This window comes from Allocoprococcus similis (assembly GCF_054660775.1).
The window spans coordinates 1-56117 of sequence record NZ_BAAHSG010000016.1 but is presented as its reverse complement, the minus strand read 5'-3'; the positions used below and the strand labels follow the sequence as shown (position 1 = coordinate 56117).

Annotated in this window: 67 protein-coding genes and 3 pseudogenes (1 of these 70 running past the window's edge); 5 read left to right on the top strand and 65 right to left on the bottom strand. The window is 42.3% G+C overall.

Translation table 11 applies throughout. The features are described 5' to 3' along the window. From ACYQ5K_RS07920 to ACYQ5K_RS07865, 12 genes and pseudogenes are all read right to left on the bottom strand, one after another. Positions 1-947 (bottom strand): annotated as a pseudogene (locus tag ACYQ5K_RS07920) (VirD4-like conjugal transfer protein, CD1115 family); its annotated part reaches 649 nt to the left of the window's first position; the annotation flags it as partial. Further along, on the bottom strand, positions 944-1420 hold the full coding sequence (locus ACYQ5K_RS07915; RefSeq protein WP_242869387.1) for a PcfB family protein: 477 nt from the start codon (positions 1418-1420) through the stop codon (positions 944-946). The pseudogene ACYQ5K_RS07920 and the gene ACYQ5K_RS07915, both read right to left, overlap by 4 nt. Positions 1421-1465: 45 nt before the next feature. Further along, complete coding sequence (locus ACYQ5K_RS07910; protein WP_117442480.1) at positions 1466-2281, bottom strand: hypothetical protein; 816 nt, start codon at positions 2279-2281, stop codon at positions 1466-1468. A 17-nt stretch (positions 2282-2298) separates the two neighbouring features. Beyond that, positions 2299-2715, bottom strand: a complete 417-nt coding sequence (locus ACYQ5K_RS07905) for a DUF3846 domain-containing protein (RefSeq protein WP_064786913.1) — start codon at positions 2713-2715, stop codon at positions 2299-2301. Further along, positions 2712-3539, bottom strand: coding sequence for a hypothetical protein (locus ACYQ5K_RS07900; RefSeq protein WP_459777442.1), 828 nt, complete (start codon positions 3537-3539; stop codon positions 2712-2714). Before ACYQ5K_RS07900 ends, ACYQ5K_RS07905 begins: the two co-directional genes overlap by 4 nt. Before the next feature lie 18 nt (positions 3540-3557). Then, a complete protein-coding gene (locus ACYQ5K_RS07895; RefSeq protein WP_227087270.1) occupies positions 3558-5486 on the bottom strand; it encodes an LPD1 domain-containing protein in 1929 nt (642 codons plus the stop codon). A 126-nt stretch (positions 5487-5612) separates the two neighbouring features. After that, entirely contained in the window at positions 5613-6515 is a 903-nt protein-coding gene (locus ACYQ5K_RS07890; protein ID WP_064786909.1) for a hypothetical protein, read from the bottom strand. Positions 6516-6597: 82 nt separating this feature from the next. Then, the gene (locus ACYQ5K_RS07885; protein WP_005361060.1) at positions 6598-6879 is read right to left on the bottom strand and encodes a helix-turn-helix domain-containing protein; all 282 of its coding nucleotides are present in this window, start codon (positions 6877-6879) and stop codon (positions 6598-6600) included. A gap of 32 nt (positions 6880-6911) precedes the next feature. Then, positions 6912-7136, bottom strand: coding sequence for a hypothetical protein (locus ACYQ5K_RS07880; RefSeq protein WP_055156485.1), 225 nt, complete (start codon positions 7134-7136; stop codon positions 6912-6914). Between the two features lie 13 nt (positions 7137-7149). Next, complete coding sequence (locus ACYQ5K_RS07875; protein ID WP_459777441.1) at positions 7150-8130, bottom strand: DUF3991 domain-containing protein; 981 nt, start codon at positions 8128-8130, stop codon at positions 7150-7152. A gap of 77 nt (positions 8131-8207) precedes the next feature. After that, positions 8208-9080: a DUF6017 domain-containing protein gene (locus tag ACYQ5K_RS07870; RefSeq protein ID WP_459777440.1), complete on the bottom strand. Its 873-nt coding sequence runs from the start codon at positions 9078-9080 to the stop codon at positions 8208-8210. Between the two features lie 29 nt (positions 9081-9109). Then, positions 9110-9631, bottom strand: coding sequence for a DUF5720 family protein (locus ACYQ5K_RS07865; RefSeq protein ID WP_005361050.1), 522 nt, complete (start codon positions 9629-9631; stop codon positions 9110-9112). A 214-nt stretch (positions 9632-9845) separates the two neighbouring features. Between ACYQ5K_RS07865 and ACYQ5K_RS07860 the strand changes: the two genes are divergently transcribed. Further along, a complete protein-coding gene (locus ACYQ5K_RS07860; RefSeq protein ID WP_459777439.1) occupies positions 9846-10622 on the top strand; it encodes a GGDEF domain-containing protein in 777 nt (258 codons plus the stop codon). A gap of 140 nt (positions 10623-10762) precedes the next feature. On the opposite strand, the gene ACYQ5K_RS07855 is transcribed toward ACYQ5K_RS07860, so the two are convergent. From ACYQ5K_RS07855 to ACYQ5K_RS07800, 12 genes are all read right to left on the bottom strand, one after another. After that, entirely contained in the window at positions 10763-11896 is a 1134-nt protein-coding gene (locus tag ACYQ5K_RS07855; protein WP_173685319.1) for an ATP-binding protein, read from the bottom strand. A 212-nt stretch (positions 11897-12108) separates the two neighbouring features. After that, complete coding sequence (locus ACYQ5K_RS07850) at positions 12109-12432, bottom strand: branched-chain amino acid transporter permease (protein WP_173685318.1); 324 nt, start codon at positions 12430-12432, stop codon at positions 12109-12111. Next, positions 12429-13112: an AzlC family ABC transporter permease gene (locus tag ACYQ5K_RS07845; RefSeq protein ID WP_173685317.1), complete on the bottom strand. Its 684-nt coding sequence runs from the start codon at positions 13110-13112 to the stop codon at positions 12429-12431. Before ACYQ5K_RS07845 ends, ACYQ5K_RS07850 begins: the two co-directional genes overlap by 4 nt. A gap of 87 nt (positions 13113-13199) precedes the next feature. Further along, positions 13200-14489, bottom strand: a complete 1290-nt coding sequence (locus ACYQ5K_RS07840) for an O-acetylhomoserine aminocarboxypropyltransferase/cysteine synthase family protein (protein ID WP_008369949.1) — start codon at positions 14487-14489, stop codon at positions 13200-13202. A 401-nt stretch (positions 14490-14890) separates the two neighbouring features. Continuing rightward, positions 14891-16099 carry a M20/M25/M40 family metallo-hydrolase gene (locus ACYQ5K_RS07835; protein ID WP_330583874.1) on the bottom strand — a complete coding sequence of 403 codons (1209 nt, stop codon included), beginning with the start codon at positions 16097-16099 and terminating at the stop codon, positions 14891-14893. A 4-nt stretch (positions 16100-16103) separates the two neighbouring features. After that, positions 16104-17243 carry a trans-sulfuration enzyme family protein gene (locus tag ACYQ5K_RS07830; protein WP_173687973.1) on the bottom strand — a complete coding sequence of 380 codons (1140 nt, stop codon included), beginning with the start codon at positions 17241-17243 and terminating at the stop codon, positions 16104-16106. A 177-nt stretch (positions 17244-17420) separates the two neighbouring features. After that, the gene (locus ACYQ5K_RS07825; RefSeq protein WP_173685315.1) at positions 17421-17855 is read right to left on the bottom strand and encodes a GNAT family N-acetyltransferase; all 435 of its coding nucleotides are present in this window, start codon (positions 17853-17855) and stop codon (positions 17421-17423) included. 89 nt (positions 17856-17944) lie between these two features. Next, on the bottom strand, positions 17945-18703 hold the full coding sequence (locus ACYQ5K_RS07820) for an amino acid ABC transporter ATP-binding protein (protein WP_173687974.1): 759 nt from the start codon (positions 18701-18703) through the stop codon (positions 17945-17947). 3 nt (positions 18704-18706) lie between these two features. Further along, positions 18707-19450 carry an amino acid ABC transporter permease gene (locus tag ACYQ5K_RS07815; protein WP_173685313.1) on the bottom strand — a complete coding sequence of 248 codons (744 nt, stop codon included), beginning with the start codon at positions 19448-19450 and terminating at the stop codon, positions 18707-18709. Then, entirely contained in the window at positions 19450-20313 is an 864-nt protein-coding gene (locus ACYQ5K_RS07810; RefSeq protein ID WP_173685312.1) for a transporter substrate-binding domain-containing protein, read from the bottom strand. The genes ACYQ5K_RS07815 and ACYQ5K_RS07810 overlap by 1 nt, the downstream gene beginning before the upstream one ends. 26 nt (positions 20314-20339) lie before the next feature. Continuing rightward, entirely contained in the window at positions 20340-21377 is a 1038-nt protein-coding gene (locus tag ACYQ5K_RS07805) for a glutathione S-transferase C-terminal domain-containing protein (protein ID WP_008369934.1), read from the bottom strand. Positions 21378-21389: 12 nt separating this feature from the next. Continuing rightward, entirely contained in the window at positions 21390-22424 is a 1035-nt protein-coding gene (locus ACYQ5K_RS07800; protein ID WP_178025763.1) for a glutathione S-transferase C-terminal domain-containing protein, read from the bottom strand. A 373-nt stretch (positions 22425-22797) separates the two neighbouring features. On the opposite strand from ACYQ5K_RS07800, the gene ACYQ5K_RS07795 reads away from it, so the two are divergent. Both ACYQ5K_RS07795 and ACYQ5K_RS07790 read left to right on the top strand, forming a co-directional pair. Then, positions 22798-23205 carry an RrF2 family transcriptional regulator gene (locus ACYQ5K_RS07795; RefSeq protein WP_173685310.1) on the top strand — a complete coding sequence of 136 codons (408 nt, stop codon included), beginning with the start codon at positions 22798-22800 and terminating at the stop codon, positions 23203-23205. 11 nt (positions 23206-23216) lie between these two features. Next, a complete protein-coding gene (locus tag ACYQ5K_RS07790; RefSeq protein WP_459777438.1) occupies positions 23217-23705 on the top strand; it encodes a GAF domain-containing protein in 489 nt (162 codons plus the stop codon). Here ACYQ5K_RS07790 and ACYQ5K_RS07785 read toward each other — a convergent pair. Continuing rightward, the gene (locus ACYQ5K_RS07785; protein WP_459777437.1) at positions 23695-24936 is read right to left on the bottom strand and encodes an SGNH/GDSL hydrolase family protein; all 1242 of its coding nucleotides are present in this window, start codon (positions 24934-24936) and stop codon (positions 23695-23697) included. The two genes, ACYQ5K_RS07790 and ACYQ5K_RS07785, sit on opposite strands and share 11 nt — an antisense overlap. 80 nt (positions 24937-25016) lie before the next feature. Between ACYQ5K_RS07785 and ACYQ5K_RS07780 the strand changes: the two genes are divergently transcribed. Continuing rightward, positions 25017-26225, top strand: a complete 1209-nt coding sequence (locus tag ACYQ5K_RS07780) for an MYG1 family protein (RefSeq protein ID WP_459777436.1) — start codon at positions 25017-25019, stop codon at positions 26223-26225. An 87-nt stretch (positions 26226-26312) separates the two neighbouring features. On the opposite strand, the gene ACYQ5K_RS07775 is transcribed toward ACYQ5K_RS07780, so the two are convergent. From ACYQ5K_RS07775 to ACYQ5K_RS07720, 12 genes and pseudogenes are all read right to left on the bottom strand, one after another. Next, positions 26313-26588: a metal-sensing transcriptional repressor gene (locus tag ACYQ5K_RS07775; protein ID WP_173685306.1), complete on the bottom strand. Its 276-nt coding sequence runs from the start codon at positions 26586-26588 to the stop codon at positions 26313-26315. Between the two features lie 60 nt (positions 26589-26648). After that, positions 26649-27710: an aromatic acid exporter family protein gene (locus ACYQ5K_RS07770; protein ID WP_459777435.1), complete on the bottom strand. Its 1062-nt coding sequence runs from the start codon at positions 27708-27710 to the stop codon at positions 26649-26651. Positions 27711-27823: 113 nt separating this feature from the next. Beyond that, positions 27824-28225 (bottom strand): annotated as a pseudogene (locus tag ACYQ5K_RS07765) (HAD-IC family P-type ATPase); the annotation flags it as partial. A 27-nt stretch (positions 28226-28252) separates the two neighbouring features. Next, positions 28253-28699, bottom strand: a complete 447-nt coding sequence (locus tag ACYQ5K_RS07760; RefSeq protein ID WP_173685304.1) for a GNAT family N-acetyltransferase — start codon at positions 28697-28699, stop codon at positions 28253-28255. After that, complete coding sequence (locus ACYQ5K_RS07755) at positions 28696-29130, bottom strand: SseB family protein (RefSeq protein WP_173685303.1); 435 nt, start codon at positions 29128-29130, stop codon at positions 28696-28698. Before ACYQ5K_RS07755 ends, ACYQ5K_RS07760 begins: the two co-directional genes overlap by 4 nt. Positions 29131-29206: 76 nt before the next feature. Beyond that, the gene (locus tag ACYQ5K_RS07750; RefSeq protein WP_173685302.1) at positions 29207-29680 is read right to left on the bottom strand and encodes a YbaK/EbsC family protein; all 474 of its coding nucleotides are present in this window, start codon (positions 29678-29680) and stop codon (positions 29207-29209) included. 75 nt (positions 29681-29755) lie between these two features. Beyond that, positions 29756-30343 carry a nitroreductase family protein gene (locus tag ACYQ5K_RS07745; RefSeq protein ID WP_173685301.1) on the bottom strand — a complete coding sequence of 196 codons (588 nt, stop codon included), beginning with the start codon at positions 30341-30343 and terminating at the stop codon, positions 29756-29758. Positions 30344-30495: 152 nt separating this feature from the next. Next, entirely contained in the window at positions 30496-30954 is a 459-nt protein-coding gene (locus tag ACYQ5K_RS07740; protein ID WP_173685300.1) for a ferritin-like domain-containing protein, read from the bottom strand. A 147-nt stretch (positions 30955-31101) separates the two neighbouring features. Further along, positions 31102-31485, bottom strand: a complete 384-nt coding sequence (locus ACYQ5K_RS07735) for a DUF6483 family protein (protein WP_173685299.1) — start codon at positions 31483-31485, stop codon at positions 31102-31104. Between the two features lie 17 nt (positions 31486-31502). Next, positions 31503-32291 carry a DUF3169 family protein gene (locus tag ACYQ5K_RS07730; RefSeq protein ID WP_173687979.1) on the bottom strand — a complete coding sequence of 263 codons (789 nt, stop codon included), beginning with the start codon at positions 32289-32291 and terminating at the stop codon, positions 31503-31505. Beyond that, entirely contained in the window at positions 32281-32505 is a 225-nt protein-coding gene (locus ACYQ5K_RS07725; protein WP_173686062.1) for a helix-turn-helix transcriptional regulator, read from the bottom strand. The genes ACYQ5K_RS07730 and ACYQ5K_RS07725 overlap by 11 nt, the downstream gene beginning before the upstream one ends. Positions 32506-32782: 277 nt before the next feature. Beyond that, a pseudogene (locus ACYQ5K_RS07720) lies at positions 32783-33585 on the bottom strand (alanine:cation symporter family protein); the annotation flags it as partial. 6 nt (positions 33586-33591) lie between these two features. On the opposite strand from ACYQ5K_RS07720, the gene ACYQ5K_RS07715 reads away from it, so the two are divergent. Further along, positions 33592-34239: a hypothetical protein gene (locus tag ACYQ5K_RS07715; protein ID WP_459777476.1), complete on the top strand. Its 648-nt coding sequence runs from the start codon at positions 33592-33594 to the stop codon at positions 34237-34239. Positions 34240-34364: 125 nt separating this feature from the next. On the opposite strand, the gene ACYQ5K_RS07710 is transcribed toward ACYQ5K_RS07715, so the two are convergent. The 28 genes from ACYQ5K_RS07710 to ACYQ5K_RS07575 all read right to left on the bottom strand — a co-directional run. Next, complete coding sequence (locus ACYQ5K_RS07710; protein WP_173687980.1) at positions 34365-35363, bottom strand: aromatic acid exporter family protein; 999 nt, start codon at positions 35361-35363, stop codon at positions 34365-34367. Between the two features lie 213 nt (positions 35364-35576). After that, positions 35577-37055, bottom strand: a complete 1479-nt coding sequence (locus ACYQ5K_RS07705; protein WP_173686010.1) for an NHL repeat-containing protein — start codon at positions 37053-37055, stop codon at positions 35577-35579. Between the two features lie 40 nt (positions 37056-37095). Beyond that, positions 37096-37836: a hypothetical protein gene (locus ACYQ5K_RS07700; protein ID WP_173686009.1), complete on the bottom strand. Its 741-nt coding sequence runs from the start codon at positions 37834-37836 to the stop codon at positions 37096-37098. An 18-nt stretch (positions 37837-37854) separates the two neighbouring features. Continuing rightward, positions 37855-38538 (bottom strand): TIGR00266 family protein, encoded by a 684-nt coding sequence (locus tag ACYQ5K_RS07695; RefSeq protein WP_173686008.1) that lies wholly within the window; start codon positions 38536-38538, stop codon positions 37855-37857. Between the two features lie 42 nt (positions 38539-38580). Continuing rightward, positions 38581-38931, bottom strand: a complete 351-nt coding sequence (locus ACYQ5K_RS07690; protein ID WP_055283089.1) for a hypothetical protein — start codon at positions 38929-38931, stop codon at positions 38581-38583. Positions 38932-39246: 315 nt separating this feature from the next. Beyond that, positions 39247-40848, bottom strand: a complete 1602-nt coding sequence (locus tag ACYQ5K_RS07685) for a helix-turn-helix transcriptional regulator (RefSeq protein ID WP_459777434.1) — start codon at positions 40846-40848, stop codon at positions 39247-39249. 35 nt (positions 40849-40883) lie between these two features. After that, positions 40884-42248, bottom strand: a complete 1365-nt coding sequence (locus tag ACYQ5K_RS07680; RefSeq protein ID WP_243259051.1) for an extracellular solute-binding protein — start codon at positions 42246-42248, stop codon at positions 40884-40886. Positions 42249-42398: 150 nt separating this feature from the next. Then, positions 42399-43022: a response regulator transcription factor gene (locus ACYQ5K_RS07675; protein WP_459777433.1), complete on the bottom strand. Its 624-nt coding sequence runs from the start codon at positions 43020-43022 to the stop codon at positions 42399-42401. After that, positions 43019-44077: a sensor histidine kinase gene (locus tag ACYQ5K_RS07670; RefSeq protein WP_459777432.1), complete on the bottom strand. Its 1059-nt coding sequence runs from the start codon at positions 44075-44077 to the stop codon at positions 43019-43021. The genes ACYQ5K_RS07675 and ACYQ5K_RS07670 overlap by 4 nt, the downstream gene beginning before the upstream one ends. A 215-nt stretch (positions 44078-44292) precedes the next feature. Then, on the bottom strand, positions 44293-44424 hold the full coding sequence (locus ACYQ5K_RS07665; RefSeq protein ID WP_459777431.1) for a hypothetical protein: 132 nt from the start codon (positions 44422-44424) through the stop codon (positions 44293-44295). A 29-nt stretch (positions 44425-44453) separates the two neighbouring features. Next, complete coding sequence (locus ACYQ5K_RS07660; RefSeq protein WP_459777473.1) at positions 44454-45884, bottom strand: histidine kinase N-terminal 7TM domain-containing protein; 1431 nt, start codon at positions 45882-45884, stop codon at positions 44454-44456. A 223-nt stretch (positions 45885-46107) separates the two neighbouring features. After that, positions 46108-46953 (bottom strand): 4Fe-4S binding protein, encoded by an 846-nt coding sequence (locus ACYQ5K_RS07655; protein WP_459777430.1) that lies wholly within the window; start codon positions 46951-46953, stop codon positions 46108-46110. Positions 46954-47054: 101 nt separating this feature from the next. Further along, positions 47055-47306 (bottom strand): hypothetical protein, encoded by a 252-nt coding sequence (locus tag ACYQ5K_RS07650; protein WP_459777429.1) that lies wholly within the window; start codon positions 47304-47306, stop codon positions 47055-47057. 417 nt (positions 47307-47723) lie between these two features. Next, positions 47724-47840: a putative holin-like toxin gene (locus ACYQ5K_RS07645; RefSeq protein ID WP_022085598.1), complete on the bottom strand. Its 117-nt coding sequence runs from the start codon at positions 47838-47840 to the stop codon at positions 47724-47726. A gap of 182 nt (positions 47841-48022) precedes the next feature. Further along, a complete protein-coding gene (locus ACYQ5K_RS07640) occupies positions 48023-48541 on the bottom strand; it encodes a GrpB family protein (RefSeq protein WP_459777428.1) in 519 nt (172 codons plus the stop codon). A gap of 16 nt (positions 48542-48557) precedes the next feature. Continuing rightward, a complete protein-coding gene (locus tag ACYQ5K_RS07635; protein ID WP_201856662.1) occupies positions 48558-48812 on the bottom strand; it encodes an inorganic diphosphatase in 255 nt (84 codons plus the stop codon). Positions 48813-48877: 65 nt separating this feature from the next. Next, positions 48878-49312 carry an NUDIX hydrolase gene (locus ACYQ5K_RS07630; RefSeq protein ID WP_459777427.1) on the bottom strand — a complete coding sequence of 145 codons (435 nt, stop codon included), beginning with the start codon at positions 49310-49312 and terminating at the stop codon, positions 48878-48880. A gap of 49 nt (positions 49313-49361) precedes the next feature. Further along, positions 49362-49520 carry a hypothetical protein gene (locus ACYQ5K_RS07625; RefSeq protein WP_173687990.1) on the bottom strand — a complete coding sequence of 53 codons (159 nt, stop codon included), beginning with the start codon at positions 49518-49520 and terminating at the stop codon, positions 49362-49364. Between the two features lie 50 nt (positions 49521-49570). After that, entirely contained in the window at positions 49571-50497 is a 927-nt protein-coding gene (locus ACYQ5K_RS07620) for a GNAT family N-acetyltransferase (RefSeq protein ID WP_179963102.1), read from the bottom strand. Positions 50498-50508: 11 nt separating this feature from the next. Then, positions 50509-50991, bottom strand: coding sequence for an NUDIX hydrolase (locus tag ACYQ5K_RS07615; protein WP_173687991.1), 483 nt, complete (start codon positions 50989-50991; stop codon positions 50509-50511). A 276-nt stretch (positions 50992-51267) separates the two neighbouring features. Beyond that, the gene (locus ACYQ5K_RS07610) at positions 51268-51447 is read right to left on the bottom strand and encodes a hypothetical protein (RefSeq protein WP_008705291.1); all 180 of its coding nucleotides are present in this window, start codon (positions 51445-51447) and stop codon (positions 51268-51270) included. Positions 51448-51496: 49 nt separating this feature from the next. Continuing rightward, a complete protein-coding gene (locus ACYQ5K_RS07605; protein ID WP_073106959.1) occupies positions 51497-52933 on the bottom strand; it encodes an AlbA family DNA-binding domain-containing protein in 1437 nt (478 codons plus the stop codon). 139 nt (positions 52934-53072) lie between these two features. Then, positions 53073-53459 (bottom strand): helix-turn-helix domain-containing protein, encoded by a 387-nt coding sequence (locus ACYQ5K_RS07600; RefSeq protein WP_216422952.1) that lies wholly within the window; start codon positions 53457-53459, stop codon positions 53073-53075. 189 nt (positions 53460-53648) lie between these two features. Further along, positions 53649-54422 (bottom strand): NifB/NifX family molybdenum-iron cluster-binding protein, encoded by a 774-nt coding sequence (locus tag ACYQ5K_RS07595; RefSeq protein WP_073106964.1) that lies wholly within the window; start codon positions 54420-54422, stop codon positions 53649-53651. A gap of 98 nt (positions 54423-54520) precedes the next feature. Next, on the bottom strand, positions 54521-55105 hold the full coding sequence (locus tag ACYQ5K_RS07590; RefSeq protein WP_055195153.1) for a 4Fe-4S binding protein: 585 nt from the start codon (positions 55103-55105) through the stop codon (positions 54521-54523). Then, positions 55102-55302: a 4Fe-4S binding protein gene (locus ACYQ5K_RS07585; RefSeq protein WP_222891075.1), complete on the bottom strand. Its 201-nt coding sequence runs from the start codon at positions 55300-55302 to the stop codon at positions 55102-55104. Before ACYQ5K_RS07585 ends, ACYQ5K_RS07590 begins: the two co-directional genes overlap by 4 nt. Before the next feature lie 119 nt (positions 55303-55421). Continuing rightward, positions 55422-55748, bottom strand: coding sequence for a hypothetical protein (locus ACYQ5K_RS07580; protein WP_222891074.1), 327 nt, complete (start codon positions 55746-55748; stop codon positions 55422-55424). A gap of 91 nt (positions 55749-55839) precedes the next feature. Continuing rightward, the coding region (locus tag ACYQ5K_RS07575; RefSeq protein WP_459777426.1) for a hypothetical protein at positions 55840-56117 on the bottom strand (278 nt) is incomplete at its 5' end.

Sequence of the window (56117 nt, the reverse complement as noted above, 5' to 3'; positions counted from 1 at the left end):
AAGAGAAGGTCAACGGCATTTTTGAATGACTCGTCATCCTCACGGACCTCCATTGCGTTCAGCATTTCTACCAGTGTGGCAAAATTCTGTTCGTTTACCGGAGCTTCATAGTAGATATATCCGATCAGTGCCGTATAAAGCAAGGTTTCTGCTTTGACCCAGAAATCGTCTCCGGCTTTTCCTTCGCCTTTGGTATTGGCGATCAGGGTAGTGACGATCTTCAGAATATCTTTCTCGGAGTGAATGTAGGCGAATGGGTTAAAGTGCATACTTTTCTGAAAATTGATCGTATTGAATACCCGTATTTTATAGGGCTCATAGATGATCTTTCCTTTTTCATTACGCACAGGCTTTCCGTCCTTGTCCAGCTTTGGCGTGCCTCGCTGCAACATCTTTCCGCATTCCACAAGAACTGTACCTTTCGGATCGGTGACGACGTAGGAACTGTGCATTTGCATCAGATTGGGCTTGATGAAAAAGCGCGTTTTTCCCGAACCTGATCCTCCGACTACCAGTACATTTTTATTTCTTGCATTGGCCGGATTTTTGGGCCTTCCGTTTAACATCAGTCCTTCACTTTGGGTAAGAATGATATTGTTTTCCGGCTTTGGGTCCATAAACGGGGCAATATCGGCTTTATTTCCCCAACGGGCTGAACCGTATTCCACATTTTTGCGGTATTTCTTAGCGTCTTTCCCTCTAAGATAGACTGCCAGCCGCATAATGGCTGCACCGCATAAACCGATCAGCCAGTCCATTGCCGCCCCCGGCCACATATTCTGAAACGCAAGGGCAAAGCCTTCGGACAGTCCTAACAGCTTTTGGGAAGCGTCTGCTCCAGGAGCCAGACGCACCGCCTCGCCCAGCTTGGCAAATACCAGAAGAAACAGAAGATACGGAAGATGGAGAATGACCTGTTTTTTCAGTGTTTCTGCATCGATCTTCATCGTTCCGGTCCTCCGTGTTCTTTGTTCTTTACACGGTCACGACCAAGCGACTGTGCCAGTTCTTTGAACTTATGAAGCTGTGTAAGCAGCGACGGTCTGCTGCTGCGTGTAAGGTCTTTCTTTGTATATTCCTTAAAAGCTGCCGTCAGTGCATCCGCCTGGTTTGCCTTGAAATATACCGTCCATTTTGGGGGATCGGTCCCAAGTTCCTTTTCTATATGGTAGCGTACCTGATGTTTTCTGGCATACCGTTCAAAAGAGCGGATTCGCCCTGAAACTTCAATGGTATTGGCTCCGGGGTCTTTATAAGTCAGCCGCTTCATGCTGTTGCGCCCGACTTTTGGCATTGTGCGTTCCTGTTCCATCTTTTGGAGTACCGCAGCAATAGCCGCACGCAGTACCCGCCCTGACAGTTTTGCTGCCTGTATAGAAACAGAAACCGTTCGTTGTTCGAGATCTTCCTGCAAGAGCATCCTCCTTTCTGATAAAATCGGTATTTATAATATGGAAATAACTTTTTACCGGCTTTCCCCAAGAACCTGCTGTCGGGAAGCGTGTTCAAAGGCTTTTGCTGCCTGATCGACCTGAATTTTAGCATGTTTCAAAAGCGTCTTGATGATCGTAGCCGGGCGTTCCTGTTCCTCCAGATGATCGACCATCCCTTTGCACTCATCCGGGAGGTATTCCGCCATATCTTTCAACACATCGGAAAAGTTACCCATAAAGCCCCAGCAGCTATCCGACAGCTCCCCGTTTTTATAAAGCTCAAACCCATAACATTCGCCATGCAGATAGGAATCGTAAGCGGCGACTTCACTGCGCATCAGTGCGTCCGCTTTCTGCCGGATGGCGCCGGTCATCTTGTCAGCGTCAAATTCCTTTAGGGCATCTTCTTTGGAAACATAGATCCAGCCGACCTGTCCGCTGTCCCATTCTGCATGAGGGGCCCTGCCTGAGAAACTTTCTGTACTCATGGCAAGACCTGAGTGGTCGTAGAGATAGAGGGGGAGCATCAGATACTTTTCCGAAATTACTTTCTGCATTGCTTCATCAATCGCCCGTTCCTCTGTCTTTGGTCCATGCCGGAAACGGCTGCTTACAATGTTTACCATCCGTTCATAGCGTTTCATGCCGGCTTCATCATGTCCTACGGTATCTAAATACATTTCCCGCAGGAAGTCGTCTTTGTCCATATAGTTGTGATGGTCGCCCAGCGCATAGCGGGGATGGAAGCATACCATCGTCCCAAAATGTTCATCTACCTCACGGGGAGAGATCAGAATATCGTCCGGCTGCACCATAAGGGCATAAGGTTCATTTACTGCCATTAACATAATTGGCTCCTTTCTTTCTACAAATCCGGGCCGGAATGGTGCATCATCGGTTTTTCCCGGTGTTCATTGGTTGCAGGCTGCTTGACTGCAATGATCTCGCCGGCAATCCTTGCAAATTTTTCAGGGTACTTAAACTGCTCCCCGTATTTCTCCATCAGATCCGGGGAAAGGTCTGTAAAATCTTCCTCGCCAAGACCAACGATCAGAAAATTCCCGGACACAATATCATAAACGTGGCCGTCATCATCAAAGAGAGCCCGGTTCAGAGGCAGTCCCATCAGCTTGCCTTCATCATTGCAGATCAGAGCCACCGGGTCCTCATACGGATAGACCGCCTGAATGTCTCCACCCACTGCCGCCTGCAAAGATTTCAGACCGCTTTCAATCTCCGCAGCATAAGGGGACTTGCCCGGCTCTACCATTAACACTTTCATAACTGTATATCCTCCTTCTTTTTCATTGCCATACCGGGAGCGGCTGGCGTTTTTTCCTGGGTTTTTGCCACAGAGAGCTTCCCCAGAACGGAAGGCTTCTCCTGGTTTTGGGGCGTAAAAATACCGCCCTCCGAAACCTCGGCGGCATGTTCCGTTTTGGTCTGTTCCAGTCCTTCAACCGTATAACCAGGTAAGAGAGTGCCGTGAACCATAAAATGACGCTCATATTCTTTCGGAATTGGCGGGGAAATTTCCGTGAATAAATGGGAATAGGCTTTCTTCCGCCCGTCCAAGTATTTTATGGCTGCATTCTTATCTGTATATCGTTTCTGGTTTTGTCCGGCAATCTTTTCTCCATATCCCTGCTTCGGGGAATGAATACGGACTTCCCATGTCACATACCAGGCAACCGTAATACTCTGTTTTGTTTCCCTGTCATATTTCGTATCTTCCCAAATACTGCAGGTCATCTGATAGACCCGGTTGCTGATTTTCTGATCCGCCCTCCAGTTATCGGTGTCTTTCCACTGATTGCCGGTATGTACAATCTCCGGTGTACGAAGATATTCCAAAGCCCGGTTGATCGTCTGTGTCGCCGCTGCCTGCTGTTCCCACTGTTTTGCGGCAGCCACCACGAGTTCATAGGCTTTCTGCTCCCCGTCGATACTTCCTTGGCGCATAGCTTCCAGGCTATCGGTTCCCATTGTGATCAGAGTAGAAATGTCCACATTTTCACAAACTACGCTGTGTTCTATTTTAAGCTCTGATCCCGGCGTCAAGTAGTCGCCATATCGGTAGGCATGGTAATCCCTGTTTTCTTCCAAAATGCTGTTCACCTCCTGCTATATTTCCGGCTCATGGTTTTTTCTGGAAACCGTCTGAGCCGGTGATTTTTTATCTGTCGGTCTGTTTGCCGCAAGCTGATCCATCACGGAAGGACGGCCGACGCCGAACATGGATAGCTGACCGTCCGCTGCCTCACGAAGTTCAGAAACAGAGAGGGGAAGCGTTACATCAGCATGGGTCAATAGCTGTTCCCGTTTCAAATCCTGAATGATCTCGTCAAAAACGGCGTTGATCGCACGGCGTTCTTCCCCCACAGGGAAGGCTTTCAATACCTCCATTTCTCCGTCTTTACCGGAAACCAGGGTAAGGGCACAGTCGGCATGGCCTGCCAGATAATCCGATGTGTAGGGCAGTTTGTCCTTGATATAACAGGCAAAGGCTCTGGCTGTCATTTCCACGTTGCTGTCCCAATAACCGCCGTCTTTTTCACATTCTTTTCCCATGCGTACCGAATTACGGTAAAAATCAGTTTCCGTCCGTCCAATCTGCGGAGCTTCCTGCGCCTGCATCCCGGAAAGCATACGCTCAAAAATTTCCAGCCGTTCCCGTTCACTTTTGGGAATTACCCGGCCGGTAACATTCTTCTTAAATGCGCTGATCTGTTCCACAGAGCCGGGTTCGCCGGACAAAAATGCTTCCCGCAAGACTGCGTAGGTTTCCATCTGTTCCTCATTGCCATACCGTTTCAGGGAGGCAAGAACCGAGGAATCCAGCCAGCTTGCCGCATTTTTCCGGGTGCGTTCTGTTTGTGCTTCCGTGCGCTTTGCTGCCTGTTCCGGTGTTTCCGGTTTATACTTCATGGTGTCAATGAGTTTTTGGAACGGCGCATAGAGGCGGGGCTGTTCTGACAGCATTCCTTTTGCGCCCATCTTTGTACCAAGATAATCGTCAAGTCCATGCCACCATTCATGTGCCAGCGAACCGGCCCCGTGCATTTTCGTAAGATTGATGACTGTACGCAAAGGTTCATAATGAGCCGCAGCATTGCCGCTGCCTCTTGCACCAAAAGCGATAGCAAGCGTTCCCTGATAAGCAATATCTTTATCGCTGATCTTAAGGGCTGACGCCAAATCCTTTAGTGCTTCAAATCCCATGTTAAGGGAGGTCTGACGGTCGTTCTGGTTCATCCAGTTTCCAAACTCGCCGCCGCGGAACCCAAATGTATCAAGATAATGCTGTCCGGTGATCTCCACGCCATTCCGATAATCCGGGCCGGTACGTTTGACATGGGCGAGCTGGGGAGGGACAAACCGGATCTTCCCATTTTTGTTCCTGCCTTTGGCAAGTTCCTGCACCCATTTCAGGGCAGCTTCTTTGGTCTCAAAATTGGTCCGCAGGATCGAATAGCCTTTTGTCACATAGTAGGTACCGGGTTTCCAGTCCTCATTTTTAGAATAGGTATGTTTCCCGTCGTTGAAGTGGATCGCATAACCTTTCGGTATTTTCTGCTCTTTGGAAACACAAAACTGTTCCTTTTTTGCTTTCTGAGTAAAGTTGCGCTCAAAATATTCAGCCGAGCGGATCAGCATGGTATTGGACAATTTGTTTGTGATCACGGGATTGTCCTGTCCCTTTTTCGTTGCCCGGTAATGGATTCCGCTTCCCCAGCCCTGTACCTTTTCTAAATATCCATTGTCAACGAAAAAGCGGTCATAGGCTCTCACAGCATCCTCCGCAGTACGGACATCTGAAAGCACTGCCTGCAATTCCCGAACTGTTTTTATATATTCCTTTTGTCTCGCGGTCCGTTTTTCCGGGGTGTCATCCGTGCGGTAATACTGAGGGGAAGCGTTTAAGCCGTCCCTCGCTTTTTTGATAAAATAGACCACGCCAAGAGGAATCCCTTCCTCCAGTATGGCTGCATAGTCCGGCTTTTTCCAGACATTATCCTTTTTCACAAATTTTTCGGCTTCGCGCTCATTCATGGCTTCCAGATCATCTGCATACAGCCCGCGGTCTTTCCACAGATCTTTTTTAGCACCGCCGATCTTTTCGCCGAAATCTTCATGCACTCCTGCCAATCTTCATCACCTCCAGTCAGTGTAAAATTCTTATCGCTCCGGGGCAGGGCGACGTTCTTCGTTTTTGTGAAGTTGTGGGAGGTTTCCTGTGAGCCGGTCAGTTTCCCTGCGGATCAGTTTGTCCAGAGCGCCTAAATCCTCCGGTGCAATGGCAAACTCCCGGTAATTTTCATACCACAGGCCCGTAGAGATTGCCGCGATGGGCGCAATTTTCTCCGAACCGGATGGAAGAAGGCGATACACAGGGGCTTCGTCATAAAGAAGCATCTGCTTTGCCGTTCCCTGTGGTATGCGGTACTTATCCATATCCGGGTTCTGGGCTGCCTCCATATATTGCATATTCAGGCGTTCTTCTAAATCCTGGGGCATATAACGAAATGCCTGATCCATCCACTGTCTGAACATCGTGGAATAGTGGTACTGCCATTCCGTAACTTGATTCGGGGCATAAGAAAATCCCCAGCTTTTCAGAGCATCTTTTTCGTAAAGCTCCATTCCAGTCCATTCTTTCAGGCTGACCGTAGCCACTGAACCATCTTTGCGTTCGATATTGACGCCGCAGGGATAGAGGATATTTCGTTTTATATCCTGCCGCAGCGTGTCTAAATCCATCATCAGGACATCTCCGTACAAGTGACCGCCCTCTCTGCGATCCGTATGAAACAGGAAAGCCCTCGCTCCGATAAACTCCGTTGTTAAGATCATTTGATGAAGATCTGCCGTAGAACAATAAGCAAACAAAGCGTCGGAAAGCCACATGTGATTTTTCCCCATGATGGCAATGGAATCAGCCCCGGCATTTGTCGCCAGAGAACGCATATTGAATTCGCATTCCCTGAGAAAATCTCCGGCAAAAATATGGAGCTCATACGCAAAGACGGATAAGTCTGTATCGCGGATCAAATGAATCTGCGGTAGTGGTTCCTGATCCAATCAAATTCCTCCTTTCATGTGAAGCAGCTCTTTGACCTGCTCATTTTCCGCAAACGGCTGGCTATCTGTCCCCGCCATTTAATCAATCCCTCCCATCTGCCGGTAGCTGCCCGCCGGCAATCTTGCCGACAATCTCCGGACCGGTTTCATAAATCTGCATGAGGCGTTTTGCTGTGCCGCAAGGCTGTGCAGCTCCGCTAGTCCAAAGACGCACTGTGGATGGGGCAACATTCATCAAAAGCGCAAAGCCCTTTTCGTTCATGTCCAGCTTTTTCATCAGCGATTTAACCATATCGGGGCCGTAGTCTGGACACCGGGAAGCCTCGGCAATCATCTGCAAAGCGGTATTTTCAATTTTTTTCATTTTCAAATCCTCCTGTTATTTGTTTTCCAGCCTTATGCCGGGGCAAAGCTGATCTGGTTGTGTTTCATCCTTTTGGCAAAATCCGGCAACGAATAATTTACCCCGTCAATTTCTGCATGGGTGTCATCCAGACGATGACAAACAGCAAAGTGCCTGTCCCCGTTTCCATAGAACAGGCAGAGTAAACCATTGTCGGGAATGGAAAACAGCGCTTTTCCGGCGCTGTCTGTAAAGCAGATATGTTGAGATCCATTCATGTTGAAATCCTCCCTAAATTGAAACAGCCGCCTCTTTTGGGCGGCGTTGGTGCTGGCTGGTTTGCAGTTGTTCCCAAACCTCCAGCAATTTTTCATTGTAATCTTTTCCCATCCGGGGAGGGTTGACACTTACCCGGATATGACGGAAACGTTTATCCTCGTGGAGCATGGTCTTGATTTTCCGGGCATTGACAAATCCGGCAAGATCGTGGTCCATATAAAGGGTAACACGCCGGATCTCCGGGTGGCGTTCCAGAAAAGAAGTCAGCGCCACATGGGAAGTACCTCCCAAAGACAAGCGGTAACCATTCCATTTCCATCCCTCCAGCTCTTGAAGCGTTGCATGGGAAAGCGCATCAATAGGAGCTTCAAAGACTGCCACATGCCGGCTACCCGGACTTTGCGGGGGATAACAAAAGTTATATCCTTTGTCGCTGCCATAGACATCCTTTTTGAGATTGCCGCCGATACTGCGCATACAGGCGAACTTCGCTTTCCCGGAATCATCTTTCCCTACAAATACACAAACCGGTTCTCCATGATACCGGGCTTCGTAAAAAATCCCGGCTTGTAAACACTGGCGAATGACTTCTGAGCTGATCCCCCGTTTCTGCAAATAGGAGACCGCAGCGGTCGCGCAACGTCTGGCCCAGGGGAGAGAGAATGCTTTTTTTTCCGGTTCTTTTGATACCTGTATTTCTGCCGTACTTCGGTAAGCCGGTGTATGTCGGATTTCGCCACCTACCAGAGCATGAACCGCATCCACAAGACCATATCCCCGAATCTGGATCAGGTAGTCCAGCGCATTGATACTCCGTCCACGGCTGTTCCAGTACCAGTACCTTTTCCCGGTCACATATACCAGACTGTCATGTTCCTTATGCCGGAAATTAGGTCCATCCCGTTTCAGCACACCGGGTTCATGGAACTGCAGGTAAGTAAACAGATCAGCTTCCCGCGCTGCCTGAATCTGTTCTTTGGTTACGCCGGGCATTGTACCGGCACAGTGATTCTTTTCATCGTGCTTTGCCTCCTTCCTGTGATGGAATGAAAAAAGACACCCAAAGGTGCCTAACAGCCGTACAGATCGTGATTGACCTCGGCACGGTAATAGCTGTCCATTGTAGCCGGGGCATTATACAGCGCCGCCAGCAGATATGCTTTGATATTTCCGACCTTCGTCGTGTTCTTGTCGATACAGTCAAAGACATACTCTAAGTGACCGGAATTGATCTTCAGGAACCGGCTCTTGACGATCTCCCGCAGAAAATCATCTCCGGCGATGCGTATGTAAGGGCGTTTCGACAAAATCACTTCAAGCATAAGTTCAAGGGTTTCGTCCAGACGTTCCCTGCCATACCGTAAGACCAGTAAGTCATATTCGATATTTTCTTTGATGATTTCACGATATGCTTCTATCAGCTCTATCCGATCCATCCCATCCGTGCGGTTCGCCGCTTCCGGCTCTGCCGGATAGATTGATGGATAAGTTATTGATTTATCTTTTTTTGATTTTTTTGTTTTTAATGGATTAGTATTTAATTGTGCCGGATTTTCCTGTTCAGGTTCCGCCTGTTTAGGTTTTGCCTGTTCAGGTTTTACCTGTCTTGGATTTTCCCGTTTAGGTGAAAGCCCTATGTTTTCGGTACTTACAGGCTGCTCATGGATCGTATATTCAATGTCTCCCAACTGCCCGTTATCATAGCGGAGGCGCTGTCTGGTGAGATAACCATGCCGCTCCAGTTCCTTCAGGGCAGTAGTGATAGAATCCACACCGTCCTTGCAGATATGGGCGAGTCCCTTCGTGGTATAATCCCAATCTTCCGGCAGCGACAACATAAGTGATAAAAGCCCCTTTGCCTTTAAGGACAACTCCGTATTGCGCAGATGGTGATTGCTCATTATCGTAAAGTCCTTTGTTTTCTCTACACGGAATACTGCCATTGTATCGCCTCCTTTCTTCGACTATTCCGTTACAAGGCATGATCCCTGCGGTCATAATGGAGATGACCGTCAGAGACCTTCGCATGGTTTTTCAGTTTCACTTCGCCCCGTTCCTGGCTCTCTAAAAATTTCTGATAGCCGGCATCTGTAAGGAACAAGCGCATCTTATCGCCTTTGTCGCCAACAGGGGAATCGTAAGACAATACATCAAAGACGATCATGTGCTTTACTTCTGGATCAAAGCGTTCAAGTGCCATGATGTCATGCCCCTTCAATTTTTCTGCCCCTGATTGTTGTCTGGCCTCGGCGATCTTTTCTCCAATCGTCCGGGCTGGATAGGGCAGACGGTAATTCTTCTGAATATCTTTTACCAAGTCCATGCACTCTGCATTTGACAGAACACGAAGTTTTGCCATAAGACCTTCTGCCGCCTCCCGCTGTTCGGAATTATTTGAATACCGCACGGTCATATAAAGTTCATTCAGGATCTTTGTCTGATAATCGCCCTCCACTTGAAAGAGCAGCTTTTTTTCCATTTCGTTTAATTCCATGTGGATCTCCTTTCTCTCGAAAATGAGTATGAAAAAAGGGCGTCCACCTATAAAAGTGAAACGCCCACGGCAACCAGCGGTCAGACATAAAGCCGGACCGCTGGCACTATTAAATTTTGTCGTTAATAAAACAGCCTCCTTTTTTCTTTATAGTTTTCGTCAATTTTCAACTTGGAAAAGGAATTGAATAAAAGACGACAAACGCTCAAACCCCTTGAAAATAAAGGCTTTTTCTGTTTGTCGTTATTATACCGTAACGGCACATGCACGCTACATTTCCTACCAGCCACTAAAGTACAACGGCTGGATGCTCTGCTATATCGTTCCTGCAGTCGATGCCCGTCAGCCCTTTGCTTTTATCAACAACTTTGAAATCATTCTGTTCGCCTTTTTTATCTGCATTGTGCTGATCCTGATCTTCGCACTCTGGAAGATCAACCGGAAGAATCAGACTTCGCTTCTTCGCCAGGCGCATACAGATGCTCTGACCGGACTTCTGAACAAAGTTTATACAGAACACACGATTTCCGAATGGCTGCGCGAAAAAGATTTTGAAGATTTTCAGGCTTTAATGATGATCGATATGGATTATTTCAAGCAGATCAATGATACTTATGGACATGCAACCGGTGACCAGGTACTGAAAATATTTGCCGGATTTCTGAAAGAACAATTCCGGACAACCGATATCATCGGTCGTGTCGGTGGTGACGAATTTATGATCCTGATGAAAAATGTACGTCTGGATTACAGTATCCATCTGCACTTGCAAAAGCTCTATACAAATCTTCAAAATATAGATATCCCGGAACTAAATGGTCGGAAACTTTCCTGCAGTATCGGCTGTGCTGTTGCTCCAACGGATGCTGAATCTTTCAGCCAGTTATACCGCCTTGCTGATCATGCTCTGTATACAGCTAAGCACAACGGACGTGGACGTTTTGTTATTTACCACGATATCAAAAACCAGCAGAAAACCGTTTTATCCTGATCCACGCCAGGAATTCTGGTACAGATCAATATTCCTGTCATTTAATCTCAAAATTCCCGCCGGGCAGATCCTGTACCTGCCCGGCGGGAATTTCATTCTTCTTTATATCTCAGATACGCCTCCGGCATATCCAGTCATTTTTAATCATCGTAAGTATCCAGGAAATTATGTCTTACACCTTTTGCCTTGTAGCCGACAACCGTATCCAGATTGACATTTTCCACACTCTTGAAAATATTGCCCTCCACAAACGGGTTCGTCTTCTTAAGCTCTGCAATCAGCTTTTTGATTTCCATACGCTTTGACTGATTTTCTTCATTGTTGCAGGTTGTACAGGTATCGGTAAACTTACATGCACACTGGATAAAATGCAGATCATTGTAATCTCTCCATGCCTTGATGTCATCCTCACGGATCAGATACATCGGGCGGATCAGTTCCATCCCTTCAAAATTTGTACTGTGAAGCTTCGGCATCATAGTCTGCACCTGCGCACTGTAGAGCATTCCCATCAGGATCGTCTCGATCACATCATCATAATGATGTCCCAGTGCGATTTTGTTACAGCCCATCTGCTGTGCAAAATTATAAAGATATCCCCGCCTCATCCTTGCACAGATATAACACGGTGATTTTTCAATCTCAAATACCGATTCAAAAATATTGGATTCAAAGATCTGGATCGGAATCTTCATCTTCCTTGCATTTTCTTCAATGACCTTCCGGTTCTCCGGACTGTATCCCGGATCCATCACCAGGAACTTTACTTCAAAGTTAAACTTGTTGTGACGCTTTAATTCCTGGAAAAGCTTTGCCATCAGCATTGAATCTTTTCCACCGGAAATACATACTGCGATCCGGTCACCTTCTTTGACCAGTTCATATTCTCTGACAGCTTTTGTAAATTTAGACCAGATCTTCTTTTTGAACTTCTTGCGGATACTAAGTTCCACATGTTCACAGACATCATCTGCTTCCTTTTTCTTCATATCTGCCATCAGCCATCCAACATAACCGCCCTTCAGGCTGTATGCTTCATATCCCTGATCCTGCAGTTCTTCTGCGATATCCCTGCTGATCTGTCCTCTGCTGCAGCAGATAATGATCTTCTTTTCCTTATCTTCCGGCGGATTCTCCATCAGTGCATCTGCTGAGCTTGCCGTCGAATTCGGCAGGATTCCATGGGCGCGCTCGATCTCGCCACGGATATCAAAAAGCTCATAGGACTCTGCAGGAAGCGCTTCCATTTCCTCGATCGTAATATCTATACTCATTGATTTTCTCCTTATAAAAAGAATGTACCCTGACACATAATCCTCTTTATTGAACAGAAAGTTCCATCTGGATTGTTGTCAAATAAAAAATACGCGTGTATCGGTACATATCATAGCATAATCTGTGCATCTGGTCAAAGGGAGATCCATCCGAAAATACCGGATCTCCGCTTATCCCACAGCATTTTTAACACTCCTGACTGTTGCAACTCTTACAATACTCTTAACAGCACCATATGCAGGATCGTTCCCGCTGCAATACTTATGAGTGTGTTGTGTTTCCATTTGTAGGTAACTGCAACAGCAGCCACCGCAATTCCTTTTGGAAATGCGATTCCTCTCAGATCACTTCCCACATCTTTCAGACAGTAAACGATCAGAACTGCCATGATCGCCGCCGGAAGTACCTGCCCCAGCCTATCCAGCCACAGCGGCATCCGTCGCTCTCCGCTAAATGCCAGAAACGGCAATGCCCGAAGCGCGAACGTGCAAACTGCCGATACCAGAACTGCCAGTAAAATTCCGCCCGTCGTCATACACTTTTTCCTCCTTTTTCCGTAATGACCAGAATTCCGGATGTAATAAGAAGTGCCGGAAGCATAAAGCTTTTCTGCCCGAAGATCACCAGGCACAAAATCCCGATCCCAAGTCCGGTCATTGCCGGAATGTGTTTTCTGGTCTTTTCCCACTGATCGATGAAAATGATCACAAACAGTGCCGTCATACAAAAATCGATTCCTTCCATATCAAACGGAAGCAGCTGCCCTATGACTCCACCTAAAACTGCCCCTGCCATCCAGTAACACCGGCTGAAAAATGCAACCAGGAACATCGTATCCTCCTTCTCTTTTTCCGGGAGGTCGAGCGTACAGTTTACCGCATAGGTTTCATCCGTCATCGTGTGGATCATATAGAGCTTACGCCTGCCCATCTTCTGAAAATCCTTCAGAAAAGTAAGGCTGTAAAAAGTCTGTCTGCTGTTCATCAGAAACGCTGTCAGTGCGATCGTCACGATCGAGGCTCCACTGGATAAAAATGTGATCAGGACAAACTGGAATGCCCCGGTATATACGGTAAGACTGACAAACAGTGAATAATACCAGCCAAATCCGGCATTTTCCATCATAATCCCATATGCCATGCTTACGAAAATGTAGCTGCACATGATCGGAATGGATTTCAGAAAAGCATTTTTTCTGATCTGTGCCTTTGTCATAATGTTTTCTCCTTAAATTTTCTGTACAAATCGAAAAAGACGAAGGTTCCGAAAAACCTCCGTCCAAAATTTCTGTGTGTATAATATTTATTTGCCCTGAACCGCTGCAAATCCACCTTCAAGATCTGCGATGATATCATCGATATGTTCGGTACCGATAGAAAGACGGATTGTGTTCGGTTTGATTCCCTGATCAAGCAGTTCTTCTTCTGTCAGCTGAGAATGTGTTGTTGTTGCCGGATGGATAACAAGGCTCTTAACATCCGCAACATTTGCAAGCAGCGAAAAGATCTTCAGGTTGTCGATGAACTTGTGAGCTTCTTCCTGTCCGCCTTTGATCTCGAATGTGAAGATGGATGCTCCACCATTCGGGAAATATTTTTCATAAAGTGCATGATCCGGATGATTCGGCAGTGACGGATGGTTCACATGCTCTACCATTGGATGATTAGAGAGATATTCTACTACTTTCTTTGTATTTTCTACATGACGGTCAATTCTAAGTGACAGTGTCTCTGTTCCCTGCAGAAGAAGGAATGCGTTAAATGGAGAGATGGTTGCTCCCATGTCACGAAGAAGGATTGCACGGATGTAAGTTACAAATGCTGCCGGACCTGCTGCATCTACGAAAGATACTCCGTGGTAGCTTGGGTTTGCATCTGCGATTGCCGGGTATTTTCCACTTGCTTTCCAGTCAAATTTGCCGGAATCTACGATGATTCCACCAAGAGTTGTTCCGTGTCCACCGATGAATTTGGTAGCAGAATGTACAACGATGTCTGCTCCGTGTTCGATCGGCCGGATCAGATACGGTGTTCCGAATGTGTTGTCGATCACAAGCGGAAGTCCATGCTTGTGTGCGATTTCAGCGATCGCATCGATATCCGGGATATCACTGTTCGGGTTACCAAGAGTTTCAAGATAGATGGCTCTTGTGTTATCCTGAATTGCATCTTCTACTTCTTTCAGGTTATGTGCATCTACAAATGTAGTGGTGATTCCGTAATGTGTCAGTGTGTGCTCAAGAAGGTTGAAGCTTCCACCATAGATTGTCTTCTGCGCTACGATATGTCCGCCATCTGCTGCAAGTGCTTCGATGGTATATGTAATTGCAGCTGCTCCGGATGCTGTTGCAAGAGCTGCCACACCACCTTCAAGTGCTGCGATTCTCTTTTCAAATACATCCTGTGTAGAGTTTGTCAGACGTCCGTAAATGTTACCTGCATCTGCAAGTCCGAATCTTGCTGCTGCATGTGCAGAGTTCTTAAATACATAAGATGTTGTCTGGTAAATCGGTACTGCTCTGGCATCAGATGCCGGATCTGGTTCTTCCTGTCCTACGTGAAGCTGAAGTGTTTCAAATTTATAATCGCTCATATTTTTCTACCTCTCTTTTCTGATTGTCTGATGTATCGTGATCTCTATAGTGATCTTTCAAATTTGATAGTTGCATTATATCTACTTTTACCTACTTTGTCAATAGGTTAATAGGGAATTATTTTAAAAACCTTTAATTTCAATATGTTTTATCTGTTTTTTCTCCTGTAAATGCAAGAAAGAATGTGCCTCGGCACATTCTCGCGCCGAGCGCGTTGCTGAGCGCCAGTGACGCTCGTTAAGCAACGACCGAAGCGGAGCGTAGACCGCTTGCGACATTCTTCATCTTCGTGCAAGTGCGCATCTCCGGCACGCAGTGCCTTTTATTTCATAGGAAGTTCCTTTGGAATTTCCTATGAAATAAAGACGCTTTGGGCGTCTTTTCTGTATAATAACAGACACTACTGCTCATCGGTGATCAGCCCGGCGATCAGTTCTGCTCCTGTCACAAGATCTTTGATTGTCGTATATTCATTTACCGAATGTGCCTGGTACATTCCATTTGACAGCACCAGTCCCGGAATCCCGTTCTTCGCAAAGCTGTTGTTATCACTTCCTCCAAATGTCTCCACCAGGTCTCCTGCAAGTCCCAGCTCTTTGCTTACTCTTTCAAACCGTTTTACCGGCACACTGTCTTTTGCAGTCTCATAAGCGATCAGATGAACTTCGTAGGCGAGTTCTGACTCAGCTCCGTATTTTTCAGCCACCTTTTTGAAAGTATTTCCCACTTTTTCTACACAACAGATTGTTTTTTCATGGGAATAGCTCCGGATTTCTCCCTTTACGGTACATTTTTCCGGAACAATATTCGTTCCGCTCCCACCTTCGATCAATCCGATATTGCAGGTTGTCTCTTCGTCCACATGTCCCTGACTGATCTGTGAGATCGCTTCGGATGCAATAGCGATCGCATGAATGCCGTGCTCCGGATCAAATCCGGCGTGGGATGCTTTCCCAGTTACCGTCACCTGATAAGAGATCAGGGACGGTGCTTTATATGCCGCGCTTCCAACCGGTCCGCTGATATCCAGTACATAAGCTTCTTTTGCACGGACCTTTGAAAAATCAAATACACTGCTGCCCTTGATATAAAGTTCTTCTGCAATTGCAAAAAGAATCTCGATATCCCGGTGTGGTACTCCCGCTTCTTTTACACTGCGGATTCCTTCCAGGATCTCCACAAGTCCTGCCACATCATCAGCTCCAAGAACTGCCTTTCCTGCGGAACGGATCACACCGTCTTCTCCGATGATCCCTTTCTTGCCTTTGGAAGGCTCAACCGTATCCATATGACCGGACAGAAGGATCGGATCTCCCGGAAGGTCTCCCGGAAGATATGCATATAAGTTTCCGGCGTTTCCTCCGAAATGTTCTCCGGCATTGTCTTCCTCCACCTCAAAACCAAGTTCTTTTAACTTCGGGATCAGCCGGTCTGCCATCTCACGCTCTCCAAAGCTTGGTGCATCGATTGCGGTCAGCTCCTGAAATTCGTCAACTACTCTTTTTTCATTTACTTCTATTTTGCTCATTTCTGCCACTTCCTTATCTGCACGGTCATCGTCCGTCTGTCCTGTACACCTTCCATCACAGATGTCTGCTGCTTGACTCACACTTCTACTTTAATACAGCTTCCAGGTCTGCGATCAGATCCTCTGCGCCTTCGATTCCAACGGAAAGTCTTAAAATCCGGTCTGTGATTCCGTTCCGGTCAAGCTCTTCTTTGGAAAGATCCGCATGTGTCTGTGTGATCGGATAGGTGATCAAAGTCTCTGTCCCTCCAAGACTTTCCGCAAACTGAATCAGTTTTACATTTTCCAGAATGTGATATGCTCTCTCTTGGGAATCTACTTCAAAGGTCAGGATCGAACCAAATCCTCTTGCCTGCTTTTTCATCAATTCGTAGCCCGGATGTGATTCAAGCCCCGGATAAAGTACCCTTGTCACATGCTCCTGCTTTTCCAGAAAATGTGCGATCCTCAGTGCATTTTCCTGCGCCCTGTCCATACGGACTCCAAGCGTCTTGATCCCTCTGAGGATCAGCCAGCTGTCCATCGGTGCAAGGGTTGCCCCTGTCGTCTTGATGATAAAACGAAGCTGTTCCTGAATGTCCTCGCGGTTTGTTATCAGGAAACCTGCAAGTGTGTCATTATGTCCACCCAGATATTTTGTCCCGCTATGCACAACAATGTCAGCACCAAGTTTCAGCGGATTCTGGAAATATGGTGATAAAAAGGTATTGTCCACGATCAGAAGAAGATCATGTTTTTTTGCTTTCTTTAAAAGTTCTTCCAGATCGGATACACGCATCATCGGATTGGTCGGTGTCTCTGCATAAATTGCTTTTGTGTTATCCTGGATATAATCCTCTACATCCACACTGCTTAAATCCACGCTGGTAAATGTCAGTCCATTTTTCACATTGATGCTGTGGAACAGACGGACGCTTCCTCCGTAAAGATCCTCATCAATGATGATGTGATCGCCCGGTTTGAAAATCTCCATCAGAGCAGTGATCGCTGCCATTCCTGTCGAAAATGCCAGTGCATCGATTCCTTCTTCCAGTGATGCTACGATCTTCTCAAGATGTTCTCTCGTCGGATTCTGTAATCTGGAATAGTCATAACCACTGCCTCCACCTACTCTGTCTCTCGCAAATGTTGCAGACTGATAGATTGGATAACTGATCGCCCCATATATTTCATCCTTATTATCGTCAGCCAGATGCTGACATCGTGTATCGATTCCATACTTCATGTTTGTCTACTTCTCCTGTCTCTTGTAATCCGTAATATGAAAGCTCAAAATTATATTGACCTCTCTGATACCAGCTTTCTCTCCTGATATCAGTCAATTTCGCTATTTACTTTACAATATCTTTCCATCGAAATCCAGTTTTCTTTTTTATTTTTCAAAAAATTCTTTTCCGGGCATTTACGCAAGTTCTTTCTCAGTCATCACACATTCAAACTCTCCGGAGCCGCTTACCTGTGAATAATCCGGTGTATAGCCAAGCTTTTCATAAAATCCAAGGGCTGCCTTTCTGGAATTGATATAGATTTTTGTCACACCTTTTTCGCGCATCCAGTTTTCCGCCTCAATGATCCCTGCCTGTCCGTAATGCTTTCCCCTGTAGGATTCCAGTGTTGCCACGCGCTCAATTTTTCCGGTATGTTCATCCAGATAATGCAGCCTGCAGGTGGATACCGGATAAATTCCGTCCATAACCAGAATATATTCATCCTCCGGTGTGTCATCTGAAAATTCTCCCTCAAGCGGGATCTTAAATCCCAGGCACATTGCCTGTGTCCGCACATAATGTACGCCGGCTCTCTGCCATTCTTCTGTTACTCTGACTGCTTTCATCATTCATTCCCCACTTTCTTTATTTTCCGGATAATTTTTCTTTTATCCTGTTGGAAAAATCGACTGATCCCTCAGCCGATTTTGTTTTTCTCTTAAATTGAATAATCCGGTTCTTCCATCCGGTTGATCTTTGTAAAGAACTCTTTGACACGTTCGTTCTTCGGATTTCCAAACACTTCTCTCGGCGTTCCGTCTTCCAGGATCTTTCCTCCGTCCAGGAAGATCACTCTGGTTGCAACGTTTCGTACAAAACTCATCTCATGGGACACCAGAAGCATTGTATATCCTTCATTTGCCGCTTTTTTGATCGTATCCAGAACTTCTCCGACAAGCTCCGGATCCAGTGCAGATGTCGGCTCATCCAGAAGTAAAAGCTTTGGCTCCATTGCAAGTGCTCTTGCGATTGCAACTCTCTGCTGCTGGCCACCTGACATATGTCTCGGATAATGGTTTGCGTGATCCAGAAGACCTACATTTTTAAGCTGCTCTCTCGCAATCCTTTCCGCTTCCTCTTTTTTCATCTTCTTTACCACGATCAGCCCCTCCATTACATTCTGAAGTGCTGTCTTCTTTGAAAAAAGATTGAAATTCTGGAACACCATGCTGGTCTTTTTCCGGAGCTCTGTCAGATCTTTTCCGTGAATATGTGCCAGATCCTGTGTTTCACCGTCAATCGTTATAGTTCCGGTTTCCGGTTTTTCCAGTCTGTCCACACATCTTAAAAATGTGGATTTCCCCGTTCCTGAAGGTCCGATGATCGCCACAACATCTCCCTGATTGATGGTAAGATCGATCCCATCAAGAACCTTATTGTTTTTAAATGTTTTTGATATATTTTTGATTTCGATCATACCTTATTCCACCTCTGTATCTCTGATATCTAAAAGTGCCGGTGCATCTTCCGGTACGCGGAGTTTCTTCTCCAGATAGCTGATCACTCTCTCCAGTACGAAAGTAATTACCCAGTAAATAATTGCCAGTGAAATATACACTTCAAAGTAACGGTAATTTCTTCCCGCAAGGATCTTTCCTTCTGCGGTCATCTCCACTACAGAACAGACAAATGCAAGAGAAGTTCCTTTGATCAGTCCGATAAATGCATTTCCCAGGGATGGGAGTGCTACCACGATTGCCTCCGGAAGGATGATCCTTATCAATGCCTGGAAATAATTCATTCCCAAAGCGCTTGCTGCCTCAACCTGTCCTTTATCTACTGATTCGAGAGAAGCACGGATGATTTCTGCGTTGAATGCGGATTCATTGAGTGCCAGCGCAACGAATGCATATACGATCGGTGCGACTCCATTGACATTGTAGTTGGTTCCACATTTAAAGTTGATATATTTCAGAATCATCGGAATACCGAAATAGGTCACATATAACTGAACCAGGATCGGCGTTCCGCGGATAACCGAGATATAGATACTTACCAGCTGTTTCAGTACCGGTACCTTTTTAATCTTCACAAGTGCAAGGAGCAGTCCCAGGATGAGACTGGCGATCATTGCTGTGACAGCCAGTTCCATTGTAACCGGAAGATATTTTAAAAGTAGCGGTATCTGTGTAAATACCAGTTTTCCATCAAATAATTTACCCATTAGTTAATCGTCTCCTCGAACTTATCATCCTCCGGTGCGGCATCCTGACCATACCATTTCTTACTGATCTCAGTCAGCGTTCCGTCTTCCTTCAGCTCCTTCAGTGCTTTGTCTACCTGTTCTCTTAAATCTTTCTGGTCCTGTGGGAAAATAAAGTATGCATAAGAGTTTTCGGCAATCATTTTTGCTTCATCTTCCGGAATATCATTTTTCTGCACTTCATAGTTAAATTCTTCCATGTAAGAGTTATACATTGCAAGATCGATGATCGTAAAATCCTGTGATCCGTCTGCTACATGCTGTAAAAATACAGATGTATCTGCATCCGAGTAAGTAATATTGATCGCTTTATCCGGATTCTTTTCATTCCATGCTTCTACTGCATTGGATACGCTGATTCCTGTACCACCTTCAAAAGAAAGTCCGGCTGCATCTTCAAATGATTTGATCTCTTTTCCACCTTTCTTTGTTACGAATACATAGCTGATCTTGTCATATGGATAAGAGTAAAGATAACTTGCCCCACGTTCTTCGTTGTAAGAGAAGTTGTTGACTCCGATCTGATAATTTCCACTGTTCAGTCCGGAAAGTACAGATCCAAAATCAGTCACTTCGTATTCCAGTTCATAATCCGGGAGCTTATCAAAAACTGCATTCAGTACATCCACATCGTATCCTGCCGGCTTGTCATCATCGCCTACATAGACATATGGTTTTGCGTTTGCTCCGGTTGCTGCTTTGATCACTGTCTTTCCACTGTCTGAAGAGCTGTCCTTTGAAGCGCTTCCGGAAGAAGATCCGCATCCTGTAGCCAGAACTCCTGCTGCCAGTGTAACTGCTAAAATGCTTGCCAACTTTTTCATAATATTTTTCCCTCGTCTTTCGTCTGTTATTTTTCTGCTTTAAATTTGTGTGCCGGATCTTTACTGAGTGATTCTCTTCCTGTCGGTGTCTTCCAGATAGTATCCCAGTCCGTTTCCTGCACCACGATATCATAATATGTATTTTCCCAATACTCTTCATCTGCTTCATTCAGATCGACAGATGCCGCAAAATCCTTAAAATATGTGTTATGTCTGAATGCAGGGATCTGATACAGATCTCTTGCATAGCCCCACAGATTCGGGTAATCTACCAGACGATGCTTGCAAGGTCCGATATTTCTTGAATAAGACACATCCAGTCTTGCGATGGTTGTATAAAGACGGATATCACTGTCTGTCACATAATCTCCAAATAAGAATCTCTTGTCTGCAAGTCTTTCCTCCATTGCATCAAGCCCTGCGAAAAATGTCTCATATCCATCGGCAAATGCCTGTAAGGATTCAGCAAACTGCGCACGATAAACAGCATTGTTCACATTTTCAAAGAGCCATTTGTTCAGCTTATCAATCTCCGGTCTTAATTCTTCAGGGTAAAGATCCGGTGCTCCCTTTTTATGGAACGGCCTGAACGCTGTTTCCAGATGATTTGTAAGCCAGTGGTAATCATTATTTACCACTTTTTTTGTCTTATAATCTACAAATGCCGGAACAGTTGTACGTCCGGTGTATTCTTCATCCGCATTGTAGTAAAGCTCACTTAAGAACTGTGCGCCCGTTTCCGGATTGATATGATCCGGAGAATTTACAAATTCCCATCCAAGATTTTCTTCCCGGTCTGTCCAGTCTACGATCTCAACCTTCACTGCATCCTCAAGTCCGAGAAGTTCTCTTGCGATCGCTGCTCGATTGGACCAGTTGCATCCTTTTGCCCAGAAAAGAATATATCTGTCTTTTTCCACCGGATTTTTCCCTTCTCCAAACCCTTCTGTGAAGCGGTTTGGCTGACGATGGAAATTTCCATATTCATCAATTTCCTGTGCGGTCTCTCTCGGTCTTACTCTGATCTGTCTTCCATTTACATCTACATATTCAAAATCTGCCATGATTCGTTCCTCCTACTGTTCTTCTGCCTTAAATTTATTGCCCGGATCGCTGCTCAGATGTGCACGGTCATGCGGTGCACCCCAGTATGCATCAAAATTGATCTCATCCAGAAATCTTGCATTGAAAGATTCAAAAAATAATGCGCCGACCTTCTTGTTGTTGGGATTTGCAAAATCCTTAAAGTAGGTGTTGTTTCTGAATGCCGGAATCTGATACAGGTCTCTTGCATATCCCCACAGATTCGGATAATCGATCAGACGGTGTTTGGTATGTCCAAGCTGCCAGGTATAACGGATATCCAGTCTTGCCAGTGTTACATAAAGTCTTACATCACTGTCTGTCACATAATCCCCAAAAAGAAATCTTTTGTCTTCCAGACGTTTTTCCAGAATATCCATTGCTGCGTAGAAGGAATTGTATGCATCCCAGTAAGCTTCCTTTGATCTTGCAAATGTTGCTTTATAGACACCGTTGTTGATGTTGTCAAAGAGCCAGTCATTCATCTCATCGATGTCTTTTCTGAGCTCTTCCGGATAAAGATCCGGTGCTCCTTTTTTGTGGAACGGTTTAAAATCTACTTCAAAATAATTGGTAAGCCAGGTGTAATCGTTATTTACAACTTTTCCTGTCTTGGTATCGATCAGAGCCGGTACCGTTGTTCTTCCTGTATAATCATCATCTGCTTTGTAATATGCTTCACTTAAAAACTGGATTCCAAGGACCGGATCAATATGATCTTTGTCGTATACAAATTCCCATCCAAGATTCTTCTCATGCTTTTCATGATCAACCATGTTGACACTGATCGCATCTTCCAGTCCAAGAAGTTCTCTTACGATCGATGCTCTGTTGGACCAGTGGCAAAGCTTTGCCCATACCAGATGGTATCTTCCTTTTTCTACCGGATTCCTTCCTTCTCCAAATCCTTCTGTAAAATGATTTGGCTGACGGACAAAATATCCGTTCTCATCTATCTCCGATACAACTTCCTGCGGACGTACACGGATCTTTCTTCCATTTACTACTTCATAATCAAATTCTGCCATTACTTCTTCCTCCGTTCATATTTATCAGTACTGGTTATTTTGTATAACCTTTATTTCCTATCAACTTAGTTGGTATAATACCATCTATTACCTACTAAGTCAATAGGTTATTTTGTTTTTTTGTTTTTTCCTTGAAACACATATAACCCTACGGTATAATAGGTAAAAAAGAATGTGCCTCGGCACATTCTCGCGCCGAGCGCGGTCGCTTGCGACATTCTTCATCTTCGTGCGAGTGCGCATCTCCGGCACGCAGTGCCTTTTATTTCATAGGAAGTTCCTTTGGAATTTCCTATGAAATAAAAAAACACCAGGGTTTATAAACTCTCTGGTACTGCTATTATACATATAAAAATATGGGGGAAAACTAATTATGATTTCTACAAAAGGACGTTACGCACTCCGCGTGATGATTGATCTCGCCCAGCATAAGGACGAAGAATATGTTCCGCTTAACGAGATCGCAATCCGCCAGGAAATTTCCGAAAAATACCTGGAAATTGTCCTGAAAATTCTTGTAAAGAAGAAACTCTTAAAAGGACGCCGTGGCAAAGGGGGCGGATACCAGCTTACCAGGGAACCTTCTGAATACACTGTCGGCGAGATTCTTGAACTTGCGGAAGGCAATCTTGCTACAGTCGCCTGTCTGATTCCAGGTGCCGAGACCTGCAGCCGTGAAGAGCAGTGCATTACGCTCCCTTTGTGGAAGAAATTTGATGGAATGGTACATGATTTCTTCTACGGGATTACATTGGAAGATGTATTAAACGGAAATATTTAAGGAGATTTTTTATGAATACTTCGAATTTTGAATGGCCAGTTGATAAAAAGCCACTGTATTCCCTGCTTTCGATCCGCCTCCGCGGTCTGATTGACGGAATCCCTCACCAGATTTCAAATCTGGCAAACGCATCGGCCCTTCTCGGTGATGCGCTTCTGAATATCAACTGGGTTGGTTTTTATCTGATGAAAGAAGGCAGTCTCGTCCTCGGTCCTTTCCAGGGCAAACCTGCCTGTATTGAAATTGAAATCGGTAAAGGTGTCTGCGGAACCGCTGTCTTAAAAGACCAGGTCATGCTAGTAAAGGATGTCCACCAATTCCCGGGACATATCGCCTGCGACAGTGCCTCCAATTCCGAGATTGTAATCCCACTTCATAAAGGCGATGAGATCGTCGGGGTTCTGGATATCGACAGTCCCCTCCTTGCCCGCTTTGATGAAGATGATGCAGCGGGACTTACTCGTTTCGCACAGATTCTGGAAACAGTTTTTAACAACTAAGCTGTTTTTTCAGATAACCTGCAATCACCCGAGTTGCACATTCATGTGACTTTTTCCCCGGATGCTGAAGGGATCCCATTTGTTCTTCTGATGTGTCCGGGAGTTCCAGAAAACTTACATTCAGATCTTTTGATTCTTTCTTATAATTTTCCACTGCTTCTTTTATGATCGGCGAAAGCTCATGTCCAATCATCCCATATGCCCATAAAATGTGTGCTGTCGGATTATCTTTTCTTACCATGGTAAGGAAGTCTGTCATTGCCTTTTCCAGTCGCAGAACATCTTTTCTCATATAACTTCCATCCGCATTCTTATGCTGTTTAAATGTTCTTCCACTATAACTATCTCTCCACATTGGCTCCTTAAATGCACTCGCATCATTGGTTCCCAGATTGATGATCACGGCGTCCGGAATCCATTCAGAAAAATCATATGGCTTATCTGCACCGGATTCTCCCGCCGTCTTTCCTTCTTCAAATCCACAAATTTTCTCATAACGTGATGGCACATTGTGATCCGGATTATTATCCCATCCGGTCAGCACGCCCCAGCCACTCTGTGAAATAGCACGGAACTCCGCATGCATTTCCTTTGACACCAGATATGGAAAACTGTGACTGCAACTTTTGAACATGGAGATCCAGTCCTCTTCTGTCTGTGCACCATAAGTTCCCTCACCTGATGTAATGCTGTCTCCTACAAATTCCAATCTGTACGTTTTCTCTTCTACCGGAAGAAACTCTCCATCACTTTCCATTCCCCAGATAAGAAGCTGGTGATCCCTCTCTTCCGTCATTGCCTGCAGTTCGCGGAACAGATAGACATTCTTCACCGTATCCGGGCTCATATTCCGGAACAGGCAAATCTTTGTGCGTCCGTAAGGAAGCATCTGTCTGCCTATCAGTTCTCCATTTATCTCATAGGCAATCCACATCTCATGCACCTTGTATACTGATTCTATGTCTATCCAGAGCTCTTTTCCGGTCACGCTTACCTCAATTCCTCCGCCGTTGAAAAATACCGGGAGCGGATATTTTGTCTCATCGGTTCTTCCGTGGATTTTATAGTTTGGGATTTCCTTCAAGCTATATGATTTTAAGTGTCTGTTCTCCATCTGTCTCTTCCTTTCCGGTCTGTATTCTCCGTTCATTGTAACAGATTTTCTGGCAAATGTTATCTTTTTCCTGCCAGATACTTTTTCTGCCAGATTTGTTTTCAAATTAATAGGCATTCTTTTTCTGCTCTTGACATTTTTCACATCAGTTTATATGATATTTGAGGCAAAATCTTTTATGATTCGGGAGAATTCATATGAACCAGTTATTAGAAATGATCCGGCAGAAAGACGCGTCTGCCTTCACACACAGTGGAAAATTCCACGCAGATGATGTCTTTTCATCTGCCCTTTTACTCTATCTGAATCCGGAAATCACAATCACCCGCGGAAACAAAGTTCCGGAGGATTTTGACGGCATCGTATTTGATATCGGACGCGGCAAATATGACCACCACCAGAAGGACAGCCGTATCCGTGAAAATGGAATCCCTTATGCAGCTTTCGGACTTTTATGGGAAGATCTTGGGTGTGAAATCTTAGGTGACGAGCTTGCTGAAAAATTCGACGAGGCATTCGTCCAGCCACTTGATAACAATGACAATACCGGTGAGAAAAATGAACTTGCTTCTCTGATCGGCAGCTTCAATCCTTCCTGGGATGAGAACGGCGGGACGGATGAAGCCTTTTTCCGCGCTGTCAGTGTTGCCGGTATGATATTAGAAAATAAATTCGCCCGCTATCTTGGAAATGAACGTGCAGACAAACGAATTGAAGAGGTTCTTGAAACCCGTGACCAGACCGGCGATTCCCGTATTCTTGTTCTCCCGGAATTTATTCCGTGTCAGAAGCGTCTTTCCGAAACAGAAGTTGCTTTCGTCATCTTCCCGTCCAACCGCGGCGGCTACTGTATCCAGCCACAGAAAAAGGAATATTCTCTGAACTACAAATGCAGCTTCCCATCCGAATGGCTTGGTCTGGAAAATGAAGAACTCCAGAAAGAAACCGGTCTTTCCAGTGCCACTTTTTGTCATAAGGGTGGCTTTCTGATGTCCGTTGGAGATCTGTCAGATGCTATCCGGGCATGCCAGATCAGTCTGGATGCATTTACCGAAGAGATCACTCTGGTAAATCTCGGTGATGATACTTCCGCCGATACACTCCTTGCACAACTTCCGGGACTTGCACATGCAAAGATTATTCATAAATCCCTTCCAGAGTTCCCGGAACTTACCCTGGATGGAATCTATGGGGAAGTTACTATGGAAAAGCCAGAATGGAAAACGTATGTGAAGGATCAGGTAAAAGAATTATTGAAGACGAAACCTGAGGCAGTCTATGTAAATGGGAATCTGTTTTCTCTTTATCCGATCGTTCATCAGCTTCGTAAAAAACACATTCCGGTCCTCACCTCTTCAATGAAGGATGGGAAAAAAATTATTATCCGTATTCCTTCCGGTTCATAAGTAAAAAAATGGCGTCCAGTCCACTCTCGACTGGCGCCATTTTCTGTTATTATCGCTGTCAGAAAAACATCATTCTATGCTCCCTGACTATCCCATGTTTGCAAATCTCTCGACTGCTTTTGTAAAATCTTCTATCGTCTTATCTGCATCCCCATGCTCAATTCCATCTTTTACACAATGCTTGATGTGTCCTTCCAGAACAACCTGACCACACTTGTGAAGTGCTGATTTTGCTGCATTGATCTGCGATAAAATATCTTCACACGGAATATCTTCATCGATCATCCGGTCGATTGCCTGTACCTGTCCGATAATCTTTTTCAATCTGCGATGCAGATTGTCCGAATCCATACACTGCTTCATCTGTCAAAACCTCCTGCTCTTTCAAGTATAACAGACCTTTCCTTTTTTACAAGTAATAGCTTAATTATCCCAGTACAATTTTCGCTTTGTGTCATCCAGTCCGTCCACAAATCTTCGCTTGAATACCAGAAACTCTTCTAGATCCATCAGAATATGATACAGCATCGCACGGCTTTCGAATTCTTCCCGGGTCTTCGGAAGAGGATTCTTCCTTATAATGTCAAAAAGTTCATGAAGCTCGTCCAGCTGCGCAGTCGGAACGGTATGCTCTTTCACACAGACCAGCATGTCCAGCACATAAGCGGATATGATCATTGCTTCCTCCGGCATCTTTCGAATCTTTTTCATCTCATAGTGAAGGTTATGGATCACGTTGCACTGCTTCATACGCATTTCAAAATAATCAATATAATATCCCGGATGTGACTGGAACGTATTATCCTGATATTCATATGCATCCTGAATGAATCCCTGTACCTCTTCCTCCAGTTCGCAGATATCTGACCATACACTTCTCTGCATCTCTTTGTTCGCCAGATATGCAGAAATCTCACCAAGGATCATTTGCAGACGCTCTTCTGTGTAACGCATATTTTCCACCAGTGCCTTGCGCTGACTTCCATAGTCATAAAAAAGATTCAGGATCAATGCCATCGTAATGCCGATCAGCACCAGCATAAATTCATTGACAATGAAATCTACTTCAAAATCCCGGATTTCCAGAAAATGCATTCCGATCAGCGCATTTACCAATATTGTCGCTCCCCATCCGATCATCTCAGCAATAATAACAACAAAAAATGCATATACACCATACGCAATCCATTCTGATTTTACGATAGAGAATATAATCATCGCCATCAGTACCGATATCACAAACGTCACTACCCTGGCGATCGATAACTTCACCGTCTTCCATTTCGTAGTTACCATTGTAAGAAGCGCAACACTTCCCGCCGCCAGTGAATATTTGAGTCCTATCAGATTCGCAATATAAATCGCCAGACTACTCCCTAAGGCAATTTTCAATGCCTGCATCCCGATCTTTTTACTTTTCATTTTTCCTTCCGTAATCTCATGCCCCAATCCCCATGGATTCTGTGCACTTGATTTTGTATCCATATTTATGATACCGAGAGAACGGATACTGTGTCAAATATTTTCTCTATAATCTGCTTATTTACCAAATTACACTGGTAAATTTTAGGCAAATTGCTGTTGATATTTTTAATCATTTACTCTTTTTTCCAGTTTAAAAGGAGTGCGGAATTGATAATGACCAGAACCGATCCCGCGTTATGCACAAGCGCACCTACAACCGGGTTCAAAATTCCAAGTATAGCAAGTACAATCGCCAGAAAATTCAGTCCCATTGAAAAGCTCATATTGCATTTGATCGTGAACATCATTCTCCTGGACAGTACCAGCAGATGTGGAAGTTCTTTTACCTCATCATCTACCAGTGTAATATCTGCCGCATCTACTGCGATATCACTCCCAACACCGCCCATGGCAATTCCGACATCCGCTTTCTTAAGTGCCGGTGCATCGTTGATTCCATCTCCGATCATACACACCTGTTCTGCCTTTTTCTGATAGCTGTCGATCCAGTTTAATTTGTCTTCCGGCAGACACTGCGCATGTACTTCCTTGTTCCCTTTATTTTATAATTGCTGTTTCTTTCTGTTCTCTACGGCATCCTGTACCATAAAATAATATTCTCCTTCTTCACACATTCCACTCTCCCGGATTTTCCATCCGTTTTTCTCATAAAAAGTCAATGCATTTTTATTGTCCTTCATACATTTTAAGGATAATGGACTTCCATATTTTCTATTTGCTTCTGCGATCAATGCTGCTCCTAAACCAGTTCTTCTATATTGCTTACATACAAAAAGATTATGTACAAACAAATCCGGTTCCCACACGGAAATAAACCCGGCTATAGCTCCATCCACAAGACCAGCCAATATTCTTTCGCCTTCTGTACTCTTTTTAAAATCATCCATACATACTTCTTTTTCCCATACAAATTCTTTCAGCCGGATATCATAATATATCTTTGCCAAAGCTGCATTATCCATCTCGTCTGCAACTTTTATTTCTATCATACCTGCTCCTCTCCAAAAATAATTTTAATCAGCGCCTTGCTCAGCATAATGGTCCGGTTCCATGGATTGATGATAATTCCTTCAATTTCCTCCACCTGGAGTGCTGATTCAAAAAGTTTCCGAATATCTGTCATAAATGTAGATTTGACACTTCCACCACCTTTTAACTCTTCCTCAAAACCGGTAAACGCTGCCCACCATTTTTTTCCATCCTCAGTCTGAATTGCCTGAAGCTGAATCTGACCATCACCTTTTGGCGGTTCTACTGCGATAATCAGCTGTCCGTTTTCCTTCATTCTTCTGCGGATCACGGTCAATGTATGTGCCAGCATTTCCTGTGTCGGTTCCTGCTGCAATCCAGCAATCGCAGCTTCCATTTTTTCGTTTCCCTGCAGTCCTGGATCTTTCTTTTCCATTTCATCGTTTCCCATTTTCTTTTCTCTCCAATATCTTTCGCTCTGACTGTCTCTTTCAAAGCTTTTACTTCTCTTTTTATCCCGGTCTGTTTTAAACTTCAATCTCTTTGCAGACATCAATCCATCCTTCAGAATCTACTGCATTTTCCAAATCTTCAATGGTAAGTCTTACGGCACTGTGATCATTTCCGGCTGCCGGATAGACCGTATCGAACCGTTTCAGGCTCTCATCAAGATAGACCTTGATCCCTTCTTTCACACCAAACGGACAGACTCCGCCCGGAGCATGTCCGATGATCTCTTCTACCTCTTCAAATGGAATCATTTTTGCTTTGATATGAAAGGTATCCTTGTATTTCCGATTGTCAATCCGCGCTGTTCCTTCTGTCAGAATCAGTACCGGCTGTTCTCCCTGGAGAAATGACATGGTCTTTGCGATCATTCCAGGTTCAACGCCAAGTGCCTCTGCTGCAAGCTGCACCGTTGCACTTGATTCCTCCAGCTCAATAATCCTGTCTGCATAACCTTTTTCTGTTAAATATTTCTTCGCCTGTTCTAATGCCATCTTGGTGTCCTCTTTTCTCTTGTTTCATTGCCTTATTTCTAATCTGTTTAATTTTCTGTATTTTGTCAATTCTGTCTATCGATATTCAAGTACATTTTCCAGCTGCTTTCTTGGCCGCGATGCCGGTTCCTCATCCGGCACACCAAGTGCAACTGCACCTACAAGCTGGTTTTCTGTACCAATATATTCTACCAGTTCATCATATGCGAAGCAGGTATTGGCAATCCACAAAGTTCCAAGCCCCAGCTCTGTTGCACGGAGCAACATATTTTCTACCGATGCTCCAATAGATAAAGAATCGCAGATTTCTGAAACCCTCTTATCTGTATCAATATTCTCGTACGGTGTGCGTCCATTCTCATTTAAGATTATAATCGTCACCGGAGCCTCTCGCATAATCTGTAACGTATGAAATGCATCCGGCAATCCAAACGCTGACTCTGGTAATAAAGCCTTGCCGGACTTTTCTCGGACAAGCCCTCTCTCCATGGCATCAAGCAGATGCTCTTTTGAGGCTCCTGTATACACAATGTATTTCCATGGCTGCCGGTTCTTCGCAGACGGTGCCAGAATACCAGCTTTTACAATCTCTTCAATCACTGATTTTTCTATTTTATCCGGTTTGTATTTACGGATACTTCTTCTTTTCTCTATACTGTCCATTTTTTGTTCCTGTCATTTTTTGCTGTTGATTCGTATACATCCGTATTTTATCATATCTTTCTGAAATGTAAAAAGATTTTCTTCCTAAAAAATCACTAAAAAAATCCCGGAAGCCCAACATCTGAACTCCCGGAATTTTTTCTTCTTTTCCTCTAAACCATCCCGTTTACCATCTTATATTTATACAGCATCTCAGCATGGTTCTGTTCTTCTACCTGGATATCCGCCAGTAATTTTCTCAGCTTCGTATCGCCAAATGCAAATACGTCGGAGTTATATTCTCCGGATACCAGCTTTTCCGTCGCTATACAGTCTGTTGCAAGAAATGCATCCTGCATCTTGTCTTCAGGAGAACTCATAGCTGTATAAGTAGCTTTCGGCTCATAATCCCGTCCGTCAGTGTCATTACAATTGCACTCCGGCACTGTACCGTTCAATACTTTTTCCAACGATTCATAGTGTTCTTTTTCCTTGTTCTGCAATGTCTGGAATAAGCTTTTCAGCTCCGGATCCTTTGCCTGACCGGCATACATTCCGTATTTTTCCACACAACTTTTCTCCTGTGTCTGCAAATCTTCAATCGTTGCTCGTTCCTTCTCATTTAATACCATGATTTTCAGCTTCCTCTCTTCGTTTTTCAATGGTATTATCTGTCTGGATCTGCGGATTTATTCATCTTCCCTGAAAAAACTATCCGGAAAATATATTTCTCAACTTTTACCTGAATTTATAATATTCAGTTTTTCACTTTCCCCCATCTACAATAATCCGATCAGCTCTTCATATCCGCTTCTCTTTGCCAGCATTTGCAGCCCATCGAAGACCTCTTCTTCCGAATAATCATGCTCTTTCAGAAAAGCTTCTCCTTTTTCACTGACATAGCCATAGAACCAGATTGCTTCCTCTACCGCTTCTCTGCTTGTATAGTCCATCTCATCAAGAAGCAGATTCTCCGCCTCGTTGATTTCTCCGTTATCAATCATTTTTTTCCACTGATTCACATTGTCACCGGAAACTTCGTACTTATTCTCTGCATCAAGCTCTACCTGTTTGTAAGTTTTTCCAAGTGCAACTGTAACCAGAACCCGGATGACTTCTTTGATCATCCGCATGATATAATCTTGCTCATCCTGAAATCCCATCTGTCATTCCTCCTGTTCTATGAAATCTTTCTTTTTCTAAGCTGTACGCAGGAATGTGTATAAGAAAACGTACTGACCAGATAAATAACGCCTACTACTATTACAGCCAGAAGCCCTGTATTAAAGAACAGATGCAGAAGCATTGTAATAACTAACAATATTCCAATCGTTCTTTGCATCATTACATACGTATGATAAGCACTTTTATAAATTACCTCCTTTTCTGCTTCATCACAACTCCCCAGGAATTCCTTCTGGAATCCCTTTGAAAATGGATCTCCCTGCTTTTCCGGATGGATTTTCTGTACCAGTTTTACATACCGGGTCTGCGCAATCGCATTATAAAAATAACAAATGATAAATATAATGCAAGAAACTAAGAACTGCCCTCTTCTCTGATCCGATACTTCCTGAATATAGCGGATAGAATAACCGGTAGACAAGATAACAAAACACAGAACCTGTGATACGACACCTAAATTAACCAGAATGCCGCCCCATCTCTCTTCTTCATATTCCCACTTATCACATTCTTCATCTTCTGTTTCCAGAATTTTAACTCCAATCTTCTTTAATCTGTTATAACAATATTCTCCTCCAAGCACTGTAATAACAGTTATCAGACTCAGCAGCGGCAACATTATCTTCGTGATCACAACCAGAAAACTGCCTGTTACACCTGTCATATTTTCGCCAAATGTAAAATATAATTTGCCCGTTACGCCTCCAATAACCATACCAATTATCACCAGTAAAAACATTTTTATAACTCCATTTTTATAACTTGCCCTCTTTTTACTCTTCATCGTCCTCATCCTCTTCCTCTTCATACTCAAATATATCTTCTACTGTTACCCTGCAGATCTTTGCCAGCTTCAGTGCCAGTGTCACCGATGGTGAATAATCACCTCTCTCGATCAGGCTGATCGTCTGCCTAGACACCCCGGCAAGCTTTCCCATCTCCGTCTGGTTAATCCCAAGATCAGATCTGTACTCCTTTAATTTATTTAATAACGGCACTTTTTCCATTCACCCCTTTCTGTTTTGACAACTTTCCTTGTCACATTTACTATATCATTGACAACTTTTTTTGTCAATTCATTTTATTTAAAATAATAAATCACTTTTTACTAACAAATTTCCTCTTCCTCAAAAAACAAAACGCCATTCCTGGCAAATGCTATACCGTCTTCCAGATCAATTACTTTTTAATCTTTCCTGTCTGAAAAAAGCCAGCATTTTGCCAGAATTGGCGTTTCTCTATCACGAGATGTATTTTACATCTCCACTATTCCAACTATTTATTTTTTTCGTACTTCCTCAATTCTTCCAGTGCCTCTCCTCCCATAAGATACAAGGTCACAATATTAAAAATCGTCATAAGTCCGATTCCCACATCGCCAAGATCCCATACAATGTGATAAGCCGCAATTCCTCCGACAAAGAGCATCACAAGTGCAAGAACTTTATATGCTGTCTGCCAACACCATTTATCCCCGAAAAGATATGCCACATTTCCTCTTGCATAAAACAGGATTCCAAGAAATGTTGAAAAACTGAAAAGGAACAATGTCACTGCAATAAAGATAACACCTGCTTTACCGAGATGATAATTCATTGCTGTCTGCAAAAGTTCCATTCCTTCCAGCCCTGCTATCATCTTTTCCGGAACAAGAAGCATGATCATTGCCGTACAGCTACAGATCACAATCGTATCTATAAATACACCCAGTGCCTGCGTAAGTCCTGCTTTGACCGGCGTATCACATTCTGCTGCTGCAGCCGCACAAGGTGCTGAACCGGATCCTGCTTCGTTAGAAAATAACAGACTGCCATAATCGGAACCAGGATATCCAGAACTTTTACCGTAGCATTTTTCCGAAGTACAATCATTGCTGCAACAACGACCAGAAGAACCGTGGTATAGATTGGCGGAATCCCAAATGCATTTTCAAAAGAAGATGCAACGGAATTACTGATCACCTGACTGATTCCACACCAGCAGATCAGACCTGAAATTGCAAATAATACTGCAATCCACACGTGCTTTTTCTTCTTTCCGGTACGCTGCTCTGCATAACGATGCATATAATATGCCGGACAGGTATGAAACTTTGTATCAATAGTGAGTACGCACCAGAGTATCTGAAGGAAGCTGCTGAACAGTATGCAGAAGTCTGGCAGATTAATGAAGCAATGTTTGTTCATGGCAGGGGACATCGAAAAACTACACAACAACGTCATTATGAGAAACTCAAAGAGTATGCTGCTAAGTTGGAAGAATACGTGGAAAAAATCAAAATCTGTGGAGAAGATCGCAACAGCTACTCGAAAACAGATCATTCAGCCACTTTTATGCGAATCAAGACAGATTACATGGGAAATGACCAGTTGCTTCCAGCTTATAATGTACAGGTCGGTGTTGCAGATGAATATATTGCGGTTGTTGATGTAAATCAGTTTCGCTCAGATATGGATTGTTTTATTCCATTAATGAACAAGTTTTATACTACATATGGTTTCTATCCGAAGTACCCAGTAGCAAATGCCGGATATGGTTCTTACAATAATTACATCTTCTGTGAGCAACAGGGAATGGAAAAATATATGAAGTTTCCCATGTTCAAGAAAGAGACTACTGACAAGAAGTATCATGAAGATCCATTTCGTGCAGTAAATTTTCCAATCTGGAAAGACGGAATCATGCGTTGCCCAAACGGGAAAAAGTTGCAACTGCCGCATAGGATTTCATAATAGCATTCTTATTGGGTAAGGGGAGTTATACACTTTTTTATAAAATATAACAACTGTTGCATCCAAAAACAAAAGGACGCATGAAAAAACTTTCGTTTCACACGCCCTTTTTGACAAATGAGAGCTTAATTATCCCAGTATAATTTTCGCTTTTTATCATCCAGCCCATCCACAAACCTTCTTTTGAATACAAGGAATTCTTCCAGATCCATCAGAATATGGTACAGCATCGCACGGCTCTCAAATTCCTCTCTGGTCTTTGGAAGTGGATTTTTCCTGATAATCACAAAAAGTTCATGTAGTTCATCCAACTGAGCCGTCGGAACTGTATGTTCCTTCACACATACCAGCATATCAAACACATAACTCGAAATGATCATTGCCTCATCTGGCATATGTCTGATTTTCTTCATCTCATAATGTAAGTTATGGATCACGTTGCACTGCTTCATCCGCATTTCAAAATAATCGATATAGTATCCCGGATGTGACTGAAATGTATTATCCTGATATTCATAGGCATCCTGGATAAAGCCCTGAACCTCTTTTTCCAGCGCACAGATATCATCCCATACATTTCTCTGCATTTCCTTATTCGCCAGATATGCCGAGATCTCTCCAAGTATCATCTGCAGACGTTCTTCTGTATATCGCATATTTTCAACCAACGCCTTGCGCTGACTTCCATAATCATAAAACAAGTTCAGGACCAGTGCCATCGTAATTCCGATCAATACCAGCATAAATTCATTTGCAATGAAATCAAATTCAAAATCTCTGACTTCCAGAAAATGCATTCCGATCAGTGCATTTACGGAAATCGTCGCTCCCCATCCAAGCATCTCTGCGATAATAACCACAAAAAACACATAAATACCATATGCCATCCATTCTGATTCTACTGCTGAGAATATAATAAGTGCCATAAGTGCTGAAATTATAAATGTCACAACCCTCGCTACCGATAATTTGACAGTTTTCCACTTTGTAGTCACCATCGTAAGAAGCGCAACACTTCCTGCCGCCAGTGAATACTTCAGTCCACACAGATTGGCTATGTAAATCGCCATACTGCTTCCTATCGCAATTTTTAGTGCCTGCATCCCGATCTTTTTACTTTTCATTATTCCTCCCGTGATCTCATGCACATATTCCTATGAATTCTGTGCACTTGATTTTATATCCATATTTATGATACCGAGAACAGGATAACTATGTCAAATATTTTTTTACGTAGTGTTCTTCTGAAAATGCAGGCAACAAAAAACAGGCTTTTCCGACAAAAAATCGCTTGCCGGCAGATAAGTTTCTGCCGGCAAGCGATTTTATTTTTTCAATTAAAATCCTGTCAATCTGAAAAACATTAATTCATTTGCTGATCCGTCGTCTCGTTCCTGTGTCAGCATAATTAACAGAGAGCCGTCATCTAAAAGCTGCATATCTTCCAGCCATGGATAACTGACACCAAATATGTCCTTTGTAGAAATTGCACCTACGTGCGTTCCATCTTTTGCCCAAAATTGTATTTCGCGCATATTTCCATCTGCAGCCACAAAACCATTTTCTGTTTCCGCCATGCCCGTAATGGAACCAAGCTTGTCCGGAGAACTGATATCGTCTCCACCTAATTTCAAAAGCTGATTGCCATCATAATCATAGACAACAATTTTTGTGCCTTCTTCTTCCGCAGCCATGGAACCGGCAACCATAATATGACTATTCGTGATCTGTACGTCATCTATCATGGAAAATAGTCCCTTGCGCTCTTCATCTTTATTTAATCCGGTCAGTATCCACGGTTCTGCTGTCAGGTTACCGCCTTGATTCGCAATCTTCTGAGTATCACTGTTCACCCAGAAACTGATTCCCCATTCTCCGGATGGATGCATATTCAGATCTCCGTCTACTGTTGTCTGAAGTGCCTTTTTCCCATCTTTTACGCCAATTACATCTCCAATTCCAGGCGAAAGATATAACATTCCACTGCTGTCCCCAGACAAATATTCAAAATCATCGTCTAATTCCATCGAAGATACGAATTCGAGTCCACTTTCTGAATATTCATAAGTATCCAGTTTGTTCTCCAGCAAATGGAATACCTGATTGCCCTGTTTTACAAACTGATGATCCATAATCTGCATAACGCCCTGTGCTTCTTTAAATGGGATATATTCCGGAACGATTGTATAAGAACCTACCATCTGCTCTGCCAATACAGGTTCAACAGGCTCTCCCTCCCATGGCCATGGTGCGTCTTTATTTCCTTCATCCTCTAATTTCAGCACAATTCCTTCTAACAATTCTTTGTCAGAATCATCTATTTCCTGTCCTCTTACTCTGATATCATAGGATGTGCCAGACTGTTCATAACGATACATATACGTTTTTTCTATGGAATTACTTTCCGGCATTGCTGTATATTCTGCATTTCCTATTGTTACAGTGTCCATTTTCCCTTCAGCATATGCCTCTAAATCCACTCCAAAGGCAATTAAACTCTTTCGATATGTATATGACTCCTCCTTGGTCGCTTCTATAGAAATGACATTCTCGGATCCATCTACTGTATCTCCATCAAAAAATCTAACGTAAGAATATTCTTCATCTTCCCTCATATTCTCTTTATCGTAGTTCCATGCCTTCGGATAATACACTGTAAATAAACTTAATTTAAGACTTTCTCTGTCTTTAAATTCTGTTTCTTCCTGCTCTGCTTTTTCCGATTTTTTATTCTCCGGATTCTTTTTTTGTCCACATGCCGCTATCATCATCATGCATATCATGATACACAGCACACACCACAGTTTCTTTTTCATAGCGTCTTCTCTCCCTTCATGATTTCCACATCCTTTTCAGTTATTCACTGTCGCTTTTTACACAGTGGAATGTATAGTAGTCATCATCATCACTGTAGTCTACTTTCAAAGTACCATCGTCATTTATCATCACTATAAGAGATGGATTTTCTGATTCAATCGAACAATATCCCAGTGCAACTGACCATGGGAAAGTCCCAATCTCCTCCCCTTTATAAATAACTGTTACATTACGGTCACTTTTGAAATCAAGACGCAGTGCATCATTGATGTTGTCTACTCCTTCCATAGAAGTCTGAGGTCCGTCTCCTAAAAGTTCTTCCACGCTTTCAGCGGCCCACTTACCTATGACTGCACTTTCCTCCTCTGTCAGATAGAGCGAAGGATCCATTGCATCTGTTCCATCCTTTGCAAAAATCACCTTTACTCCCATCTCGAGCATATTATCAAAAGAAATAATATCTTTTCCGATGATTCCCACCATCTCTTCTCCTTCGATGCTCAAGATAAACTGATCATCTTCGACAGACCATTTTCCATTCCCGGTAGTGTCTCCAACTGAAAAGGAAACTTTTCCGTTGTTTTTCACTTCAAATTCAAAAGCACCTCCGAAAGTTTCATCTATACTGACGGACATTCCCATCACCTGAGCGGACACCGCTACCCATTTTCCTTCATACGGGTTCTTTTCTCCTGTTTCTCCGGAGCCTCCACAACCAGTCAATGCTATCATACTGATGATAAGCACTATTCCAAATAACAAATTCAACTTTTTTTTCATAATCTTCTCCCTTTTCAATTACTTTTTATCTGCAAAAAATGGAGTCAGCAATTCTGCCACCTTACTGATTGGCATCGTCTGCACGATTACCTTTCCCGGTCCTTTCACAACGGTATTAAAAATACCTTCTCCTCCAATCAGCATATTTTTTACTCCTTTTACGGTTACAACATCCATAGTGCAGGTTTCTTCCATTGCCGCTAAGTACCCCGTACTGATCACTATTTCCTGTCCGGCACTCAAATCATACTCCACTGCATGTCCGTCAATTTCTACAAATGCAGTTCCATTTCCGCTCAATCTCTGCATAACGAAACCTTCTCCGCCAAATAAGCCTTTTCCTAATTTTTTCTGGAAATGCATGGACAGTTCCACTCCTTCTTCTGAAGCAAGGAATGCGCTTTTCTGCACAATCATGGAGTGACCGTTGCTAATCTCCAGTGCTTTGATCGCTCCCGGAAAACTTGATGCAAATGCAATCATTCCGTCTGCACCTTCTGCGGTATATCTGTTTTGAAATGCAGAATCACCAGACATCATTCTGCCGAACATTTTCTTCATTCCGCCACCGGAAACCGTCTCCATTTTCATGTTCGGGCTCATCCAGCTCATACTTCCGCTTTCTGTGATCATAGATTCTCCTGCTGCTAATTCACATACGACAACTGGTAAATTTCCTCCCAAAATCTCATATTTTTTCATAGTAAAGTTCTCCTTTCTTTTTCGTTTTTCATTTTTCTTTTTTCATCCTACAACAGTACCTTTTTCATTAAGTTTTGCGGCACATTGCACACACATATCCAGATCATCACAGATCAAAAAGCAATGGTCACATACAAGGCGCTTACATATCGGACAAATATTAAAGATTTCTTTCGCCTGATTCAATGCTTTTTGAAATGCTAAATTCTTTTCCCGGTCATAAAGCGTATCATAAATAATCTTCCGATTTTCATTTTCCGGTTTTTTCCCCGCTTTGGAAAAACGAATTGGTGTGCTTTTCCATACTGTTTTACATTCCATGCAGCATAGTGAAAAGCAAAACTCATCCGGTGTAGAACAATCTATTAAATCCTTCTTCGTAATATATTCCACATTTTTAACCTCCTTGTTAACCTCCTTGCTCTATCACCATCCCACTCTCAGTTCTCCCTCCTTATCCATTTCCTTTATTTTTTTCTTTTATCGGGCGGCCACCATTTCGTAATAAAAGCGTAGCAGATACGGAAAGCAAATACTATGGTCGCCATTCGTATATTATGCTTATTTTTCAAAATACGAACGATTAGTATACTATATATAGTGTTTTATTCTTATTTCTCCACTATATATGTGCAATATCTTTTTGTGAAAATATAAAAGAGATCTATCGGCAAACAAAAAAAAGAGCCTGTACAGACTCTTTTTCTTTTACTCAGTTCTATTATATGTCAGCTTATCTAACTGATCGCATTTTCGAAACAACTCAATATACAGCATTAATTCCTCTCTGACAGTTATTCCCAGTTTTCGATTCATATTTGTATTATGCTTTCTCGCTGTTCCAATACTGATATAAAGCAATGAAGCAATCTCCTGTATCGTATATCCATCAACATAATACTGAAGAACCATCCTCTCTGACGGAGTCAGAGTTTCCACGCGCAAAGCAAACGCCTTGAGCATTTCTTCTATATTCGGAGGAATGCCGCCATTTTCCAGTTTCTCCGTATTCCTTTTTTTCTGCATAAAATCAACCAGTGCATCCACTTCTGAAATGCCTGATAAGTTTTCGTTCGTGAGCGTATCCTCCTGCAGTGCTTTTAAACTCCGAAGAATCGGCTTCACAAAACGATGGGACATACTGACAGAAACAACCAATAATAAAATCAGGAATAACAACGTACCGATGATCCAGTCCCTTCGATTGTCCGCTGTTAATTTTTCATAATTCGCTTCTGATATCAATGTCAGTACCGCAAGCGGCATCCCATTACAACTCTTCAATTCAAGCAGTTCATGCCTGCCTATATAATTCCCGAAAGCGGTAGAATATGTATTATAATATTTTCCTTTCTTCACTGTCATCGTTCCTGATGGTGAAAGATACGTTTCTTTTGTATCTCCAAACATCGCCTTATCCAAATAGATGTTTCCTTCTTCGTCCATAGGAGCCAGTACTGTCACTATATTCCCACAAGAACCTTCCACCATAGGATAAGACAGCCTGAAATACAGATTACTCATCTCCATACCACACAAACCACGTACTTTTCCGGTACTGTCTAAAACCGGCACATATAAAAGCTGCACATCCTCCCATGTATCACTCAGCTCCAGCCGGTCTGTCCACAGGCAGCTCTCTACCAGCCGGTTTCCATCAAACCGCATAATCTGTTCATACCCCGACAATGCGGACGTATCAAATTCTAAATTCCAACGATTATGGAGCTGTACCTGCTCTGCTCTTGCAATATCAGCATTTCCCCTGAAAAAAACTACGTGCTGTTTGCTTGTATTTACTGCCTTTAAATCAGACAGGCGCAGGTAGATTCCCATGCGTGATGTATCTGCATATTCCGTCTTCGTATTTACCGTTGCATCCAATACAACAAAAACTCCACTGCAATATTTCACATCCAATGCAGATTTTAAGGAGGGATACAGCGCAGCCTCTAAATCCATAATCAACTGAGAATTATCATTCAAATCTGAAAATGTCTTTCCATTGACTGTCAGGCATTGATTCAATTCTTTTGTAATGTCTTCCGATAAAGAAATACTTCTCGCCATCATAATGTCGGTCTGCTCTGTCATAGTTGACAACGTATTTTTCTGCTGGGCAGACAACATTTCCCGTACTTTAAAATCCATTCCCGGAAGGACTCCAATAATACTCAGTAACAGAACTGTCGCTAAAAAAAGTGTTAAAATCACCACGCACCAATAAACAATCAGTCTTTGCTGCATACGGACGCTTTGTCTCTTTATTCCTTTTATAATCTTCCGGAAATTTATTCTCTTTTCTCCCATATGTCAGCCACCTCTTTTTGCCGATCCGGCAGACATTATTGTGTGTATGCTGCTTTGAAATCCTCTAATGTCTCTGAAACAAGTTTATCCATATCTTCCGGATGTTCCTGCCACTCCAATCGCTTTACTGACAAGGTTTGCCTGATAAGTTCTTCAAACTTTGTTTCCAGATCCAGATAGGAATCCAATTTCGGAGCAGTATAAAATGTATAGTTCTCCTGCGTCTTTAAAAAAGCCTGATACAGGGATACATACATCGGATCACTTAACTTCTCGATTGCCTCCGGAAGATAAACATCGAAAGCCTCCTGCTTTACCGGCATATATCCAAGACTGGTCACAAATTCTACATTCTTTTGGGCTTCTGTCAGCCATTTAAGAAACGTAATACAGGCCTTTTCTTTTTCCGGTGTAGATTTCACCGTACAAATGCCGGCACCTCGCTGCATGACCATCGTTTCCCCCCTGGCAAATACGGGACATGGCATGGAAACAATCTCTATTTTTTCCGATGTGTTATCCGCATAAGTAACCTCGTCAGAATAATATAACACACTGGCTGACGAAGCCACCGATACAATCGAATCTCCCGTTCGCAAAGGTTCCGTCGCATAACCGCTGCGAAGCCATACTCCTCCGGACAGTGCCGCTTTTGCATAAGGTTCCCATACTGTTTGAAATTCCGGTCCGAAAGCCAGATTTTCTCCCTTAAAGAAATTTTCACCCAGAGATTCTACACCTACCTGAAAATAGTTAAAATGATAATCATGAACGAAAAAATTCTTTCCATCATCAGGTATGTCCGGCGTCTGGTTATCTGTCCATGCAACATATTGTTCTGCCATTGCGAAGAGTCCTTCCCATGTTTTTAAATCTTCCATCTTCGCTCCTGTTTCTTTCGCGAAACGATCAAATGCTGTTTTATTGATAAACATAACTTCCGTTGATTTTGCCACCGGCAAAATGGAAAGTCTTTCATGAATGACACCTTCTTCCAAAAAGGCCGGAATAAATTCGTTCAGTTCTTCTTCTGTAAAATAATCATAATAATCTACAAGTTCCGTATCATCTGGCATCGCCAGAACTGTTTTCGGATAGGAAACAAACATATCCGGCAGTTTAGAAGCTCCCGGATCTCCAAATGCAGATGCCAGTACATTTTCATGTATCGTATTCGTATTTGTAACACTGCCAACCTGTACCCGGATATTTTCCTCTTTTCCAATCGTTTCATTAAATTCATCAATCAGATCATTTAATGGCGATTCTGTCTGTCCGCCATATACATGCCATAATGTAACGGTTACCGGATCTTCGTTTTTCTTCTGTCCACATCCTGTAAAAACTATGACCGCAATCATTACCGGGAACAGGCAGATTTTTCTCATAATATATCTCATATTATTTTTCTCCCTTCCAGACAGTATCTTAATAAACCATCTGACATCTCAGCAAAAACAAGTTCTTAGGATTAAGACACTTTTACACAGTATATGATAACGGTTTTCAGCGATTTAGACACTCCCCATGTGGGTAGTAAAATACTATTTCTAAAATCCGTTTATAATCAGGTTTTTCTTTGTAACAGCTACCGCCAATTTCGTTTTGGAATCAAAATTCGTTTTCTGCAGCATATTCTTGATATGCCATTTTACAGTCTCCGGTGATATACCCAAACTTTCTGCAATTTTTTTATACGATTCTCCTTCCACCACTAATCGCAGAACTGCTAATTCCCCAGGTGTAAAATCACAGCTTTTCGCTGTTCCGATCATCACAACCGGCGGAGCATCCGGATACACGCTCTCCCCTTTCATCGTGCGATCCATAACCTCCAACAGTTCCTCTTTACCGGCATCTTTATACCAGAAGCTTTCTACTCCCGCTTTGCGCGCCCTGTCAATAAAACTGCACTCTACTAAAGAAGTCACGATAATTATTTTTATCTGAGGCATGGTCCTTTTAATCTTCTCTGCTGCCACAAGACCACTCTCATCATTCTCCGTACAGACATCCATCAAGACAAGTTCACACCTGCTCTGCCTGCATACAGTCTCTGCCATAGCTGCGTTTGTGATAGAAGCCGCCAGACAATATCTCCCACTGGACTGAATATAATTTTCCATATCTTCCCGAGCCATACGTTGATCTTCCACGATTAGTACCCGTATCATCTCCGCACCTCCTTTGGTATCTTAACGGTCATCGAAAATTTTGACTCCGCACAGATTCTCAATGTACCTCCACATTGCTCCACCCTTTTTCGTATACCGGATAATCCTCCTCCTTCTTTGACATTCTTCTCCGTTTTTTGTCCATTATCTGTGATTACCATAATCCACTCTTGTTCCCCACTACTACATTTTACATACAGTTCGCTTGCCCCTGCATGTCGGACACAGTTGGAAAGTGCCTCCAAAAGTATTATATCCATCAGTTCGGAAATATGAGATTCCCAGACTTTTTCTCCTGTATAAATGATTTTCACACCCAAAATCTCCGCTCTTTCCTGCACCTGCCTGTGCAGTTGTTCGCCTTCCACAGACTCGTTATCTTTATTCAGCAAATCCAATGTCTGCTTCCATTGCGAAAGGAAAACATCCCGGTCTGCTTCCGATTCGCGCAACAACATCCGCTGTGCCGCCAGGACGCTATATCCCAGATTATCATGCACTCTCATTTTCATAGATAACATTTCTTCTTCTCTGGTCAGAGTTATTACATTTTTAGAAAGTTCTTTCATAGCCACAGACATTTCCTGAAGTTTCTGATTTTCCTCCTTCAACAACACTTTGTTCCGATATAATTCCGACACTTCAGAAGCAAGAAATTGAAAAAATCGATCTCCGGCTGTCGTAGCAATCTCTTTCTCTGAAAATTTCCACACGCTTCCATCCGCAAAGCAGTATACTTTCAGATCAACATCATAAAATACATTCTCTTTCAGAGGATGTTCCAGTGCTTCCTTCAGTTCTGTAATATTCTGTATATCTCTTCCTGCCAGATCCTGACAGATTTGATACATTTTCCGATTCATCAGTTTAGGCATTCCGTTCCCATCAAAAAAAACAATTCCGCTCGGCAAATTGTCCAGACTTTCCTGAACTGCATTTTCCCTCAGGCAGCTCTTGCGGTACTTATAAATTCCAAAGATCTTCATTCCTACATATAAAAAACCACAAATTCCTATAACAATTAAAATCAAATATGGTATTTTAAATAATATCATGGAATCCTCTTCTCCATAAAACATCCGTTGCCGCGCACACAAGCCGGATGTTATAAGGAAGATAACTATAAGCAATGCCCTGTCCTGCAGTAACATCTTTCTTTGTCTTTTTCCTGTTCCTTCATAAATAACCAGAATCATATACAGCAAAGTTAAAAAAATAAAAAAGCAAACAAGCGTAATCTGATACTCCTTCGAACAGTTTTCAAATGTTTTTAGCATTTGCCGCTACCTCCTCCCAGAATCAGAGAAAGCAGCCATGCTCCGTCAAAATCCTGCTCCGCATAAGCTCCATATCGTCCGGCAATTTCCCGCAGATCTGTTTTACATTCCACACTCATAGACATGACGATCCGCTCCCCTCTGCGTTTCAGATTTACAGTAAATGCCGACAGATCTTCCAGAGATTCTTCAATGACCGCTTCAAAAAATCATAAATCTGCATAGCATCTTCACTTCGTATTTCATCTAAAGCGCTGGAAAAGCCTGCCTCAACATGGTTCCATTCCAGATTCTTTATCGTTTCCCTGAAACATAACTCCAACTCTCTTATCGGAAATTTTACTGTCTGCTCCGCAATAAAAATAAGATTACTACGCCTTTTTATATAGGCTCCGATCACAACTATCTTCCCTAATATTTTTTTCCTTTCGTTCTCATCTTCTTCCATAGAATATGCTTCAATGAATTCCGTCAAAAGTGCACTCTGCCTTGCCGTCTGTTTCTGTATTTTGTCATAAAGCTGGTTCTTCACAGAAAGTTTTTCTACTTCTCTTTTTGTTTTCAGATTTTCTTCTTCAATCAGATTCGCATCTTTTAATTCTTCCTTACGATCTTCAAGCTCTCTTACGATTTCCTGTAATTCTGACAGGTTTTCCTTCCACAACACATAGCCTCCCAAAATTGGTTTTCCCGACAGCCTGATCCCATTTTCTAACATGATCGGACTTTGAACTACCTTTCTTACGATTTCCGGCGTAATACATTCCGAATCCTGAGATTGATAAATGCATTTTCCATTCTGATCTGTAATCTGTGCTGAAATTGTAGATGCTGCAAATAACTGTGCGTATCCTGTATTGGAAGGGATCAATCCGCACTGGATGCAGCTTTCAATGATCAAAGCAAACAAAAGGCATAATGCAGCTGTCATATCGCTTGAAAATATTTTCCAGAAAGGCAGATTCAGATAATAGGCAATGCCATAGACAACCGACAGACCATACGCACCAAAAGGCATCCAAAACATTTTCTTGTTTTTAATTTTTCTGCACCTTAACAGAATAATCAAGAGAGCCACCAGCAGACAACCTAGATCCCAGGCGACTATAGCGTAATACATCGCTCCATATCCATAGACTCCTACTTTATAGGAAGCTGCTTCCCCCAGTCTCCCCTCCGGGAAAGTAAAAACTAACTGGTGCAGATCATTCGTTAATACAGTGCCTATCAGAAACAATGCCGGGGAAAACAGCAGACACCGTCTTGCCGGTAATTTATAATTCTCCGGCTGCCGTATATAAAATGCCAGATAAAGACTGACCGTAGGGAGTAACAGCATAGGAATATAATAAAGATACCAGGCGTAGCGCAGTGCTGTCGGCATCTCATATGGTATTTCAAATTTACACATACGAACGAGCATCCAAAAAACCATCATCGCTGCAATCATTATTAAACAACGACGGGGTTCCTTTTGGATAATTCTCTTTTGAAAAGAAACCGCCCATACCAGATAAAGTCCTATATAAATAAAAGGCCTTAAAAGGTGACAAACAGATTGCAGATAAGGATTGGTGAAGGACACATAATGCAGCAGAACGGCCACACCTACGCATAGTGCCACACTTCCGATGTATACTGTAAACTTCTTTTTCTCTGACACGGTGCGTACTCCTTCCTGTTATATTTTGCACTATATCTTTTTTTACAGTATATCACATTCTCCATTCCGAATTATATCTTTTATTTCTCTGGTGTATGTACAAAACTCGACTTTGCCATTGCAACTATATCTCCAACTACATTTTTTAATGCAATGCTTTGGTTGGACAGACCTTTGTGCATTCGTAACAGAGTATACACTCCGTTCCTCTCTTTCGCTTGCGGGATTCCTTATTAACCTCCACATTCATTGGGCAGACACGCAGACATTTCCCACAATGAACACATTTGCTTTCATCGCAGTGAACACGCAGGATTGAAAAATAGCTCATTGGCTTGAGAAATACCGTAACCGGACACAGATACTTGCAGAATGCACGATTATCTTTGAATATAAAAGCCAACACAATGCCCACAATGTAGTAAAGTGCGTTTCCTACAAGGAACATCCAAAACATGATTTCCTCCAGATTTGCGACATTCATCAAAAACAGTCCGGAAACCAACGTCAGGGATAATGCAAACATCACATATCGCAGAACGCCCAGCTTTTCCTTTCGCGGTTTTTCCGGCTGTTTGTAAGGCAGAAAATCCAGCACCATAGCTGTCCAACAGGCATAGCCGCACCAGCCGCGCCCGAAAAACAGTGGACCGAATATCTTCGCGACTGCGTAGTGGATTGTTGCCGCCTCAAAAACGCCAAGAAACAGATAGTACCAGAAACCTTCGATCTGCATATTTTCGCAGGAGATCACACCTAAATACAACAGCATATAACTTCCGACTGCCAGCTGCACGAAATGTCTGGCATAGCGTTTTCCTGCAGTAAAAAGTGCTGTTCCCAACGCAAGGCATCCTCCAATGTAGCTGAAATTCAACAGATAAAACAAGTTTCCTTTAGCCTTCCACAACGTGATCGCCACTGTCTCAAATAACAAAAATAATAGAAGTGACGCTATATATTTGCGAAACACATTATTCTTTCTCATCATTATCCTCTTGCTCCTCTGATTTCTTATTTTTTCTCAGCACATCAATTGCAGGACCGACGCTAACACCCATCATAACCCCCAGACACATTCCAAGACCAATATCATCTATTAGAAGCCCAATAACTATACCTAAGCTTAGTCCGATAGCAATCCAGTAAAATATCATGTTCTTTTGCAGTAAGAGGTAAAATCTTATCTTCCCATATATCCTGTGTATTAGCTAAATCAATAATCCTGTACTCATTGATTTCATACTGTCCTGGTAATGGAATATACTCTTCTATAAATGAATCTTCTATTTCTTCAATAAGTTCTGAATTATCTTCGCCATCATCTTCTAATTTAACCTTCATTTTCTATCATCCCGCTAATTTTCTATAATCTCCCAGTAGCCGCTCTTAGGCGATCCATGTCTTATAAGTATGGATGATGTTTCGTTTTCCTTCTGTCATTTGTATACGATGTACAGGTTTCTTTTGTCTTGCCATAATAAAAGGCCCTCCTAATGATATTTATTGTATCATAGAAGAACCTTATAAACATTATTTTACAGAAAAAGTTTCATACTCTCATGGTTGTCAAAAAAGACACTGACCGCCTTACTGTAAAAATTTTTCCAAATTAGTGAAACCTCTTGAATTATTAGACATAAGATGATAATATCTAATTAAACAGAAAGCACCCACTCCAAAGGTGGATGCTCCGAGTTTAGGTTAATGAATGTCCTTAAGGACACCGCCTATCCTGTGGATCAGACAGGATAGGCATTTTTATTTTCGCTTGTTTCTCTTATCGAGAAAGGCAAGCAACGCTACAATCAAGCTACCAAAGGACATCAACAATGCTAATATCCCAATGAAAATCGAAATGATCTCATAAGCTGTCATCGGCGCCACCTCCCTTCCTATGTATTCCGGTTGCCCGGTATCATAAAACTCGGGAGGCTACCTCTACGCTCCGCTCCGGTCGGCGCTAAACAAGCGTTCCCCGGACGCTTAACGCCCTGTCATGGGTACTTTCCTTAGATAGTATCCTAACATAAGAACTAATGCCTCTGCAAGGGAAAAAATTATTGGTTATCAAGAATAAGGTCTATCATATCTTGCTTTCCATTAGTGTATGCTACTCTATCATCTGCATACTTACTTTCCAGTTCTTCCTTTACCTTCTGATACTGCAAAGCCATATTCTCATTATCATTTAGATAATCTCTGAAATGAATATAATTTTTCCACTCAGTTCCGTTCCATTTCACAATATGAATATGGTGCATTCTTGTATCATTTTCCATATCGCCCATTACATAAAGAAGCTGACGTTCCACATCTGAACCACGATAAAATATTCCCACTTGTCGTAATTGCTCATTATGTAACATTACTTTATCAAAATCAGTTACCCCAACGACAATATCAATAATCGGTTTTGCTTTAATTGCCAGTATTGCTGTACTTCCAATATGCTGTATATCAATAGCATCATCTCCTAATATAGATTTAAGTATTTTGATTGTTTGAATGGCAGCCTCATCCCACTGTTTATCATGTGGTTCAAGCTGCACTATTCCTCTTTTTAATCCTAATGACATAGCAATCTCCTTAATATTACATCACAATTTCACTGTCGAAATATTGTTCCTGAAAATGAATCTGTCTCCTGATTTCTTCCTTTGAAAAAGTTACTCCGTCTGGTACAACTACCCACTTTTCTTCTATATCGTCTTTTCTCCGAACAATGGCAATAATTTTACCTGTAAACTTCTTTACTGGTTCATTTACACCTAATATATAAGCGTCCTGCTCTTCTCCATCTGGTGCCATAACTCCTTCAATGTAACCATAATTTATTGGATAATACATATCCTTATATTCAGGATGATAACTTCCTAATGGTCTATCGACTGTGACAGTTACTGTTGCTCCAATTATAGAATTATTTTTACCTGTAAATACTTCTCTATCAATTTCGGCTGTATCAACGGATATGTCCAGTTCTCAGGCAACTCATCCATAAGCACAACTTTCTCCATTTCGCTATGTAATTCTTTCGCAAACTCTGTTATCTCCGCAAAGCAAAGCAGTCCAAATGTTTCTTCACCAGTATCATTTACTCTAGTCTTACCTATCACCGAATATATGCATATTGGTTTTATCTCAAATTTGATAGCTCCAGTCTCTTCCTGCAGCTCCCTTTTAGCTGTTTCTAAAATATCCTCTCCAGCTTCTCTATGTCCTCCCGGCACTTCGTATGTATCTCTTTCTTTATGCTTGCAAAATACCCACTTGCCGTTACTCTGTGAGATAATCACTGCAAATTTCAATAGTTCATCATTAACTGTATCATAAAATTTTACTTCCATCACTTTTCCCCTTCCCATTCCAGCATTAACTCATTCAGAAATTCCTGCATTACAGCCTGTCTGTGTTTTGCCAGTTTCCTTCCCTTATGCAAACCTTTATCATTGGCATTAGAGATATTGTAAATTCATATGGTGCAACACATCTTAACATGCCATTTTTTACACTATATATAGCCTTTAAGCTATCACACTTTATTGAAATATCCATGTTGCCTCCTAACTGCAATGTAATACCTTTCACCCCTCAGTTTTTTGTACTTACATATCTATCCACTGTATAAACGCTGTTTTATCCGTACTATTGTAACCAGCATTTCTATAGAAATTCAATGTACTCTCTTCCTTTGAACCAGTAAGTAACATCATTTTATAGCAATTATTTTCCTTGGCAATATGTTTTGCATAATTTAAGCAATCCGTAGCATATCCCTTCTTTCGGTAATCTACGTGTGTTACTACATTCTCCACAAAAGCATATGGACGAACATTTCTTGTAAGATTCGGAATAACCACACATACACATGATGCAACTATCTTTCCATCTACCTCACAAACAATCAAATGATGATTGTTGTCATTCATTATATTTTCCCACGTACTCCTTAACTGCTCAGATTCTTCTGGTACGCTCTTTTCATGCAAATATAGATATAAATACAGTATTTCAGTCAAATCTTCTTCTTTTGATTCTCTTACCACCACAATTGGCACATTGTTAGCACCAATATTGGCATGTAGCACAAATCTTTGATTAGGATACCCAAATTCTTCAATCAACTCATCCTCTTCAAAGCCAAATTTCTTATATAAATTTCTAGGTGCAATTCCCTTAACATCGTTCTCTCTAAATGTGGACACAGTTATATCTTTATCTCGGTCAAGTTTATCAAGTGCCTCACTCAAAAGCATCGAAGCAATTCCCTTTTTTCGATAAGCCGGATCAACAGCCAGACAACATATCATATTATGCTTTCTTGAATACAAAAGCACGCCAACAATATCTTCTTCATTCTTCACGCACAAAGCACGCTTGTCATTCATAAATTTCAAAACAATTATTTTGTGTTCTTCTATACTCTGCTCCGTCTCTAATCCCGGAAAATTCCAACCTACTTTTCTAACTAATCGCATCCATGAATTAATATCTGATGGTCTGCCCAATTCTACCTTTATATGTTCTATCATCGAATTTCTCCTCATATCTGTTTTGAAACAAAATGTACAATTTCTTTCCCCGGCTCAAGAATATATGGTATCAACTCCAAAGGATATACCTTAGTACCTTTCTTTAAATCCTCTAGCGGAACCCAGCAGAAATCCAAATCAATTCTCTCATTATTCAGCTCATCATATCCATGAAACACTCCATCTAATGGTATATTATCATCAACCAGATGCACATTATAATATAAGCATATCTGATGACACGGTCTCTTACCCCATGGAAAATATATTTCTCCAATAGCCAGTAAATTATCTACCTCAATCTTAGCATGAATCTCTTCTTCAAATTCTCTTTTTAGCGTTTCCATACTTGTCTCCATAGCCGCAACATGTCCACCAATAATGGCATAATCATCATTCTTCGGACGCTGTAACAAGATTTTACCATTATGTTTCAATATACCGCCAACTCTGTATGAAAATACAAAATGATCATTCTTAAATAAAATATCCACTTAACCACCTACCAATCATTACCTTGAAATACATATCATATTTATACATTGCTCCTCACACAAATAGAGCCAAACTAGAGCCATTTGAGAAAACAAATGCCGGAAGCCCGCATAAATACAGGCTTTCGGCATTTCTGTCCGTTATTCAAACTCCTTTGCGGACTGCGTTTCATGACACGCAAAGGCTGTTATTAGAGGTTTATATTTCGAACGTGCGTTCTGTTTTTGTGTTTTTCGCACCGCTTATGAAGAAATAAACTCCAAAATAACTCCATTTTACTCTTTATTATTTTGTTGTTCTTCTCTTGCGTAAAGAATGTCCAACGCCTGGAATATTACATTACTCATAGTCTGATAATGTCTCTCTGCATAAGATACTAGCTTTTCTTTTTGCTCTGGTGACATCCTAATTCTCAGACTAGAATCTTTGCCGTCTAATGATGGTTTTCTAGGCATCTTTCTCTCCTCCTTACATTTCATAGTTTAACACGAATTGATACAAGTGTCAATCTCGTTTTGTTAATATCACCCATTTCCCTTTTTGGCTACTTCCCTGCCTCTTCAGATAATTCTTTTCCTTCAATTTGGTTATATAATACTTCACACTAGCAAGATTCCAATCTAACGCATTAGCCATTTCTTTCTGCGTGATTGAAGGTTGCATACGTACAAGATTCAGAATTTCTATTTCTTTCTCACTCAGTACATTTTCATCTTCCACTTGGTCTAATCTCTCTAAATCTTGGTTAGCTTGGTTAGTAGCTTGGTTAGCTTGGTCAGTTATTGGATTGACTCGGAACAACTCTACCCGAAACATATTATCAAATTCCTGAAATCTCGGCTTTGGAAGTCCATACTCTTCTGCAGCATTAAGGATTCTTTTTATTCCGCTTCCCCATGCCTCTACAAGTCCCATCTGACTGAATATATTGGCAATGCCTTTATTCCTGATCTTCGAATGACCATTCATGACTTCCTCATAAGTTAATCCGTTATATAATCCACCCGGAGATGTCACCTCCAATCTGTCATCATAAACTGCGACCTGAATACAGGATTCATCTAATAGGTTACGGTGACAATGGGCATTAATAATCATTTCCCTGATTGCTTCCGGTGGTAACTCATATTTCTCTTTTCGCACCAATCCGTCAATTGTTGCTCCAAGCCGAATATTTCTCAATACAAAATCTACTGCTTCTTCGATTTGTGTATAGATTGGTCCTGTAAATTCTCTCTTATCCAGAAACATTGCACGATCTGTTCCCTTGAATACCGCACATTGTGTTTTGGAGAATGAAAAATAATCTGATGTCAGCAACGCATAGGCATTCGTTGCCAGAAGCTGTCCCTCGCTCTGCTTCAAAATTTTCCAGTTTATCAGCTGCTCTTTCTTTACAGAATGTTCTGACATTCCTGCTTTCTTCCGGAACTTTTCAATATCCTGACAAAGTTTCTCTGTTGCTTCCTCTGAAACAGGATAACCCACACAAGTAAGCTCATCCCATGAGATTCTGGCCCCTTCCATTTCCAGTTCTTTTATCTTCTCCGGAAATGCCTGTCTTGATGTACCTGCTACACGGATATAAGTGCCATTATCTTTTCCCTTTGATTTTAGATAATACGGTCTGTTCTTTCCAGCTTCTACTGATACAACAATGACCGTTTTCCCGTCTACTGTCTGTGGCTCAATATCAGGAATGATCTGTGGCACACAGGAATCAGAAACTGCATTGGCAATTCCATCCATCAGCTGAAACAACACATCATTTTCCACACCAACAATCTGGTGTGTTTTATCATCTACTCCAACAATCAGCTTGCCACCTTGTGTATTGGCAAAAGCTACGATTGTCTTCATGTACTTTTCACTTTTATCAGGTAAGGATACCTTGTACTCAATATTTTTCGATTCCCCGGAAAACATAGTATCTTCTACCATTCTTTCACTCCTACTCTATACTCGCACCACTGGTACGAATAATTCTATTTCCAGAGCAATCTTCTCTGGATCATTAACACTATTATACGTTCTATTCTTCTTTTCTATCAAGCAAGAAAACAAAACAGTTCATTTCTTCTTACCATTTTCTTCTGTTCTTTTTTGATGCCAGATAAAGTCTCGTCATCTCATCTATGAAAATAGTTTTGTCCTCATTGGTCATAGTTCCACTGGCAAATAAAGCAGCTACCTGTTCAAGAATCTGCCTTGCCTGTTTAGCACCAGCATATTCACTTGGCTCATCATTACCCAAGCACACGGTTTCATTATCATTCATAAGATAAGAAACCTGACACTGAAATGCATCTGCCAGTTTTTGATATAAACTACTCTGCTTCGGATATCGTCCTTCAACTTCCCAAGATCGAATTGTTCTATGAGAAACGCCCACCATATCACCCAGCTTTTGTTGAGTCATTTTTTTCTCTTTTCGCAACTTCCTAATTTTATCACCAAATGTTGTCATAAGTATACATCTTTCTCCTATGAGTTTTGTACATGCTTTATTTTTCTAACCACAATAAAAGTATATCATTATGCAAATAAAAAGAGAACCCGACATCACAAGCAAATTTGATGATGCGGGTTCCCTTCCCTCTTTATAGATCAATACCTTTTATTTTTTCATCTTATGATCCGATGGCAATCTCACTTCTTAATGACAACTGTGGCTTCCACATCCATGCTCGCCACATGTATGTCCTTCCCCGTGGTTGTGCTCGTGATGAGAACATTTCACATCCGGATTATACTCAAGTGTTTCATTGATAAAAGCTTCTACTGCTTCATCCGCATCTCCGGAAACTCCTCCGAAAAGCTTGATGCCTGCTGCCGCTAACGCTGTCTGTGCGCCGCCTCCAATTCCGCCACAAATCAAAACGTCTGCATTCAATGCATTAAGAACTCCTGCCAATGCGCCATGTCCACTTCCATTCGTATCTACTACTTCTGAATGTACTACTTTTCCTTCCTCTACATCGTAAATCTTAAATGTCTCTGTGTGTCCAAAGTGCTGGAAAATCTGTCCATTTTCATATGTTACTGCTATTCTCATGATACCTTCTCCTTTTTCTGCTGCATATTTTTTGTAAATTTCCTGTTTGTAACATCCTCCAAAGCTGCAGTTGCCGCTCTGACCGTCACAGATTCTGAAATCTCCGCCCTCAATTTTGAGTGGATGCCCGTCGATAAGTGCATCTGCGATCTTTTTCCTGGCGATCTCGTAAATTCGCTGGACCGTTGTTCTTGCGACTTGCATAGATGCTGCACACTGCTCCTGACTGTAACCTTTCTTGTCCAAAAGACGGATTGTCTCGTACTCATCTACCGTTAGAACAATGGGTGTTTTTTTCTCAGTATCATCTGCCGGAAGAAATTCTAAAACATTGGGGAAATGACAGACTTTTCTGCATTTTACTGGTCTCGGCATAAACTGCTCCTTTCTCGCTTTTCTTATATAATAGCCCTATAAAAGGCATATGTCAATAATGTTTTTGACATATGCCTTTTATGAATCACCTTATAGTATTACTTCTTTTCATTATTTTTTAATTTACAGATACCCTGCGTCATTGTTCCCATTGGACAAAATGTACACCAGGTTCGTGGCTTATATAACACCATTACGATCAACCCTAACAACAAAGATGTAAGCATCAAACTATAAAATCCAAAACTAAACTGTGCCACCCAATCAGCTACTGTTCCGGCAGTGTATGTCCATCCCCACGGAACACGGAAGGTCCAGAATAATTTGATGGCTTCACGCAAGGATGATGATCCGGCACCAACTAAATATGTCTGAAATACCATATTCCCAAACATTGTAAGGAAAAATATCAAAAAGCCGTATCGGAACCATTTTGAACTCATCCATCGCGGGGTTGGTTTATTTCTTGAGCATTTTAAATCCCCACCGAGCTTACTAAAAAGCTGGCCACGTCCACACAAATGATTACAGAAAAATTTATTTTCACCGAATATCGCTATTCCTAACGGCAACAGGAAATCAATCATCCCAAACCAAGCAAACAAAATATTAAAAAAACCGAGAGCAAAATAAAGGATCGCCCATATCCATAAATAATCATACCAATGTTTCTTTTTCTTCACATCGCTGTCCTCTCTTTCATTTCAATACAACCTGCCGGACAGGACTTTGCACATTTTCCACATCCTACACACACTGTTTCTTCTACCACAGCATAACATCCATGGTAAACTTTGACAGCTGCCAGCGGACAAGTATTTTCACATACTCCGCAGGCAACACATCTTTTTTTATCGACACTTGCCATTCTTTTTGCCAATGCTTTGTTCCCCTTTCAAATTTTGTATCTCTATTGTACCTGAAAAAGGTAAATCCTTCTGTGATATTATTACATAAGAATTTACCTTGAACGCTAATCATTACAATGACATATTTTTATTATACATTACCTTTATATTTATATATGATGTTTAGAATTTCCTCAGTTGTTCGAATAATTTCTTTTTGTTTTTCTTTCATTGTTATAGATTTGCTTTCTTCTTCAGCTAACGAAGAGTAAAGGTGAATGGTATTAGCATGATTCCATATCTCATCGTAAATTTTCTCGATTTCATCAGCACTCCGAAATGCCTGGTCTGTTTGCATTTGCAAGTGTTCTCGTTGCTCTTCCAGATGATTCATCCGTTCTTGTAACTGATCCCTTTCTTTCTGCAATCGATCATGTTGTGCTTGCAGTTGATCTATTTGTATTTTAATTTCGCTCATCTTTTCTTTCTGTCTCCGCATAAGCATCATCAAATATACAACTACAACTACAAATACAAATAATAGTATTATGTACAGCATAAACTTCTCCTCACGACACATATATTTCGACGGTTTTCCGCAAATCAACTATTGATAATGGCATAGAAAGAACAGTTAGTTTTCCTGAATTCTTTTTAATTTCAACAGCATCAGGATTGCCTGTGATTAAAATTACAGGTGTTGTCCTGTCCGCACGCCATGGCTGATTCGGTTGGCTCGTCATATCTTCGGTAACAATCCAAAGATCCGGCTTATGTCTGCCTAATCTTGTTTTAGCACTTTCCGGTGTGTAAAACAGCATGATCTGATCTGAAATAAATTGCAATG

Excerpts from the sequence above, each read along its gene's own strand:
- ACYQ5K_RS07915 (WP_242869387.1), bottom strand. The coding sequence starts at position 1,420 with ATGCTCTTGCAGGAAGATCTCGAACAACGAACGGTTTCTGTTTCTATA.
- ACYQ5K_RS07910 (WP_117442480.1), bottom strand. The coding sequence starts at position 2,281 with ATGTTAATGGCAGTAAATGAACCTTATGCCCTTATGGTGCAGCCGGAC.
- ACYQ5K_RS07905 (WP_064786913.1), bottom strand. The coding sequence starts at position 2,715 with ATGAAAGTGTTAATGGTAGAGCCGGGCAAGTCCCCTTATGCTGCGGAG.
- ACYQ5K_RS07895 (WP_227087270.1), bottom strand. The coding sequence starts at position 5,486 with ATGAATGAGCGCGAAGCCGAAAAATTTGTGAAAAAGGATAATGTCTGG.
- ACYQ5K_RS07885 (WP_005361060.1), bottom strand. The coding sequence starts at position 6,879 with ATGAAAAAAATTGAAAATACCGCTTTGCAGATGATTGCCGAGGCTTCC.
- ACYQ5K_RS07880 (WP_055156485.1), bottom strand. The coding sequence starts at position 7,136 with ATGAATGGATCTCAACATATCTGCTTTACAGACAGCGCCGGAAAAGCG.
- ACYQ5K_RS07875 (WP_459777441.1), bottom strand. The coding sequence starts at position 8,130 with ATGCCCGGCGTAACCAAAGAACAGATTCAGGCAGCGCGGGAAGCTGAT.
- ACYQ5K_RS07870 (WP_459777440.1), bottom strand. The coding sequence starts at position 9,080 with ATGGCAGTATTCCGTGTAGAGAAAACAAAGGACTTTACGATAATGAGC.
- ACYQ5K_RS07865 (WP_005361050.1), bottom strand. The coding sequence starts at position 9,631 with ATGGAATTAAACGAAATGGAAAAAAAGCTGCTCTTTCAAGTGGAGGGC.
- ACYQ5K_RS07855 (WP_173685319.1), bottom strand. The coding sequence starts at position 11,896 with ATGAGTATAGATATTACGATCGAGGAAATGGAAGCGCTTCCTGCAGAG.
- ACYQ5K_RS07850 (WP_173685318.1), bottom strand. The coding sequence starts at position 12,432 with ATGACGACGGGCGGAATTTTACTGGCAGTTCTGGTATCGGCAGTTTGC.
- ACYQ5K_RS07845 (WP_173685317.1), bottom strand. The coding sequence starts at position 13,112 with ATGACAAAGGCACAGATCAGAAAAAATGCTTTTCTGAAATCCATTCCG.
- ACYQ5K_RS07840 (WP_008369949.1), bottom strand. The coding sequence starts at position 14,489 with ATGAGCGATTATAAATTTGAAACACTTCAGCTTCACGTAGGACAGGAA.
- ACYQ5K_RS07830 (WP_173687973.1), bottom strand. The coding sequence starts at position 17,243 with ATGAAGTATGGAATCGATACACGATGTCAGCATCTGGCTGACGATAAT.
- ACYQ5K_RS07825 (WP_173685315.1), bottom strand. The coding sequence starts at position 17,855 with ATGATGAAAGCAGTCAGAGTAACAGAAGAATGGCAGAGAGCCGGCGTA.
- ACYQ5K_RS07820 (WP_173687974.1), bottom strand. The coding sequence starts at position 18,703 with ATGATCGAAATCAAAAATATATCAAAAACATTTAAAAACAATAAGGTT.
- ACYQ5K_RS07815 (WP_173685313.1), bottom strand. The coding sequence starts at position 19,450 with ATGGGTAAATTATTTGATGGAAAACTGGTATTTACACAGATACCGCTA.
- ACYQ5K_RS07810 (WP_173685312.1), bottom strand. The coding sequence starts at position 20,313 with ATGAAAAAGTTGGCAAGCATTTTAGCAGTTACACTGGCAGCAGGAGTT.
- ACYQ5K_RS07805 (WP_008369934.1), bottom strand. The coding sequence starts at position 21,377 with ATGGCAGATTTTGAATATGTAGATGTAAATGGAAGACAGATCAGAGTA.
- ACYQ5K_RS07800 (WP_178025763.1), bottom strand. The coding sequence starts at position 22,424 with ATGGCAGAATTTGATTATGAAGTAGTAAATGGAAGAAAGATCCGTGTA.
- ACYQ5K_RS07795 (WP_173685310.1), top strand. The coding sequence starts at position 22,798 with ATGATTTCTACAAAAGGACGTTACGCACTCCGCGTGATGATTGATCTC.
- ACYQ5K_RS07790 (WP_459777438.1), top strand. The coding sequence starts at position 23,217 with ATGAATACTTCGAATTTTGAATGGCCAGTTGATAAAAAGCCACTGTAT.
- ACYQ5K_RS07785 (WP_459777437.1), bottom strand. The coding sequence starts at position 24,936 with ATGCCTATTAATTTGAAAACAAATCTGGCAGAAAAAGTATCTGGCAGG.
- ACYQ5K_RS07780 (WP_459777436.1), top strand. The coding sequence starts at position 25,017 with ATGAACCAGTTATTAGAAATGATCCGGCAGAAAGACGCGTCTGCCTTC.
- ACYQ5K_RS07775 (WP_173685306.1), bottom strand. The coding sequence starts at position 26,588 with ATGAAGCAGTGTATGGATTCGGACAATCTGCATCGCAGATTGAAAAAG.
- ACYQ5K_RS07770 (WP_459777435.1), bottom strand. The coding sequence starts at position 27,710 with ATGGATACAAAATCAAGTGCACAGAATCCATGGGGATTGGGGCATGAG.
- ACYQ5K_RS07760 (WP_173685304.1), bottom strand. The coding sequence starts at position 28,699 with ATGATAGAAATAAAAGTTGCAGACGAGATGGATAATGCAGCTTTGGCA.
- ACYQ5K_RS07755 (WP_173685303.1), bottom strand. The coding sequence starts at position 29,130 with ATGGGAAACGATGAAATGGAAAAGAAAGATCCAGGACTGCAGGGAAAC.
- ACYQ5K_RS07750 (WP_173685302.1), bottom strand. The coding sequence starts at position 29,680 with ATGGCATTAGAACAGGCGAAGAAATATTTAACAGAAAAAGGTTATGCA.
- ACYQ5K_RS07745 (WP_173685301.1), bottom strand. The coding sequence starts at position 30,343 with ATGGACAGTATAGAGAAAAGAAGAAGTATCCGTAAATACAAACCGGAT.
- ACYQ5K_RS07740 (WP_173685300.1), bottom strand. The coding sequence starts at position 30,954 with ATGGTATTAAATGAGAAGGAACGAGCAACGATTGAAGATTTGCAGACA.
- ACYQ5K_RS07735 (WP_173685299.1), bottom strand. The coding sequence starts at position 31,485 with ATGGGATTTCAGGATGAGCAAGATTATATCATGCGGATGATCAAAGAA.
- ACYQ5K_RS07730 (WP_173687979.1), bottom strand. The coding sequence starts at position 32,291 with ATGAAGAGTAAAAAGAGGGCAAGTTATAAAAATGGAGTTATAAAAATG.
- ACYQ5K_RS07715 (WP_459777476.1), top strand. The coding sequence starts at position 33,592 with ATGAAACTTTGTATCAATAGTGAGTACGCACCAGAGTATCTGAAGGAA.
- ACYQ5K_RS07710 (WP_173687980.1), bottom strand. The coding sequence starts at position 35,363 with ATGAAAAGTAAAAAGATCGGGATGCAGGCACTAAAAATTGCGATAGGA.
- ACYQ5K_RS07705 (WP_173686010.1), bottom strand. The coding sequence starts at position 37,055 with ATGAAAAAGAAACTGTGGTGTGTGCTGTGTATCATGATATGCATGATG.
- ACYQ5K_RS07700 (WP_173686009.1), bottom strand. The coding sequence starts at position 37,836 with ATGAAAAAAAAGTTGAATTTGTTATTTGGAATAGTGCTTATCATCAGT.
- ACYQ5K_RS07695 (WP_173686008.1), bottom strand. The coding sequence starts at position 38,538 with ATGAAAAAATATGAGATTTTGGGAGGAAATTTACCAGTTGTCGTATGT.
- ACYQ5K_RS07685 (WP_459777434.1), bottom strand. The coding sequence starts at position 40,848 with ATGGGAGAAAAGAGAATAAATTTCCGGAAGATTATAAAAGGAATAAAG.
- ACYQ5K_RS07680 (WP_243259051.1), bottom strand. The coding sequence starts at position 42,248 with ATGAGATATATTATGAGAAAAATCTGCCTGTTCCCGGTAATGATTGCG.
- ACYQ5K_RS07675 (WP_459777433.1), bottom strand. The coding sequence starts at position 43,022 with ATGATACGGGTACTAATCGTGGAAGATCAACGTATGGCTCGGGAAGAT.
- ACYQ5K_RS07670 (WP_459777432.1), bottom strand. The coding sequence starts at position 44,077 with ATGATATTATTTAAAATACCATATTTGATTTTAATTGTTATAGGAATT.
- ACYQ5K_RS07665 (WP_459777431.1), bottom strand. The coding sequence starts at position 44,424 with ATGTCTATGAGTGTGGAATGTAAAACAGATCTGCGGGAAATTGCCGGA.
- ACYQ5K_RS07655 (WP_459777430.1), bottom strand. The coding sequence starts at position 46,953 with ATGATGAGAAAGAATAATGTGTTTCGCAAATATATAGCGTCACTTCTA.
- ACYQ5K_RS07650 (WP_459777429.1), bottom strand. The coding sequence starts at position 47,306 with ATGAAGGTTAAATTAGAAGATGATGGCGAAGATAATTCAGAACTTATT.
- ACYQ5K_RS07645 (WP_022085598.1), bottom strand. The coding sequence starts at position 47,840 with ATGACAGCTTATGAGATCATTTCGATTTTCATTGGGATATTAGCATTG.
- ACYQ5K_RS07640 (WP_459777428.1), bottom strand. The coding sequence starts at position 48,541 with ATGTCATTAGGATTAAAAAGAGGAATAGTGCAGCTTGAACCACATGAT.
- ACYQ5K_RS07635 (WP_201856662.1), bottom strand. The coding sequence starts at position 48,812 with ATGTATTATCCAATAAATTATGGTTACATTGAAGGAGTTATGGCACCA.
- ACYQ5K_RS07630 (WP_459777427.1), bottom strand. The coding sequence starts at position 49,312 with ATGGAAGTAAAATTTTATGATACAGTTAATGATGAACTATTGAAATTT.
- ACYQ5K_RS07625 (WP_173687990.1), bottom strand. The coding sequence starts at position 49,520 with ATGGATATTTCAATAAAGTGTGATAGCTTAAAGGCTATATATAGTGTA.
- ACYQ5K_RS07620 (WP_179963102.1), bottom strand. The coding sequence starts at position 50,497 with ATGATAGAACATATAAAGGTAGAATTGGGCAGACCATCAGATATTAAT.
- ACYQ5K_RS07610 (WP_008705291.1), bottom strand. The coding sequence starts at position 51,447 with ATGCCTAGAAAACCATCATTAGACGGCAAAGATTCTAGTCTGAGAATT.
- ACYQ5K_RS07605 (WP_073106959.1), bottom strand. The coding sequence starts at position 52,933 with ATGGTAGAAGATACTATGTTTTCCGGGGAATCGAAAAATATTGAGTAC.
- ACYQ5K_RS07600 (WP_216422952.1), bottom strand. The coding sequence starts at position 53,459 with ATGACAACATTTGGTGATAAAATTAGGAAGTTGCGAAAAGAGAAAAAA.
- ACYQ5K_RS07595 (WP_073106964.1), bottom strand. The coding sequence starts at position 54,422 with ATGCCGAGACCAGTAAAATGCAGAAAAGTCTGTCATTTCCCCAATGTT.
- ACYQ5K_RS07580 (WP_222891074.1), bottom strand. The coding sequence starts at position 55,748 with ATGAGCGAAATTAAAATACAAATAGATCAACTGCAAGCACAACATGAT.